Annotated in this window: 52 protein-coding genes and 1 pseudogene (1 of these 53 running past the window's edge); 15 read left to right on the plus strand and 38 right to left on the minus strand. The window is 36.7% G+C overall.

The window, feature by feature from the left end; all coding sequences use genetic code 11:
- The 6 genes and pseudogenes from EGN73_RS14645 to EGN73_RS14670 form a co-directional block, all read left to right on the plus strand.
- A pseudogene (locus tag EGN73_RS14645) lies at positions 1–211 on the plus strand (transposase); the annotation flags it as partial.
- 174 nt (positions 212–385) lie between these two features.
- The gene (locus tag EGN73_RS14650) at positions 386–1,552 is read left to right on the plus strand and encodes an ApeA N-terminal domain 1-containing protein (protein WP_219292280.1); all 1,167 of its coding nucleotides are present in this window, start codon (positions 386–388) and stop codon (positions 1,550–1,552) included.
- An 81-nt stretch (positions 1,553–1,633) separates the two neighbouring features.
- Complete coding sequence (locus EGN73_RS14655; protein WP_219291375.1) at positions 1,634–1,939, plus strand: type II toxin-antitoxin system HigB family toxin; 306 nt, start codon at positions 1,634–1,636, stop codon at positions 1,937–1,939.
- Between the two features lie 22 nt (positions 1,940–1,961).
- Positions 1,962–2,351, plus strand: coding sequence for a helix-turn-helix domain-containing protein (locus tag EGN73_RS14660; protein ID WP_219291378.1), 390 nt, complete (start codon positions 1,962–1,964; stop codon positions 2,349–2,351).
- Positions 2,352–2,440: 89 nt separating this feature from the next.
- Positions 2,441–2,791: a hypothetical protein gene (locus tag EGN73_RS14665; protein WP_009033869.1), complete on the plus strand. Its 351-nt coding sequence runs from the start codon at positions 2,441–2,443 to the stop codon at positions 2,789–2,791.
- A 297-nt stretch (positions 2,792–3,088) separates the two neighbouring features.
- Positions 3,089–4,417 (plus strand): GntP family permease, encoded by a 1,329-nt coding sequence (locus tag EGN73_RS14670; RefSeq protein ID WP_219291386.1) that lies wholly within the window; start codon positions 3,089–3,091, stop codon positions 4,415–4,417.
- A gap of 38 nt (positions 4,418–4,455) precedes the next feature.
- Here EGN73_RS14670 and EGN73_RS14675 read toward each other — a convergent pair whose 3' ends face one another.
- From EGN73_RS14675 to EGN73_RS14735, 13 genes are all read right to left on the minus strand, one after another.
- Positions 4,456–5,247 (minus strand): SDR family NAD(P)-dependent oxidoreductase, encoded by a 792-nt coding sequence (locus tag EGN73_RS14675; RefSeq protein ID WP_219291389.1) that lies wholly within the window; start codon positions 5,245–5,247, stop codon positions 4,456–4,458.
- Positions 5,248–5,287: 40 nt separating this feature from the next.
- Complete coding sequence (locus tag EGN73_RS14680) at positions 5,288–6,397, minus strand: sugar phosphate isomerase/epimerase family protein (protein WP_343207116.1); 1,110 nt, start codon at positions 6,395–6,397, stop codon at positions 5,288–5,290.
- A gap of 26 nt (positions 6,398–6,423) precedes the next feature.
- On the minus strand, positions 6,424–8,967 hold the full coding sequence (locus EGN73_RS14685; protein ID WP_219291392.1) for a DUF7133 domain-containing protein: 2,544 nt from the start codon (positions 8,965–8,967) through the stop codon (positions 6,424–6,426).
- A gap of 393 nt (positions 8,968–9,360) precedes the next feature.
- The gene (locus EGN73_RS14690; protein ID WP_219291395.1) at positions 9,361–10,434 is read right to left on the minus strand and encodes a dipeptidase; all 1,074 of its coding nucleotides are present in this window, start codon (positions 10,432–10,434) and stop codon (positions 9,361–9,363) included.
- Positions 10,435–10,638: 204 nt separating this feature from the next.
- Positions 10,639–11,103 carry a RidA family protein gene (locus EGN73_RS14695; protein WP_219291398.1) on the minus strand — a complete coding sequence of 155 codons (465 nt, stop codon included), beginning with the start codon at positions 11,101–11,103 and terminating at the stop codon, positions 10,639–10,641.
- A gap of 24 nt (positions 11,104–11,127) precedes the next feature.
- Positions 11,128–12,441 carry a gluconate:H+ symporter gene (locus tag EGN73_RS14700; protein ID WP_219291402.1) on the minus strand — a complete coding sequence of 438 codons (1,314 nt, stop codon included), beginning with the start codon at positions 12,439–12,441 and terminating at the stop codon, positions 11,128–11,130.
- Between the two features lie 153 nt (positions 12,442–12,594).
- Entirely contained in the window at positions 12,595–12,969 is a 375-nt protein-coding gene (locus tag EGN73_RS14705; protein WP_219291403.1) for a hypothetical protein, read from the minus strand.
- 6 nt (positions 12,970–12,975) lie between these two features.
- Positions 12,976–13,212, minus strand: coding sequence for a hypothetical protein (locus EGN73_RS14710; protein WP_246611598.1), 237 nt, complete (start codon positions 13,210–13,212; stop codon positions 12,976–12,978).
- A gap of 201 nt (positions 13,213–13,413) precedes the next feature.
- Positions 13,414–13,815, minus strand: coding sequence for a hypothetical protein (locus tag EGN73_RS14715; protein ID WP_219291406.1), 402 nt, complete (start codon positions 13,813–13,815; stop codon positions 13,414–13,416).
- A gap of 43 nt (positions 13,816–13,858) precedes the next feature.
- Positions 13,859–14,980 carry a Fic family protein gene (locus EGN73_RS14720; RefSeq protein WP_219291408.1) on the minus strand — a complete coding sequence of 374 codons (1,122 nt, stop codon included), beginning with the start codon at positions 14,978–14,980 and terminating at the stop codon, positions 13,859–13,861.
- A gap of 255 nt (positions 14,981–15,235) precedes the next feature.
- A complete protein-coding gene (locus EGN73_RS14725; RefSeq protein WP_219291412.1) occupies positions 15,236–16,105 on the minus strand; it encodes a KilA-N domain-containing protein in 870 nt (289 codons plus the stop codon).
- Positions 16,106–16,254: 149 nt separating this feature from the next.
- Positions 16,255–16,821, minus strand: coding sequence for a hypothetical protein (locus EGN73_RS14730; protein WP_219291415.1), 567 nt, complete (start codon positions 16,819–16,821; stop codon positions 16,255–16,257).
- Between the two features lie 347 nt (positions 16,822–17,168).
- The gene (locus EGN73_RS14735) at positions 17,169–19,499 is read right to left on the minus strand and encodes a T9SS type A sorting domain-containing protein (RefSeq protein WP_219291417.1); all 2,331 of its coding nucleotides are present in this window, start codon (positions 19,497–19,499) and stop codon (positions 17,169–17,171) included.
- 38 nt (positions 19,500–19,537) lie between these two features.
- Here EGN73_RS14735 and EGN73_RS14740 point away from each other — a divergent pair, with 38 nt between their 5' ends.
- The 5 genes from EGN73_RS14740 to EGN73_RS14760 all read left to right on the plus strand — a co-directional run bounded on the left by EGN73_RS14740 (position 19,538) and on the right by EGN73_RS14760 (position 24,355).
- Complete coding sequence (locus EGN73_RS14740; RefSeq protein WP_219291420.1) at positions 19,538–20,728, plus strand: Lnb N-terminal periplasmic domain-containing protein; 1,191 nt, start codon at positions 19,538–19,540, stop codon at positions 20,726–20,728.
- A 62-nt stretch (positions 20,729–20,790) separates the two neighbouring features.
- Positions 20,791–22,827, plus strand: a complete 2,037-nt coding sequence (gene uvrB / locus EGN73_RS14745; RefSeq protein WP_219291423.1) for an excinuclease ABC subunit UvrB — start codon at positions 20,791–20,793, stop codon at positions 22,825–22,827.
- Positions 22,828–22,922: 95 nt separating this feature from the next.
- A complete protein-coding gene (locus EGN73_RS14750; RefSeq protein ID WP_219291426.1) occupies positions 22,923–23,162 on the plus strand; it encodes a ribbon-helix-helix domain-containing protein in 240 nt (79 codons plus the stop codon).
- Positions 23,155–23,442 carry a type II toxin-antitoxin system RelE/ParE family toxin gene (locus EGN73_RS14755; protein WP_219291429.1) on the plus strand — a complete coding sequence of 96 codons (288 nt, stop codon included), beginning with the start codon at positions 23,155–23,157 and terminating at the stop codon, positions 23,440–23,442. Before EGN73_RS14750 ends, EGN73_RS14755 begins: the two co-directional genes overlap by 8 nt.
- A 268-nt stretch (positions 23,443–23,710) precedes the next feature.
- A complete protein-coding gene (locus EGN73_RS14760) occupies positions 23,711–24,355 on the plus strand; it encodes an AlbA family DNA-binding domain-containing protein (RefSeq protein WP_219291432.1) in 645 nt (214 codons plus the stop codon).
- On the opposite strand, the gene EGN73_RS14765 is transcribed toward EGN73_RS14760, so the two are convergent.
- The gene (locus EGN73_RS14765) at positions 24,330–25,247 is read right to left on the minus strand and encodes a 1-aminocyclopropane-1-carboxylate deaminase/D-cysteine desulfhydrase (RefSeq protein WP_219291435.1); all 918 of its coding nucleotides are present in this window, start codon (positions 25,245–25,247) and stop codon (positions 24,330–24,332) included. The genes EGN73_RS14760 and EGN73_RS14765 overlap by 26 nt on opposite strands.
- 63 nt (positions 25,248–25,310) lie before the next feature.
- Between EGN73_RS14765 and EGN73_RS14770 the strand changes: the two genes are divergently transcribed.
- Together EGN73_RS14770 and EGN73_RS14775 are read left to right on the plus strand one after the other, a co-directional pair.
- Entirely contained in the window at positions 25,311–26,351 is a 1,041-nt protein-coding gene (locus EGN73_RS14770) for an RluA family pseudouridine synthase (RefSeq protein WP_219291438.1), read from the plus strand.
- A gap of 914 nt (positions 26,352–27,265) precedes the next feature.
- Positions 27,266–31,618, plus strand: coding sequence for an AsmA family protein (locus EGN73_RS14775; protein WP_246611599.1), 4,353 nt, complete (start codon positions 27,266–27,268; stop codon positions 31,616–31,618).
- A 50-nt stretch (positions 31,619–31,668) separates the two neighbouring features.
- Here the strand turns inward: EGN73_RS14775 and EGN73_RS14780 are convergent, their stop codons facing one another.
- Both EGN73_RS14780 and dusB read right to left on the minus strand, forming a co-directional pair.
- Complete coding sequence (locus tag EGN73_RS14780) at positions 31,669–32,568, minus strand: DMT family transporter (protein ID WP_219291441.1); 900 nt, start codon at positions 32,566–32,568, stop codon at positions 31,669–31,671.
- Between the two features lie 130 nt (positions 32,569–32,698).
- Positions 32,699–33,691, minus strand: coding sequence for a tRNA dihydrouridine synthase DusB (gene dusB, locus EGN73_RS14785; protein ID WP_219291444.1), 993 nt, complete (start codon positions 33,689–33,691; stop codon positions 32,699–32,701).
- Positions 33,692–33,851: 160 nt separating this feature from the next.
- Between dusB and EGN73_RS14790 the strand changes: the two genes are divergently transcribed.
- The gene (locus tag EGN73_RS14790; protein ID WP_219291447.1) at positions 33,852–35,081 is read left to right on the plus strand and encodes a tyrosine-type recombinase/integrase; all 1,230 of its coding nucleotides are present in this window, start codon (positions 33,852–33,854) and stop codon (positions 35,079–35,081) included.
- Positions 35,082–35,137: 56 nt separating this feature from the next.
- Here the strand turns inward: EGN73_RS14790 and EGN73_RS14795 are convergent, their stop codons facing one another.
- Both EGN73_RS14795 and EGN73_RS14800 read right to left on the minus strand, forming a co-directional pair.
- A complete protein-coding gene (locus EGN73_RS14795; RefSeq protein ID WP_219291450.1) occupies positions 35,138–37,570 on the minus strand; it encodes a hypothetical protein in 2,433 nt (810 codons plus the stop codon).
- A 448-nt stretch (positions 37,571–38,018) separates the two neighbouring features.
- The gene (locus tag EGN73_RS14800) at positions 38,019–38,438 is read right to left on the minus strand and encodes a hypothetical protein (protein WP_219291453.1); all 420 of its coding nucleotides are present in this window, start codon (positions 38,436–38,438) and stop codon (positions 38,019–38,021) included.
- Positions 38,439–38,494: 56 nt separating this feature from the next.
- Between EGN73_RS14800 and EGN73_RS14805 the strand changes: the two genes are divergently transcribed.
- Positions 38,495–38,884 (plus strand): hypothetical protein, encoded by a 390-nt coding sequence (locus tag EGN73_RS14805; protein WP_219291456.1) that lies wholly within the window; start codon positions 38,495–38,497, stop codon positions 38,882–38,884.
- Here EGN73_RS14805 and EGN73_RS14810 read toward each other — a convergent pair.
- The 20 genes from EGN73_RS14810 to EGN73_RS14905 form a co-directional block, all read right to left on the minus strand.
- Positions 38,867–39,784 carry a hypothetical protein gene (locus EGN73_RS14810; protein ID WP_219291459.1) on the minus strand — a complete coding sequence of 306 codons (918 nt, stop codon included), beginning with the start codon at positions 39,782–39,784 and terminating at the stop codon, positions 38,867–38,869. The genes EGN73_RS14805 and EGN73_RS14810 overlap by 18 nt on opposite strands.
- The gene (locus EGN73_RS14815; RefSeq protein ID WP_219291462.1) at positions 39,784–42,102 is read right to left on the minus strand and encodes a GTA TIM-barrel-like domain-containing protein; all 2,319 of its coding nucleotides are present in this window, start codon (positions 42,100–42,102) and stop codon (positions 39,784–39,786) included. Before EGN73_RS14815 ends, EGN73_RS14810 begins: the two co-directional genes overlap by 1 nt.
- A gap of 27 nt (positions 42,103–42,129) precedes the next feature.
- Positions 42,130–44,103 carry a hypothetical protein gene (locus EGN73_RS14820; protein ID WP_219291465.1) on the minus strand — a complete coding sequence of 658 codons (1,974 nt, stop codon included), beginning with the start codon at positions 44,101–44,103 and terminating at the stop codon, positions 42,130–42,132.
- Positions 44,104–44,114: 11 nt separating this feature from the next.
- A complete protein-coding gene (locus EGN73_RS14825) occupies positions 44,115–46,736 on the minus strand; it encodes a phage tail tape measure protein (protein WP_219291468.1) in 2,622 nt (873 codons plus the stop codon).
- Positions 46,729–47,019 (minus strand): hypothetical protein, encoded by a 291-nt coding sequence (locus EGN73_RS14830; RefSeq protein WP_219291472.1) that lies wholly within the window; start codon positions 47,017–47,019, stop codon positions 46,729–46,731. Before EGN73_RS14830 ends, EGN73_RS14825 begins: the two co-directional genes overlap by 8 nt.
- Before the next feature lie 38 nt (positions 47,020–47,057).
- Complete coding sequence (locus EGN73_RS14835) at positions 47,058–47,363, minus strand: hypothetical protein (protein WP_219291475.1); 306 nt, start codon at positions 47,361–47,363, stop codon at positions 47,058–47,060.
- A gap of 94 nt (positions 47,364–47,457) precedes the next feature.
- Positions 47,458–47,904, minus strand: coding sequence for a phage tail protein (locus EGN73_RS14840; protein WP_219291478.1), 447 nt, complete (start codon positions 47,902–47,904; stop codon positions 47,458–47,460).
- A 42-nt stretch (positions 47,905–47,946) separates the two neighbouring features.
- A complete protein-coding gene (gp17, locus tag EGN73_RS14845; RefSeq protein WP_219291482.1) occupies positions 47,947–48,330 on the minus strand; it encodes a tail completion protein gp17 in 384 nt (127 codons plus the stop codon).
- Complete coding sequence (locus tag EGN73_RS14850) at positions 48,327–48,782, minus strand: HK97-gp10 family putative phage morphogenesis protein (protein WP_219291485.1); 456 nt, start codon at positions 48,780–48,782, stop codon at positions 48,327–48,329. The genes gp17 and EGN73_RS14850 overlap by 4 nt, the downstream gene beginning before the upstream one ends.
- Positions 48,782–49,105 (minus strand): hypothetical protein, encoded by a 324-nt coding sequence (locus EGN73_RS14855; RefSeq protein ID WP_219291487.1) that lies wholly within the window; start codon positions 49,103–49,105, stop codon positions 48,782–48,784. Before EGN73_RS14855 ends, EGN73_RS14850 begins: the two co-directional genes overlap by 1 nt.
- The gene (locus EGN73_RS14860; RefSeq protein WP_219291490.1) at positions 49,105–49,653 is read right to left on the minus strand and encodes a head-tail connector protein; all 549 of its coding nucleotides are present in this window, start codon (positions 49,651–49,653) and stop codon (positions 49,105–49,107) included. The genes EGN73_RS14855 and EGN73_RS14860 overlap by 1 nt, the downstream gene beginning before the upstream one ends.
- A complete protein-coding gene (locus EGN73_RS14865; protein WP_219291493.1) occupies positions 49,634–49,813 on the minus strand; it encodes a hypothetical protein in 180 nt (59 codons plus the stop codon). Before EGN73_RS14865 ends, EGN73_RS14860 begins: the two co-directional genes overlap by 20 nt.
- Before the next feature lie 32 nt (positions 49,814–49,845).
- On the minus strand, positions 49,846–50,136 hold the full coding sequence (locus EGN73_RS14870) for a hypothetical protein (protein ID WP_219291496.1): 291 nt from the start codon (positions 50,134–50,136) through the stop codon (positions 49,846–49,848).
- Between the two features lie 2 nt (positions 50,137–50,138).
- Positions 50,139–52,001, minus strand: coding sequence for a phage head spike fiber domain-containing protein (locus EGN73_RS14875; RefSeq protein ID WP_219291500.1), 1,863 nt, complete (start codon positions 51,999–52,001; stop codon positions 50,139–50,141).
- A 1-nt stretch (position 52,002) separates the two neighbouring features.
- Positions 52,003–52,338: a hypothetical protein gene (locus EGN73_RS14880; protein ID WP_219291503.1), complete on the minus strand. Its 336-nt coding sequence runs from the start codon at positions 52,336–52,338 to the stop codon at positions 52,003–52,005.
- An 80-nt stretch (positions 52,339–52,418) separates the two neighbouring features.
- The gene (locus tag EGN73_RS14885) at positions 52,419–53,660 is read right to left on the minus strand and encodes a phage major capsid protein (RefSeq protein WP_219291506.1); all 1,242 of its coding nucleotides are present in this window, start codon (positions 53,658–53,660) and stop codon (positions 52,419–52,421) included.
- A 52-nt stretch (positions 53,661–53,712) separates the two neighbouring features.
- On the minus strand, positions 53,713–54,297 hold the full coding sequence (locus tag EGN73_RS14890) for an HK97 family phage prohead protease (protein WP_219291509.1): 585 nt from the start codon (positions 54,295–54,297) through the stop codon (positions 53,713–53,715).
- Between the two features lies 1 nt (position 54,298).
- A complete protein-coding gene (locus EGN73_RS14895; protein ID WP_219291515.1) occupies positions 54,299–55,516 on the minus strand; it encodes a phage portal protein in 1,218 nt (405 codons plus the stop codon).
- Between the two features lie 23 nt (positions 55,517–55,539).
- Complete coding sequence (locus tag EGN73_RS14900) at positions 55,540–56,052, minus strand: phage holin family protein (RefSeq protein ID WP_219291516.1); 513 nt, start codon at positions 56,050–56,052, stop codon at positions 55,540–55,542.
- A gap of 327 nt (positions 56,053–56,379) precedes the next feature.
- On the minus strand, positions 56,380–57,671 hold the 3' portion of the coding sequence (locus EGN73_RS14905) for a terminase large subunit (RefSeq protein WP_219291517.1). Its footprint extends 331 nt past the window's final position; 1,292 of the gene's 1,623 nt are visible here — the last part of the coding sequence; the start codon falls outside the window, past its right edge; it ends in the stop codon at positions 56,380–56,382.

Raw genomic sequence — 57,671 nt, forward strand, 5'->3', positions numbered from 1 at the left:
CCTGAGCTCGGAAATATCCAAACAGAGGGCCACTGTTATGGAAGGTGTTTTTGGAACAAACAAAAACTTTTACGGTCTGGGTAAAATCAAGGTCAAAGGGGAAAAGAGGGAGAAGCTGATGATTTTTTTTGGTATTATGACGGCCAACGCTGTTCTGATCGCTAAAAGAAGGAAAGCCAAAGAAAGTCCAACTAAGCAAAAAGCAGCCTAGAAAAGCATCCAAAAAGCAACTTTATGGGATAGGTGTGCCCATACGGAAAATCCAGGTCATTTTCATACAATACCTGACCGTTAATTGTACTTTTTCAACCCTAAATTGACTCCTGGATCAAGGGTCTTATACATAAAAAAAGAAAGTAGGATTTAGTTTCAACCCTACTTTCTAATTCCGGAGGAATTTTCCAAGAAGCCCTACTTATTTGGAAAATTAGAAGATGGCAAGTTCTTTACGGTTTATAATGTTAAATTAGAATCATCAAGGACTGGCACAGGTATTTCTAAAATTGGATTAATTGCCGAAGTACTTTTGAAAGGGGATCACATCAGTTGCGATGAAAAAATAATAGAAGGTTTAACTTGTAAAAATCAATATTTAGAGGATTGGGCTGATTTGAGGCCTGTATCTGTTAGAAAAAAGAAAAGCGAAAGTTTTGAATTGGATGTAAGTATTAAAATACCTCAAGAAATTATTTTTTTCGATTCTGAAAATTACAAAATATCATTAGGCCATTCAATTAGTTACCCAATTCAAGAAGTTAATAGCGCATATATTAACCCAATTCCTAAAATATCTATTTTTTTCAAGAATAACGTAGATATAAATAAAGCGCTTGAACTTAGAGAAGCTTTAAAGTTGCTTTTTCAGCTAATTCTAAATGTTGAAGCAGGAATCGAAAATTCCTTTTTAAAAACCAATGATGATCCTTTATCAAATGAAATATTTGTGTTTGAGAATAAAATTAAATGGAACTATTCAACATTAAATAAAAGAAATATCCTTCTTGACATGAATAGCTTCTTAGGCTTTTCAGATGATTTAATTTCAAACTGGCTAGAGGTATTTTATGAAAATAGGGACGCAATCATCGAATATTATAGAATCTCAAAATCTAGGAATTTAGTAAATAAAAGAGAAGTTTTTATGAATTCGATACAAGGGTTAGAAATGTTTTATAAAATATTTTTTAAAGATAAAAAAGATACCAATAATATTAAAAACTGTGAAAAAGAAGATAAGCTAAAAGCAAAAATCAAATCATTCCTATCAAGAATACCTGAAATAGCGAATGATTTAATTCCTGATGAAAAAAAATTTATTAATAAAATAGTTGGGACTCGGAATCATTTCGCTCACTATAATCTTTTTTCCATTGAAAATGATTCAAACATTATTCCTAAAAATTTATTAGGTGCTTATTCAAAAAGAATCGAATTAATAAATGATTTAGTGTTATTAGATCATCTTGGTATACCATCAAATATTATAACAGAAAGGTTACATGGTCATGTTCATTGGCATATTTTCAAAGATCAAAACTATATACTCGAATAAATATGTAATTAAGTAAAGCTATCTAAATGTTTTCATTTTGAAAACTTTTATTTATCTTCCACCGTTTATAAATGTAAACCATTGAAAAACATCATAGCCTTAAGGAATCTTGTAAACTTCTATGAAAATCATCCCGATGCTAAAGCCAGTCTTGAAACATGGATATCCATTACAAAAGGAGCTGATTGGCACAAGTCATTGGATGTAGTCAAAGACTTTCCCGATGCTGATCCAGTAAAAAATAATAGGATAGTATTTAATATCGCAAGAAATAAATACCGGCTAATTGTCCAGATTAGTTATGTAAGGCAGTGGGTATTTATCAAATTTATCGGAACACATGCCGAATATGATAAAGTTGATGCCAATACAGTTGACCAGTTTTAAATCGTAAAATCAAATCGAAGTTATGAAATGGGATAAAATCATCACCACGGAGCAGGAATACGAAAAAGCGCTAAAAAGACTCTCTTCAATATTTGACGCCAATCCAGATAGTCCTGAAGGCATGGAAGCAGAGCTTTTGGTGACGCTGATTGACAAGTATGAAAAAGAGCATTATCCTATCGCATTGCCTGAGCCAATTACTGCCATCAAAGAAGCCATGGAAATGAAAGGGCTAAAAGATAAAGACTTGATTCCAGCGATTGGCAGTAAGACCACTGTAAGCCTTGTACTCAACCTTAAGCGAGCATTGACTATAGATATGATCAGAAACCTACACGATCTCTTAGGATTGCCTGTAGAGGTGTTAATTCAGCCTTATGAATTGAATGATATTAAGGAGTTGACTAAGTAATCTATCGTTTTATTTCGTATTCCAGTTCGAACTTTTAAAGAGAAATTTGATTGGTCTGATTATGTGGAATAGAAAAAATGCATTTTAGTATGAATAGTGTAACCATTATTGACTTCAAAGAATTAAACTCTCTAAAAAATAGGAGTTCAGTAAGAAGTGCGTTTGAAAACATCTCAAAAGCAGACATTATTAGGGTAGATTTTAGAGGAATTGAATTTTTGTCCAGAACTGCAGCCCATGAGCTTTTGAAAATCAAGGAGTTTTTGATTTCCCAGAAAATGGATGTCTCTTTTTTGAACTTGGGTGATCAAGCTAATAAAATGTTAGCGCTTGTCGAGGCTTCATATTCAAAGTCTAAAAATGCTGATTTTAGATTTGTAAAATGGCTTACTTTTCAAAGTGAAGATCAGTATAATGAATACTTATTGAGTATTGAATAAGTATTGAAAATCCTTTACCCATGAATTGGAACAAACCCATCACCACAGACCAAGAATATGAAAAAGCGCTAAAAATCAAATAAAAAAACATCCAATCAAATTTATTGAGGCTTTTCTCAATTTTGATAATTAATTATCTGATTTTTTATAAGACTGCCAAATCAATTGCCAACCATCCCTCAAAATATAGCCGAAAAATTCCCTTCCACATAAAAGAATAATTATCTTAGAAATTGAAGTCGAGGACCTTAGGATAAAGTCCTGCTTTCAAACCTAGCAATAACCCTGTAACCAGCCATGATACTTATTCTGACCATCTTTTTGGCATTGGCAATAATTCTAGTTGCCATAGTAAAATTTGATATCCATCCTTTCCTCGCTTTATTTGGAACAGCCATCATTTATGGGCTTCTGGCCGGAATGCCCGGAGATCTGATCCTACAGTCGATTTCCGAAGGTTTTGGAGGAGTGTTGGGCAGTATTGGCCTGTTGATTTTGCTGGGGGTGATCATGGGTACATTTCTGGAAAAAACAGGAGGTGCCTTGGTTATTGCCGAGAAAATCCTTCGCTGGATAGGTGAAAAATCAGTAACCACCGCCATGTTGATCAGTGGATATATCCTTTCAATTCCTGTATTCGGAGACAGTGTATTCATCATGATGAACCCCATCTCCAAATCGCTTTCTTTGAAAAGTAAGACGCCTTATGCTGCGACGACCATTGCCATCGCATTGGGGGCTACAGCCTCCCACAGCTTGGTCCCGCCCACTCCAGGGCCCATTGCCACCGCCGGAATTATGGAAGCAGATCTTGGGATGGTGATTTTTTGGGGTTTTCTGATCAGTATGGTTACCCTTATTCCGAGTTATTATTTTATCAAAAAATTCGTCACCAAAATACCTTTGGTGCCTCAGGTTGCCAAAGTAGATGCTCAGGAAGCCAGGACGGTTTTCCCCTCGGCCTTCAAATCCTTTTTGCCCATCACAGTTCCTTTGGTGTTGATCATAATCGCATCCATTGCCAAATATCCTTCCAAACCCTTCGGAGAAGGTTCATTCTACACGATTATGCAGTTTATTGGAAGCCCTGTCATAGCACTTTTCTTAGGTGTATTTTTGACTTTTTTGCTCCCCAAGAAATTCGACAAAAGATTGCTCTCTGCTTCAGGATGGTTTGGAGAGGCCATTTTGATAGCTGCACCGGTAATATTGATAACGGGTGCCGGGGGTGTGTTTGGAAAAATGTTGCAGAATTCCGGCATTGGTGAAATGGTAAGCGCCAATATGAGCAATGCCAGCTGGGGAATTTTCCTTCCCTTTATCATTGCCTTTTCACTGAAAACAGCCCAGGGTTCCTCCACCGTAGCCATGATCACCACCGCATCCATTGTTGCTCCGCTGCTCGGGTCACTGGGACTCGACTCTGAAACCATGCGTGTGTTTGCCGTACTGGCCACAGGAGCAGGTGCTATTGCCATTTCCCATGCCAATGACAGTTTCTTCTGGGCGGTTACCCAACTTTCCGGCTTAACCATCAAGCAGGGCAATCAATCCCACAGCTTAGGGACTTTGATCATGTCTCTTACCGCTATCTCGCTGATTTATTTGATTACTTTGTTTGTCTAAAAATCCTGCATAGGATTTTTTTAGAGTTTAAATTCAACTTATCGAGCAGTCCAGCCTCCGTCTACGGTTACCATTGACCCTACCATGTATTTGCCGGCATCAGAGGCCAATAGTAGTGCTGCTCCCTGGATTTCTTTAAGCTCACCCCATCTTCCCAAAGCAGTGGCTCCCACCACAAATTTCTTTCCTTCCTCCGTATCGGCAATAGGCAGGTTCATTTCTGTAAGAAATGGTCCTGGGCAAATAGCATTGACTGTGATATTAAAGGGGGCCAATTCCAGTGCCAATGCACGGGTCATTTGCACCACAGCTCCTTTACTGGAAGTGTAAGGTGTACGGTTTGCCAAACCAACCAGTCCCAATGTACTGGCCAAGTTGATGATACTTCCTTTACCCGCCTGTTTCATGTAAGGAGTCACTGCCTTGCATGCAAGCCACGTTCCTGTAACATTGATATCCATCACTTTTTGGAAATCTTCCAAACTCACCTCGTCAATAGCCCCGCGGATATTGATTCCTGCACTGTTGATCAAAATATCGATCCGGCCAAAAGTCTCCATGGCCTTTTCTGCCATGGCTTCCATATCTTCTTTTTTGCTAACATCTCCCGCAAAAGCGATAGCTTTTACTCCATAGGCTTCTTCAATTTCCTTGGCTGAGGCCGAACCTTCCTCCACATTCCTGCTCACCAACATCAGATCAGCACCAGCTGAAGCAAGTCCTGCAGCCATGGCCAATCCAAGTCCTTTGGATCCTCCTGTTATGATTGCCAGACGGCGTTTCAAATCAAAAATTTTAATTCCGGGTAGATTGGCTATTTCAGTGTTCATGTTCTTTTTATTTGATTAAATTTCGATTTTAATGTAAAGCTTATGCTCCGATTCCCAATGTATTTTTGCTATATGCCAAGCACTTCAAAATATTTTTTTCTTCTAGTTCTAGCTTTTGTTCTCCCGTCAAGTGGCTGACTTTAGGCAAGGCGCCCTCAAACTCTTTCTCCTTTACCAATTGCAGTATTTCCAGCATGACTGAAGCCGGAGCTTCTGGAAATGTAGCCCAATATTCTTTTGTAAGACAGGGTATCTCCAGCGGATCTCTGGTAATCATCTCTAGAGAAAACTTGATATCAGGATTATATTTCTTACAAGTTTCAACAGCTTTTTTAAGATCAACAATCCCCTCTCCTAAAGGCACTTCTGAAAGCAGAAAACCATTTTCATATTCTTTAATTCCCATATCCTTGATGTGTGTGGAAAATGCATAGGGAGCTAGCAACTCTATTACCTCATTTGGATCTTCCATCAATGCCAAATTATTCCCAAAATCAATGGTAACTCCAACGTAGTCATTGTCCAAATTTTTAATCAAATCAACCAATTCCTCAGCTTTCCAGTCTTTATGGTTTTCTACCCCAAGTTTTACCTGATATTTGGCCACAATTTTAGATGCTCTTTCCAATGCGGCTATAGAAGACTTTTTGAAATCCTCAAATTCCTCTATGCTCTTGAAGTCTTCATAACGCCTACCGCTTAGACAAACAGTTCGAAAGACCTCTACTCCAGCACTTTTGGCTATTTTCACCTCATTTTCAAACCTCTCAGAATCCTGATCATTTTGAGGGAGGCTGATACTGCCTTCCAAAAACATACCCCTCTTTTCTTTGAGTGATTTGATTTCATAAGCAAAAGAATCTGACCAAGCTCCAACCCCAACCTGAATTCCACCGGCTCCTATTTCGTAGCAATGGAGCATCAATTGTTTGGCATCTTGAAATGCCGGGAACCTTTCGCTTTGAACATTAGAATTCCATCTGCTCCAGTAAGAATGAACGACAATTCCCATGGCTTCTTTTTCAAAATATTCTGAAAAATCAGGTAAAGGACTACTTAGAGCCAAGACCGCCATACCAGCTTTATGGATAAAGTCTCTCCTACCTGGAGAAAAACCCATGCTTTGAAAATCGGTAGAATCCTCCATCATGTTCGGTCTATCATTGAATTTGAAATTTAGGGGCCTTCCTTTCTTTTTGAATCTATATGTCTGTTCAGCTCTTCTGCTGTCCAAGGAAAAACCCTACCTTGGGTCTGATGCCTTGTAGTCCCGACAGTTCTTGGGCTGACTGCTTCTGCCTGGTTTCCCCATTCATTTCTGATATAGGTAAGTATGGCAGCAATGCTTGCATCATCCATGGTAGAATGGGACGGCATGACGGGTAAAATCTCCGGAGCGTCATAAATTTTGCCCGACACCTCTAGAGGGCCTTCCATTCCGTGCAGAATAATCAAAGCCAACCTGGTCTCATCTCCTGTCACCCATTCTGAGTCAAATAACGGCGGCCCCATCCTATTCACACCCTTGCCATCATTGCCATGACAGCCCGCACAACTGGTCAGATATTTTTGCCTGCCTCTGGCAAATTGAACCAAGGCTTCAGCGGAAAGCAACATTTCTTCCCCCTCTTCCTGTGCGGGGTCAAAACCTGGCCATGAAAAAAGTCTTTTCAACCTATCCAGATTCTGGATTTCTAGCCTATCATTCTCAGCAGTGAAAATTATAGGAGCAGAGTTGAGTTTGACAAAACCCACATCTTGCACACTTCCGGCATGGATTGCCATGCTTGTGAGCAACACCTCTTCCTTCCATGAAGGATCACTTTTTTCAATTATAGCCAGTAAATCACGGATTTCATTCTGGTTTTTATTCTTGATAATCGCCGCTGTTAAGTTCTCCAAAAATACTTCCTTACCCTCAGTCTTTTTTTCCCAAGCTTCATCTTGCAAAAGTTGGATGGTAAAATCAAACTCATTTCCATGTAAACTGCTCAGAATCGCATCCTGAAATAAAGGGTTTTGATTTTGTTTCTTTGCTATGTCCCGGAGTACTTCAAATGCATCCCCAACTTCCAAAATCCCAGCACTTAAAGCCAATTGAATAGCCAATTTTTCTTCAGGATTATTTGAATGTCTTTTAAGTTCTTTGGCCAAAGCTGATTTCTCTTCATGTGAAGATGAAAAACGAATTTCTAATAGTCTTACTGCATGGGATTTTATCAACGGGCTGCTGCCATCACTCAGCAATTGGTAGAGCCAATCTTTATCCAATGCCTGCATTCCCTCCAAAGTCCACATTACATGAAGCTTCCCAATTTCTGATGTGCTTTTTTCAAATTTCTCTAACAAAATTGGCAGAATAGAGGGGTCATTTCTTTCTACCAAAAGACGCTGGGCAATGTCTCTGTGCCATCCTTCTGGGTGAAATAAACTTTCCATTAAGGCTTCTGCGGATAGCTCTGAGTATTTTGGCAACTTTTCGGGCTTCCAGCCTTTTGGCACAATCCGCCAAATCCTCCCCATATGAACTGGCAGATCAAGTCCACGATTGAGGGTTTGTTCACGGAGATACTGGGTCACATAAGAGCCATGCTGGATCAAGCCGCGGTACATGTCAGCAATATATAATGCTCCGTCAGGGCCTACCGTGCTATGCACAGGTCTGAACCGTTCATCGGTAGAAGCAAGAAACTCCTTTCCGGGATTAGGGTCAAATGCTTCCAACACCAGGCCCTTTTCCTCTACAACATTTCTTTTTATCAGGTTACCGGCAGGCTCACAAACAAAAACATTTCCATAGTATTCCGTAGGGAATAATGTACTTCTAAAAACAGTAGGGGAACAAGCTGCAGTGAATTCCAAAAGCTTTCCCTGTTCGTCTAAAGTACCGGGAATATATCCCCTATTGACAGCCGGATTTGGCCGGACTGGATAGACCCTTCTATCCAAGGTCAGCCCATGGTCAATTCCCGTACTGACCTGATGATTGGGGTTTCTGGAAAAATAATTGGGCGGAACCAAATCCCCATGAAGTTGGGACCAGTTGTAATTGTAAATCAACCTGCCTTGATCATCCTGATTGATACCATATTGCCCCCGGGCTTCTGTGAAATCTCTTTCCCATTCGCCATCTCTAAACTTATATCTCAATTTCGATTTCGCACTGTAATACCAATTATCCATTGCCCGCATCAGACCATTATCAGAATGTTCGGGAATGCCATTGGCGGCATAAGTGGAGTCAAGCAATTCCTTGGTATCCGCCTTAAGATCTCCGTCCAGGTCATGTGTTAGCCATAGGGCATTGTTTTCCGCGACCAAAGCCCCTCCTTTGAAAAGCCCTAAAGCCCTCGGCATAAACAGGCTGTCAAGGTAAACGGTACTTTTGTCCATAACACCATCTCCATTGGTATCTTCCAAGACAGAAATCCTTCCCAGTGGCAGCGCTTCACCAATACCGTCAATATCCGGCATAAAACTCCTCATTTCCACCACCCAAAGCCTGTTATTTTCATCAAAAGTCAAAAAAATGGGATCCTGCACCATGGGTTCGTTCGCTACCAATTGAATTTCAAAGCCTTCCTCTATCTGAAAAGTTTTCAGCTCTTCCCATGGGGATTTGGGGGGAGAGCTGGCTTCATCAAACACATCTTGACTTTCTTTGCAAGAAAATAAAATGGCCAAAAAGGGAAAAACTAAAATCAATCGAAATACACGCATTCAGCGTTAGGGATTTTGGTTATTGTAGGTTTTGAGAAGATAATTTTCTGTAATTATCCTTTGCTACAAAATGCATGATATTCTTCATTTTATCAAACAGTAATTACAGAAACGGCTGAAATACTGATTGATGGCAAAAGAAAAAAACTTAAAGGAAGGAGATCCCCCGCAATGCTGCGGGATAGGCTTTTATCTTCGCCAGCTCTGGCACCATTGATAGAAACGTACGTCACTCTGACGAAGGAAGAGTCTCCCAAAAAATAGTGGAGATCTCCCGCAATGCTGCGGGACAGGCTTTCATCTCCGCAAGCTCCGATTCAGGATGAAGTAAACCAACTGTCATTCCCTTTCTGTAAATGTCAATTTTAAAATCTCGGGGTGACAAGGTGTAACCTATTCCCTCCAAGCACTCTTTAAAAACCTCAACCAATTCCCAAACATTACATTCTCTATATCTTTTTGGGTATAGCCTCTTAAGGAAAGCATGGCAGGTATCTTCTGCAAATCTGCTATGGTCTCTACATCGTAGGGACACTGCTCTCTTCCAAAGCCACCGTCAAGATCTGACCCAATACCAATGTGATTGGCATTGCCTGCCAACTGACAAATATGGTCCATGTGATCGATAAGCTTTTCCAGGTTGCATTCCATTCCTTTCGGATCTGAGACTCCCCTTTCCCATCCAGGAACCATCATCCAAGCGTCCATCGCTCCACCGATAACAGCCCCCCTTTCTATCAAAACCTTCAATTGCTCATCAGAAAACTGCCTGTTATGATCTACCAGTGTTCTGCAATTGTTGTGACTGGCCCAGACATGGCCATTGAAAATATCCATGGCTTCCCAAAAACTATCATCGCAGAGATGTGTCGCATCCAGAATAATGTTGAGCCTTTCCATTTCCTTGAGCAATTCCGGACCATCAGGTCCAAGCTCGCCAGTGGCATCTGTTCCATTGGCATACCTTCCTGGACCGTAATGGGATAAGCCCAAGGCCCTCAACCCGCTTTCATAAGCCTTCTCCAAATAGCCAACATTTACCAAGGAATCTGCTCCTTCTAAAGAAAGAATATAGCCAATTGGTTTGGTGCTCCATGGCAATTCATGCAACCAAAGCTGTACGTGCTTTTCCAGATCTTCCAAGTTCCTTATCTGTACCATTTCCCCGGCATCTTCCATAGCCTTGTACCAGGCCAATTGACCTTGTGTCTGCGCCCAAGCCTGTTCTGGAGAGTGCCAACCTGGAAGAGGATTGCCCTCAGCGACATACCTGGCAATTTGGGTAGCCACTACCAGCCCGATATTTCCCTTTCGAAGTTCGGGCAAAGAAACAACTGCACGTCCTCTATCCGGTTTATCGGTCAAGCCTTTTTCACGGGCATTGATCTCGGAGACAGGTTTTTTCAAATCCCTGTTCCATTCCAGAGCATTCATACTGAGATCGAGGTGGGCATCTATGGTAAACATGGGGGATTGGATTGAAGATTGAAGATTGAAGATTGAAGATTGAATATTGAAGATTTTAGATTGGGGTTTGAATAAAGTTAAAAGGGGATTGAGGAAATTAAACAATTATTTGGGTATGCAGGAATTCTAAAGAATGGCAGTAAACCACAAAATAGAAGCCCAAAATTTAAACTTCAAGAAACTTCCTTCTTCCATCTCATAAAACTATTTCAATTCAAACATGGCTTCGATTTCTACAGGGATGTTATCTGGCAAACTGCCCATACCCACTGCGCTTCGCACTCCAACACCATTTTCCAGACCCCAAACCGCAGCAAACAATTCCGAGCAGCCATTGATGACATAAGGATGTCGCTCAAAATCCGGGGTAGCATTCACCATTCCCAATACTTTGATGACCCTTTTGACCCTGTTGAGTGAACCTAGGTTAGCTTTGATGGTGGCCAACATGGCCAATCCCACCTGCCTTGCAGCCAATTTGCCAGCTTCAATATCCATATCCTCTCCAATTCTCCCAATGATCAGGGTGCTGTCTTCTTTTACTGTGCCATGTCCCGAAAGATAAAGGTAATTTCCGTCTACCAAGCAGGGCTTATAGACTCCCAAGGGTTTTGGAGGGGGCGGTAATGTCAATCCCAATTCGGCAAAATTCTCTTCAGCTGATTTCATCTTTTATTCTTGTTTTACTTTATATTATATAAATATATCCAATATCATCACACCCATCAGCCCAACAACAGCCACCAAGGTTTCCATCAGAGACCATGACTTAATGGTATCCTTTACGCTCAAGTTAAAGTATTCTTTGTACAACCAAAACCCTGCGTCATTAAAATGTGAGAACATCAAACTTCCTGCTCCAATAGACAATACAAGCAGATTTGGGTCTACCCCGGCAGTACTCACAATGGGAGCAATAATACCGGCAGTAGTAAGTCCTGCAACCGTAGCGGATCCAACTGCTACCCTGATCAGGGCAGTAATCACCCAAGCCAAGACCAAGGGGTGTACATCCCAGCCTTGCAGAGCAGCTGCGATTTCCAAACTCACTCCTGAGTCCATCAATACCTGCTTCAGCGCACCTGCACCCGCAATGATCAATAAAATCATGGCTACATCCTTCGTGGCAACCACATAGAAATCCATAAGCTTAGGGATACTGAATTTCATCCTGGTCCCCAAGGTATATGTGGCCAATAGCAAAGAAATCAACATGACCATCCCTGGATCCCCCACAAACTGAATATAGGGAAATACCACATTGGATTCGGACATATTCAAAGTCAGGATGGTAGTTCCAATCAGAAAAAAGACAGGGAAAAGAGCAGAGAAAAAACTATTGAAAACACTTGGTAGATCCTCTTCAGGCTTGGCTTTGGCCTGAAAGATTTCAAGTGGTTTGGAATCTATGTTTTTCAGGAATTTGGCAAATATTGGCCCGGCAATGATAATCGTCGGAATGGCTATCAATATCCCATAAGCCAAAGTAAGTCCCATGTTAGCTTCAAACTGGGCTACCAGAGCTGCTGGAGAGGGGTGCGGGGGCAGAAATCCATGTGTAACCGAAAGCGCTGCCAATAGGGGGATCCCCACATACACCGCGGGCAACCTGTACCTGTAGGAAACAGTGAAAACAAGTGGTATCAATAAAACAAACCCGACATTATAAAACAATGGAATACCTACTACCAGGCCGGTAATCATCATGGCCCAAGTGACATTCTTCACTCCGAAAATGGACATTAAGGTATCCGAAATACGCTGTGCTGCCCCACTTTCTGCCACTAGCTTACCCAGCATCGCTCCCATTACAATCACGATGACCAAGTCCCCCAATAAGCCTCCGATGCCTTTTTGGATGGATCCGGCTATTTGCTCAGGAGGTATGCCCAAAAGGAAGCCTGCCAAAATCGAGGAGATCAAAAATGCTATAAAAGGATTGAATTTTAGCCAAGTGATCAGCAGGATCAAAACTGCAATGCTGATCAATACAAAAACAATGGTCATAGGTTATGTAGGGTTGAGTGACCAAATTAAAAAATAAAATCAATATCAATTGGGGGAAAGGTTAATAAATTGATAATCGGTCAATTGCCAGAGTCAAATTTCTGGATGAATTCCTAGATGCCAAGCGGATATTAAACGGACATTAAAAACAGATTAAAAATTATTTTCTAAAAACTCATTGATCTGCCCCACATAATAAGCACCCCAATCTCCATCACCTACATTGAATCCGCCTAGATGTTCGCCTTCAAACAAAACAACCTCACATTTTGCAGGGATTAATTTTTGAATATCCAGTGCGTCAGGATAAGCCAATACCAAAACATGGTTTTTATCCCTTTCCCGATTGGCTTGATACACCCAGGTATTGAGTTCAAATCCATCAGGTGTATTCACCCTCAGCTCCTCATATTCCAAGCCAAGAGAGTCAGGTTTGCGGATATACTCTCTATCTGGTTTAATAGCAAAGGCAAGGTTCATTGTAGAATAGAGGATAAAAAAAAGAATAATGGCTTTGAATGTTTTCAAGTCTTTTTATCTGAATTCCCTGCTTTCCCTAATATCTTTTATGATTTCGTCCGAATCTTTATCATCTTCCCATGCACCAAAAAGCGTCCGAATTTCCACCTTCTCTTCTTTTATATCAAGAGACTCGGTCAATTTAATGATTAGTTTTTTCTTGGAAAGATTATCTAAACCTTTCAATAGACCGAAATACTTTTCTATTGCCTTGTTATTTAATGTGAGGTTTGCCATACTTTTTTTATCCAATTTACGAAATTAACGGTTTGATGGTCAAAAGATTTGGATAATATAAATACCCAACTCTCTTTTCTTTTTCTGAATCAAGTCTCCCATTTCACTTAAATCAGTAGTAAATCCACCTGCATTGACAAAGTGATTTTCAGTGTTAAACCAAAACGTTTTCTCAATTCCTTTTATCTTAATCCTGTAAAGAGGTGGATAAACAAACTATATTAAAGATAAAGATTCTACATCTAGCCAGTTTACATTTTCTTCCCATTCCCCATTCTTAATTACTATTGATTGATTCCCTATGTTTGCCAAAACAAATTTATTCTTGATCAAAAAGAAGATTATAATTAGAAAAACCCCGATTAAAATGAAAACTATAGTTATGGCCAAATCTCTTTCAATTGACTCCCCATTCATTACAATCAATTGAGGCAAAAACCATGAAAACACGGAAATAACCAAAAACAGAATTCCGATTCCTAGTAATCCGAATTTAAAAATTGTATGATATGTTTTATTACTTTGCATGGGTTTTTTCAATTTTTGCCAACGGGATTCAGCTTGGAGACGGCGGGCTTTCGGAGCTCTTTCCTGTCCGCCTGCTACAAAGGTAGCCACGAAGAACTAACCTTGCGGAAACCACTATCCGTCCCATGTTTTCTTAGGTGCTGTTACCAACTGGCATTCCTATCAGTTCGTAATTTGTACTTCTTCCTCCTGCGGCTTCTTTTTGCAATATCCCTTTCTCAATTAGGTCATTAATATCCCTAACTGCAGAATCTTTTGAGCATTTTGCAATTTTCGCCCATTTTGAAGATGTTAATTTCCCTTCAAACCCATCCATTATTTTATTCAACAATTTTCTTTGACGATCATTTATTGCTGTATCTATGTGTTTTTGCCAGAACTCAGCTTTGAATAGTACTCTTGTAAGTATTGAATCTGTTGATATCAAAGAATTTATCAAGCAGTTTAAAAACCATACAATCCAATCGGTTATATCTAAATTTCCTTTTTGAGTTTTTTCCAATATCTCATAATATTGCTTCCGCTCTATTCTAATCTGAGCAGACATGCTATAGAAACGTTGGTTACTTTTGTCAGACTGAGCAAGAAGCATGTCTGTTAACGCTCTTGTTATTCTCCCATTTCCATCTTCAAAAGGATGAATAGTCACAAACCACAAATGTGCAATTGCAGCTTTAATCACTAAGTCAATTTTATTATTATTGAACCAATCTATAAATCGGATCATTTCTTCTTCCAGCAATTCAGAATCAGGCGCCTGAAAATGAACTTTCTTTTTACCCATTGCTCCAGATACAACTTGCATAGGTCCTGTGGTATCTTTTCTCCAGTCTGCAACTGTAATTTTATGCATTCCACTTCTACCTGTTGGAAATAGAGCTGCATGCCAGTCAAAAAGTCTCTCAGCTGTCAATAGGGTAAAGCAGTTTTGCGTTGCATCAAGCATCATTTCAACTACTCCTTCTACATTCCTGTCGGATTCAACTGTTCCTGCTATTTCCATTCCTAATCTACGTGCAATTGAGGAACGAACTTGGTCAGGATTTAGAAATTCTCCTTCAATCTCTGAAGATTTTAATACATCTAGAGTCAACGTATCAAGCAAAGCTTCATTTCTTAAATTGAAACCCAATGTTTCCATTTTTCCAATAAGTCTGCCTTGTAAATTTCTTGCCTCACTCAACAAACTCAAGAAATTGTCACTGTTCCAGGTAAATTCAGGCCAGTTGTCTTTTTGATGTATAAAAGCTTTCATTCAATGCATTATTTGCAACGAAAATAACCCTTATTCGTCGCAAATCAAAATTAATCGTCGCTTGTTTTGCATCAAATATCTTTGTTAATCGTTGCAATATCGTTTCTTTTGCTTGCTGCTAACGGTCAAGGCTAAGAGCAGGCGGGCATTAAAACCCGATTCACTTTCCGCCACGACCAAGGTTTATAAAGGTAATCACTTTCAATTTAGCATTCCCTGCCCGCTTGCTCATAGGTGATGTTAGCGTTTTGTTGTTTATTTCTTCTTACCTGCATCTAAATAGGTTGTCTCTGAAAGTTTTTTTATCGATTTTATAAAATCGTTGTCATCAAGGGTAGCCAATTGTGATTTTGCTATTTTCCTTAGTTGAATGAACCTATCTTCCTTATTCTCTTTTCTCTCAATTAAGATAGCATTCACATTTTCAAGGTTTGATAACACAACCAATTCATTGATACTTGCGAAATCTCTTATGTTTAACCCTTTTTCCGAATGTTCTTTATTCGCTTCCCTCCAATCCTTTGCCGTACAACCAAAAAGGGCTACATTTAATAAGTCTGCTTCTTCTGCATAAGCCAGCCATTCCTTATCTTTCAAATAGTTTTTATCTGGAATAATGTGATTTTTGATTGCTTCAGTATGAATGTGATAATTGGTTTTTGTCAATATTCTTTTCACATTCCATTCCAAGTTATATTGATTTGTCTCAATTTCTTTTAGTCGTTGAAACTCCTTGATAAGTAGTAGTTTGAACATGGGACTTATCCATGAGCCAAATTCAAAAGCTATGTCTTTATGGGCATAAGTCCCGCCATACCTGCCTGATTTTGAAAAAATACCGATAGCATTAGTCGCCTCAATCCATTTTCTAGGTGTTAAGTTAAAACTGTTGAGTCCTGCCTGTTTTCTAAAGGTGTCGAATTCGACAGGTTTAAAATCAGGGTTGTGTAAAGTTTCCCAAAGTCCGATAAACTCAACTGTATTTCTGTTGCGCATCCAGTTTCTAATATAGTCTTCACCTTCCTCACCCCTCACCATATCTGTTAGGCAGATATAATCTTCACTATTCTGTTCAATTATGGAAATGGATTTCTTATCTACTTCTATTTTAGATGTTTTTGCCATACAAAAAGTTTTTTCTAAAAATAGCATAATTTTGGATGTTAGGTAGTTTTTACAATACACGCTAACGGTCGGCAGCTACACGCAGGCAGGGCATTTTACCACTGAACTTCCTACGAAGAACTGAACTTCAAATTTACCACTTTTCTGTCCTACGAGCCACCAACCCCCTGCTTGTGTGTAGGTGCTGTTAGCCAACGCTTTATTTCTTCAGTTTTATCTTTGAAGTCAATTTTAATCGGATTTTTGTATTGATAATCTTCTATTTGGATATTAATACTATTATTGTTTTGTTCCCAATTTTTAATTTGTGCCTTTGGTAAACTTGTCAGCCATGATTTATCAATTAAAATCTCTACAGGATAGGCGTATGCTTCTCCACCAAATTTTTCACTTTTCCCCATTAAAACCATTGATTGTTCTGTCAGAACCAGGTCAGCTTTGTCAAAATCGTAAATAGTCTTTCGGATGTTTGGGGGAAAGGAATTCTTTTGGTCAAATAGGTCAAAACCTTTTATGTAAACGCATACATTTTCTAAAACTTCTGTTTTTTCACCTTTTAATTCTTTGATTGCTTGTCCACCTGCATTATATGGTTTAAATAAATTCGCATAAATGAATAGTTTCATGGTCAAAAAACCAATGGTTAGAATTAAGGGGCCAACTATTGCAAAGCCTAAATCACCTTTACTTCCTTGATAGATTAAAACTGTCACCATTATTAGATATCCAATGTTTAGCGGCCAAGTAAAAAAGAACGGTGGTTTGGACTTCTTTATAAATTGGAAAAATGTCTCTTGTCTCACTTTGTCGTTTCTTTAAGTGTTGGCTAACGAGTCTCTCCAAGCCACTATGGCGTAAAGCATTCCAATTCGGCGTGGTAGACGCCATAATGGCGCTTATACCCGAATTATCTAAAGGTAAAACTAACCTTTTATATTTCCAATATGCCTAATGGGCCTTTACCTTGATCAAATCTTTTTGCGGGGACAATGTATAAGTTTGGAGGAATCCCATTAAGCTACTTCCCTACCAGTAAACCCATAGTACTATTTCTCAAACCTCATCACCTCCTCCAAAATCTCAACTTATCCTGAAACCCTGGTGCTTCCAATTGAATCAGATAAATCCCTTTTGGCAAGCCTGAAAATTTCTCCTCCAAGTCACTTGACCCCAAATGCAATGAGAAATGCCGCTCTCCACTCATTCCAAAAACAGTAATCTCAACCTCTTTTGGATCTAAAAAAGAAGGTAACTGAAATTGGACTTCTCCGGACACATAGGGATTCGGAAATACTTTACTTGAAGTACCTTCCTTCCAAGTTTTTCCCTCCAGCCTAAACACCTCTGAAAAACTGTTTTTTCCATCAAAATCCACTTGCTCTAATTGGAAATAAGCATCCTCTTCTAGCTTCTCAGAATACCTAAATAAGTACTCCTGAATTCCTTCAGAATTCCCTTTGGAAGGGATTTCTGCAATCTTTTCAAACTCAAGCTCCCGGCTCTTTGCCCTATGAAGGACAAATTTTTCATTACCGTTTTCATTGGCAGTAGACCATGCTACCAAAATCCGGTTTCCCTCCCATTCTGCTTCCACGTGCATCCAATTAAGGGGAAGGATAGACATTAGCCTAAAGCTACCAACCGTGAAACTGCTCCCATTAAGCTCTCCAAACTCCAATGACCTTCTGGCCCAGAGTGTATCGGCATCCACGCCCGGCAAGTGAACCCCAGGAGCAGCCATACCATTACTCACCACCCTCAGGTCATCCACATCATCCACAATCAGGTTTTCTGCGGATATCCGAAGCTCTATAGGGTCAGTTGAGGCAGAAAGTCCGGAAAATTCAAAATAACTGTTCAACTGATACAATATAGGACTGCCGTCATTATCATCAAAATCAGGGTCCCAGTTGGCACCGGGAATTTCCATGAACCGCAGGGACAGGTCTCCTCCGGGAGATGAGCCTACCAACCTCACCCTTCTCACACCACCCTGGTAAGCATCTTCAAAGGGAAAAGTCGCATTTCTATCTTGTAAGGAAGTTGGCAAATTGTGGTACACCAAGGTATTCAGATTGAGCCATTTTCCACCATCCCATTCATACACCCCTCCACCATCAATATTGATATGTAAGTCGTGACCATCAAAATCCACCTGTCCATTACGCTGAAAGAAATTTGTCCTGATCCGCATATCAGAGTCCAATACCAACCTCCCCCCACTTTTGTCAATTTCCACTTGAGAGTAATCAAAAACCTGTCCGATCACCTGTTGGATTTGATTTCCCTCAAACTTCAAAAAAGTCGGTGCTTCTACCAGATTCCCTCCGGAAAGCCTCGCCAAATCACCGGTCAAGAAAAGGGAGTCAGTTAATAGCTTTTGGGCATTGTTTTCGAAAATCAGGTTATGGTATCGCTTTGGTTGTCGGGTTCCTGCCAACGTTGTCCTCAACAAGTTTTGATTTCCTGAATTAGACCTGTAGTAAACATTACCCTCCATTTGAAAATTTATAGACTCCGCTACCGGATTGTTCCCCAGAAATACTGCATTCCCTGCTTCCTCCACCTGAAACAGTGAAGCGGGTATTGCATTTGTCCTTTGCAGTATACTTAGTGTGGCTCCGGTTCCGGTGCATTCTGAGATAAATGTGGCTCCTGACTCCACTACCAAATCCCCGAAAGCTCCGCCTCCATTGAAATCTACCTGATCATTAAAAGAAAAAGTACAGCAAATGGTAGTTCCTGCCGTATTCCTCCTTTGCAAAAGCGTCCCTGACCGTACCACAAAACGGGTGGACTTGAAAGGACTGTTTACCACTAGGGTTTGTCCAGGATTGGGATCAAAAATAACGGTAAACTTACTTCTGGTATTCTGAGCACTCCAAGAGGCCCTGTCTACGACAGTTCTCGAATCACCCCGAAAAACAATGGAACCTGTCACGGGATAAATCCAGTCTATCAGCGTGATGGCTGTGGATGAACCAACCAAAGTATAATTGCCTCCTGCCCGCTCCATCAAGTGCAAGGAACCGTATACATCTAAATTGAATATCTGCAAGTTCAGCTTGCGGCCTGTACTTCCTTCAGCGTTGAAATACACACTTCTGACTGCTTCATTGCCCGTGAGCCTGATCTCATGTCCAAAATCAATAAAAACATGGTTGTCCATTCCTGGCTTATCCGTTGCTGCAATCCAAATACTGCCATTCCAGACTTCCCAAATCAGCACATTGTTGAAATCTCCAGAAGCAATGGTCCTAAAGTCCCCCGTAACATGTGTGATTTGGGCATTTAGGGTATAATTGACCAAGAGCGCATAGAAAAAGGTAATAAACCAGTAAATTCGTGGCGAATGACAAAAAACCTTGCAGTATGTGATTTTCCCAAAAGTCATCGTTGATAAAAAGTTGAAATCCTGATAAAATTAGTTTGATGAAATCCCTTTTAAAAAAATTCCTGCTCATCTATCCGTTTATTTATTCGGTTATTTTTTTGGTAAATGCTCAGGATTACAGGATAAGCCTACTTACCTGCGATCCGGGCGACGAACTATATTCAGCATTTGGCCACAGTGCCATACGGGTGGTGGACCCTACCACGGACCAGGACCTGGTATTCAATTACGGCACCTTCGATTTCAATACGCCTTTTTTCTATGTGAAATTCACCCAAAGGACACTAGATTACATGCTCAGTGTATCCACTTTTGAGCGCTTTCAGGTAGAATACAATTACTTCCAGAGAAATATGAGGGAGCAGGTACTGGATCTCAATCCGGATCAGGCCCGAAGACTGGTGTTGTTTCTGGAAGAAAATTACAGGCCGGAAAACCGTTTCTACCGCTACGACTTTTTCTATGACAATTGCGCCACAAGAATCCGGGATGCCATGGAAACCATTCTAGGACCTCAACTGGACTGGAATGAGCCAGTGGATGCAGAGTTAAAAACCTTCAGAAACCTCATAGATGAATATGTCTATCCACTTCCTTGGGCGGATTTTGGAATTGACCTCGCTTTGGGATCGGTGATCGACCGCTATGCCACGGAAAGGGAAAAGCAATTTTTACCCGATTATATGGAAGCGGCATTTGGAAGGGCCATGGTTGTAGGAGATGGGCCTACCAGACCCTTGGTGAAAGAAGCACAGGTCATCCTCGACTTTCCCCCAAGAGAAAGCGAAGTGGACCTTTTCAACCCTTATATCCTTTGGTGGGTTTTTGCTATCGCAGTAATGGGACTGACCTTTGTTGGTTTTAGAAAAAAGCGGCTTTTCAAAGGTTTTGACATTGCATTCTTCTCCGTACTTGGACTATTGGGAATATTGATTGTGATACTTTGGTTTTTCACTTTTCATTCACAGACCAAGTACAATTGGAACATCCTTTGGGCATTTCCTGGACACTTGGCTTTGGCCATAGGGCTTTATTCAGGTAAAGTCCGCCCTTGGCTTAAAAAATACCTTTTGCTTGCTTTGATCATGGCCAATCTCGCTTTGGTTTTTTGGATCACAGGAATCCAATCCTTCCACCCCAGCATCGTACCATTGTTGCTGGTGATCTTACTGAGAACTAACTTCCTCTATTACAATCTGGGGAAGTTTATTCCGGCAAAATCGGGGTAATTGTTTAAGTCCAAAACTATTTACACCCCCAGTCATGTTATACCTGATCTAGACAAAGAAAAATGGACTTCAAAATTCAATCCGATTACAAACCCACAGGTGATCAGCCTGAAGCAATCCGACAATTGACTGATGGCATCCAAAATGGAGACAGGGCTCAGGTTTTGCTTGGTGTTACCGGTTCCGGAAAAACTTTTACCATGGCGAATGTTATCAAGGAAGTCCAGAAACCTACTCTTGTGCTTTGTCACAACAAGACACTTGCAGCGCAGTTGTACGGGGAGTTTAAGCAGTTTTTCCCGGAAAATGCGGTGGAATACTTTATTTCCTATTATGATTACTACCAGCCGGAGGCATTTATTCCTACCAGCGGAACATACATAGAAAAAGACCTGTCCATCAACGATGAAATTGAAAAATTGAGGCTTAGCGCCACTTCAGCCCTGCTCTCAGGAAGAAGGGATGTCATTGTGGTGGCTTCGGTTTCTTGTATTTATGGTATCGGAAATCCGGAAGAGTTCGGAAAAAATGTCATCAGGCTTCAGGAAGGGGACAGAATACCGAGAAACCAGCTGCTTTTCAAACTTGTGGACATCCTCTACAGCCGTACCAACAATGAACTGACGCATGGAACTTTCCGTGTGAAGGGGGATACGGTTGATATTTTTGTGGCTTATGCAGATTTTGGGTACAGGATATTTTTCTGGGGGGATGAAATAGAAGCCATACACCGCATCGATCCCGCAAGTGGCAAAAAGCTTTCAGATGAAAAAATCATCTCCATTTTCCCGGCCAACCTTTTTGTTACCGGAAGAGATGTGATTGATACAGCCATTCATGAGATTCAGGATGACCTTATGGCACAAGTTTCGTTTTTTGAAAAAGACATGAAACTTATAGAAGCCAAAAGGTTAAGGGAAAGAACTGAGTTTGATTTGGAGATGATCAGGGAGTTGGGATACTGTTCGGGCGTGGAAAACTATTCCAGATATTTTGACAGAAGAAATCCAGGAACCAGACCCTTCTGTCTTTTGGATTATTTTCCGGATGATTATCTGATGGTCATCGATGAAAGTCACGTGACTGTACCTCAGGTCAGGGGAATGTGGGGAGGAGACCGATCCAGGAAAATCAATTTGGTCGATTATGGATTCAGGTTGCCTTCGGCTCTTGACAACCGGCCCTTAAATTTTGATGAGTTTGAAAGCCTCATCAATCAGGTCGTCTACGTAAGTGCTACTCCGGCGGATTACGAACTCGCCCAGACTGAAGGCATCGTCGTGGAGCAGATCATCCGGCCTACAGGTTTACTTGACCCCATCATCGATGTACGGCCAAGTGGCAATCAGATTGATGATCTCTTGGAAGAAATAGATGAAAGGGTAAAATCAGGAGACAGGGTACTGGTCACTACACTGACGAAGAGGATGGCTGAAGAATTACAAAAATTTCTGGAAAGAGCTGGAGTCAAAAGCCGCTATATCCATTCGGAGGTCAAGCCTCTGGACAGGGTAGAAATCCTGCGCGAGCTCAGACTGGGTGTCTTTGATGTGTTGGTTGGGGTCAATTTGCTCAGGGAAGGACTGGATTTGCCAGAGGTTTCACTGGTAGCCATACTTGATGCAGACAAGGAAGGATTTTTGAGAAATGAAAGATCACTGGTGCAGACAATTGGGAGGGCGGCCAGAAATGTAAATGGAAAGGTCATCATGTATGCAGATAAAACCACTGAGTCCATGCGCATGGCCATTGATGAAACCAAAAGAAGGAGAAGTATACAAATGGCCTACAATGAAGAACATGGCATTACCCCTACTACTATTCTCAAGTCAAAAGATAAAATTCTTGGACAAACGAAAGTGGCGGACAGCAAGCGGAACGCCAAAGTGTACGAAGACACTACCAATGCAGAAGCCTTGGTGGCAGCAGATCCGGTAGTCCAGTACCTCAGCAAAGACAAGCTCGAAAAACTCATCGCTCAAACTCAAAAGCAAATGGAAAAGGCTGCCAAAGAGTTGAATTTTATGGAAGCAGCCAGACTAAGGGACGAGTGGCAAGGACTCAAAAACAGACTTTCTGAGCTTGAAAGAGGCGTCTAAGGTCTGATTCGCCCTATCTATTACTTAGGATCAACAATACTGACAACGCTTGTAATTGATTCATATTTGGTGTAAATTTACATCAAAAACAAATTATGCCAAGACAAAGTATTTCTTTCTCAAAACCAAACGACGAATGGCTGAAAGCCCAAATCGAAAGTCAGGAATATTCAAGTAAAAGTGAGCTTGTAAACGATCTGATTAGACAGGCTCGTAAACAGCAAGCACAAATTGACTGGTTAAGAGCAAAATTAGAACATGCTGAAAGAAGCGGGTTCACAAGTGATACAAAAGAGGAGATTTTAAAACAGTCAAAGACTCTGCTTAATGGCTGAGTATAAATTAAGTAATGCAGCCAAAGAGGACCTGATTCGTATTCATCACTACGGGATCAAAAATTTTGGTGCAGCCCAAGCTGATAAGTACTTTGATTCTTTTTTTAAATGCTTTGAAATTATTGCCGAGAGACCATTTGCTTTTGAATCTGTCGATTACATAAAAACAGGATATAGAAGATGTCCTTGTGGTTCTGACTCAATATTTTATAGAATCAATGAAAATATGGTTGAGATAATGGCAATTGTTGGAATGCAAGATTTAAATAATACGCTATAACACATTGGAATTTGAATTGTTTTGAAATAACAAAGTACTCTTCGAATTCCAGTAAATGGCTCTATTGAATTTTGTAATACACAACTCACAACATATATAGCCCTGGTCTTACAGGTATGTACATAGCTGTTGGGGAGGTTCTTAAAGCTTAGGATTGCGACTCTTTATTTCGTATTTACTGATACGCCCAATCAGGGACTTATTATCCTTTCGTTTTGACAACCTATTGAAAAATTTAAGCTTTTATTAATCAGAAATCCATCACCTTATGACCTTACAAGACGTTCAGCAAATAGCAAAGCAAGGAGAAGGACTCAAGGTGGAGTTCAAGAAAAAAGCAGCATTTCCGGAGAAGATTGTGAAGGAAGTCATAGCCTTGGCCAATACAGATGGTGGAAATTTACTGATCGGAGTCGACGATGATGGTACCGTAAGCGGTCAGAGGTTTATCGAAGAGGATGTCTTTGTGATGGAAAAAGCCATAAATGAGCTCATCAGGCCAAAACTCTCCTATAGCCTGGAGATCATAAAACTCAACCCCAAAAAAGGAGTGGCCATTTTTACTTTTGAAAGATCTCCCGGAAGACCTCATTTTATGATGGATGAAAAAAAGAAAAAAGCTTTCGTAAGGGCTGCTGACAGAAGCATCCAAGCCAGCAGGGAAATGTGGGAGATTCTCAGAAGGGGCAAAAACCCTAAGGACATGGTATTTACTTATGGGGAGAAAGAAACTTTATTGATGAAAGCACTGGAAGAAAATGAAAGAATTACGGTAAAGGAATATCAGAAACTGGCCAAGCTACCACGATTTGTTGCCTCCAAGACTTTAATCAGGCTGGTATTGGCCAATGTCATCAAAATTGTCCCGCAGGAAAACGAGGATTATTTTATTCTGAAGGAAGTGAGGCATTGAACCGACTGTTGAATCCGGCTATCCCCTGAAGCCCTCCGGTGTGAATTGCAAGAATCCGGCTTCCTTTGGGAAAAAAACCTTGCTTGATCATTTCTATGACACCATACATCATCTTTCCAGTGTAGACAGGATCCAAAGGAATCTGATGCAGGTAATGAAATTTACGGATAAATTCAATCAGCTCAGGCTGGAATTTTCCATATCCCCCAAAATGATAATTATCCACTATCGTCAACTCGCCCTTGGGCTTTATATGAAATTTATCAAGCAGTTCGGATATTTCTCCATGTATGAATTCACCTTTTAGAGAAGAGAACCCCAACAGATGCTGGTTTGGCTGGATACGCTTCGCTAATCCAGCCAAGGTCCCTCCTGTACCGACACTACTGGTAACATGCGTAAAATCCTCATCCTCATTCCCTAGGATTTCGGCGGCTCCTTTTATGGCAAGGGAATTGGTGCCTCCTTCAGGAATAAGGAAAAAGGCGCCGAACTTTTCCCTAAGACTTTCCAAAAATTGATCTTGCTTTTTCTTCCTGTATTCTTCCCTACTGATATAATGAAGCCGCATACCGGCGTCCTCTGCATATTGTAGAGTAGGATTCAAAGGCTTTGTTTCTTCTCCCCTTATGATTCCTATGCATTCAAATCCCCCTTGCTTGGCCGCCGCCGCAGTAGCATAGATATGATTGGAAAAAGCTCCTCCAAAGGTCAACAAAGTGCTCTTACCTTGTCTCCGTGCTTCTTCCAGGTTGTATTTCAATTTAAAAAACTTGTTGCCGGACACCAACTCATTAATCCTGTCCAGTCGCTTTAAATACAGACGTACCCCCATGTCTTCAAAAGCAGGGCGAATGATCTCAGAAGTCGGGACCTTGGCGGGAATCAACATGGTATTTTGGTTAATTGACTCCCAAATATCCGAAACTTTCCCAAATGCCCTTATTTTTGCAGAATGACTACATACCAGGAAGAGGAAAATTTTGAAGAAGAAGAAGAAGTTGAACTCTATGAACACCATCAGATAGATGTGGACAAAGGGCAGACCCTGACCCGGATCGATAAATTTTTGACAGATAAAATTGCCAATGCCACCCGCAACAAGGTCCAAAATGCCATTGAGGCAGGGCATGTTTTGGTTAATGAAAATAAGGTCAAGTCAAATTACAAAATCAAACCATTTGATCAGATCCGGATTTTCCTTGAAAAGCCTGTTGCAGATACAGAAGTCATTCCGGAAAACATACCCCTGAACATCGTCTATGAAGACGATCACCTGCTATTGGTAGACAAACCTGCAGGAATGGTGGTTCATCCCGCCTATGGAAACCGGACCGGTACCTTGGTCAATGCTTTGGTGTACTACTTCAACCACCTGCCTACCATGCCCGGAAACACCGGAAGGCCTGGCTTGGTCCATAGGATAGACAAAGATACCTCTGGGCTCTTGGTAATAGCCAAATCAGAAGAAGCCATGACCAATCTTGCCAATCAATTCTTTCACCACCATATCGAGCGAACCTATTTCGCCTTGGTATGGGGAGAGCCAGCGGAAGATCAGGGTACTATAAATGCCCACATTGGCCGAAGTGCTAAGGACAGAAGGGTGATGGAAGCTTTTCCTGATGGTTCTCAAGGCAAACATGCCATTACCCATTATAAAGTTCTCAAAAGACTTCGCTATGTATCCCTTGTACAGTGCAATCTCGAAACCGGTAGGACGCATCAGATCAGGGCACACATGAAGCATATTGGACATCCTTTGTTCAATGATGCTACCTATGGAGGAGATAAAATCAGAAAAGGCACCCAGTTTTCCAAGTACAAAACTTTTATCAAAAACTGCTTTGAAATTTTACCACGACAAGCCCTACATGCCATGTCTTTGGGTTTCACTCACCCTTTAAGTGGAGAGAAAATGTACTTTGAAAGCCCACTCCCAGAGGAATTTCAAGCCCTCATACAGAAATGGGAAAACTACGTAAATTTTGAATAGAGCATTCAACATCTTCAAAAATTCAGAATTTAAAGAAAGAGTTGTGGAATTTCAGGTTTTGGAAACTCAAATACCGTTATCAAGTTTTCAAAAGTGGCAGTTCCGCAATCGTTGTAGAATTACAAATTATTAATATTTATGTCAAATTTTAAAAATAATGTATTTTTTCAGTTATTTTATTACAACATTATTAAAATATACCCGAACATATTACCTTTGTAGTGTTGGTAGTTTTAAAAAAACCAACGAGAATGTAGGATTGCAATAGAGAGGAATAGTATTCCGAAGGCGCAAATCCTTCTCCTACATCAGGTTATTTTGGGTTTATTGTTAATTGACTAAAGCTGTGAAATACTGTTTCGCAGCTTTTTTGCTTTTATAGGGTCTAAAACCCATTGAAAAATCCATAATTAAAAGTAAGATTCAGAAAGTAATTTTCCATATCAATACCTAAAAAGTGTATTTTTTAAAAATAATGTAATTTTTAACTCATTTATTTGATTTATTTTTAACAAATCAATCACTTTGCTAATTTTGAACCACTCAATAGCGAAAAAGTGATCAAAAATTGTTGTCTTCATCGCTAAAAAGTATTGGGTAACAGGTCAGGATGCGAAAGGTGCCTGCACCGATTATTGACACCTTGTAGGATGATGAAATTGGCAGACATGCCCTCCTGTCTCGGGGGTGAAGACAAAAGGATAAAGCGCATCAAGAGCTCTGATGTAGCCTAACAACTTCGTGGAGGTTCGAATCCTTCTCCTACAGCAATAGTATTTGGGTTATATATGACTGAGGCATCTTGGGTTTTCGACAATCTACAAGATGCCTCTTTTTTTTGTCTATAAAATCAAATCCTTATTTTCTGCTTTTACGCAGCAATTGTATTACTTTTACTTTCATAGTTTTTTACTATGCAGGAGTCAGGAAGCAAAAACAAAGTTCGACGCATTTTCAGGAAAAAGTTTTTCCGGATTGGAGGGTTGGTTTTATTCATCCTGGCCTTGATTCAGGTAGCTGTTTACTTCAGTTCTGATTTTTTATTGAGAAACTACCTCAAGGAAAAAGTAAGCGAAGCATCTGACAGCAAATATGAAATAGATTTTGACAGGTTTTATGTTTCCTTATTCGAAAGAGGCGTGCATTTTGTCGGGCTGAAGATCAACCCTGTGGAGGAGGTTTTTGATGAACTGGATTCTACTGCTTATTACCGAGCCGACATCCCAAGACTATCTATCACCGGCCTGAATTACCTTTTCAGAAAAAGGGAAGTCGTCATTGGCAGACTGGAAGTGAATAGCCCTGAACTCGATTTCAGACTTAAAATCGAAGGGATGTTGGAAGAAGAGCTTGATGAATCCCCATTGGAAATTTTGCAGCAAGAAATCAAAAAGTCCTTCTTAGGCTCCAAGCTCAATGAAATCAGGATACGCAACATGCAGGTCAACGATGCCGATGTACTTTTAAAAAATTTCATAGCACAAAAATCCATCAAAGCAGAAAACTCCAACCTTTACATTCGAGACATACAATTGCTTCAGGAAAGATCTCCTGAAACACCTTTCAATGCTGAGGGCTTTGCATTTGACATGGACAATTTTCAGGTGCTCTTGGCAGATAGCGTACATACTGTTTTTGCAGGAGAAATAGAAGTATCATCCTTAGACCAATATATCAAAGGCAAAAATCTCAGTATAGAACCTGATTTTGAGAAATACTCAGAAACTTATTTCAAAGCGGATCTTGACGACCTGCTCTTATCTGACGCAGATATCAATAAGGTATTCTACACTTCAGAAGTAGTAGTAGGTCAACTAATACTCCAAAAGCCAAGCATAGATCTCTACACACGCAAAGGAGAAAGCCGGAATCAGGACTTGGAGGCTTTTGAGCTTTATGACCTGATAGATGGTATCCTTGCCTCTATATCTATAGAGACACTCAGTATAGATGAAGGGCGATTTACACAAAGCCGTGCGGAAAACAGAGACAACAGGTTCATTCAAGCCGAAAGAATTGATTTCAAAATGGAAGGCTTTTATGTAGGGCCTGAATCTTCCAAAAAGGATAATCAGTTTTTTTATGCTGATGATGCCTCAGTGGAGCTTTTTGATGTTCAGCTGATCCTTGGGGACAGTGTGCATCAGATCAATGGAGCTCATGTACTGCTCAGTTCATTTGAAGATAAAATCCAGATAGATGGTTTTCATTTGTTCCCTTTTGAGGACTACGAGCCTGACCTGAACAAAACTTTACTGGATATCCAAGTTCCTAACCTGAGCATATCAGAAGCAAATCTTAAAAAAATCTACAATCAGGGCATCATTGACCTCCAAAGGGTGATAATCGAAAAACCTGAAATCCTGCTCAGGGACGTACAGGGAAAAGTGGATGAAACAGGCAATTTCAATATCAGTGAAATCTACAGCGAATTTTTGGAGGGAATCTATGTCAAGAGGTTCGAAATAAAAGAAGGATCTCTTATAGTGGACAACCGTGTAAGAGTCCGGCAAGACAGCCTGTCATTTGGGAAGGTCAACTTGATTTTGGAAAACTTCGCTCTTGACGACAGAACGGAAAACTCCGAAGCCAAGAGCTTTTTCTGGGCCGAAAACCTAGAACTTGAGCTTCAGGAATACGCGCTCAAACTTGCGGACAACCTTCATGTCTTCAAAGCAGACCGGGTGTTTTTAGATACCAAAAGGTCCCAGATCAGCATAGACGGTTTCGTTCTGGAGCCTTTTGACCGATCCCAGATCCAGAGTACACTGGACAGATATGGGAAAAAGACCACTTTGGACATATTTGTACCAAAATTTACCGCCACAGGCGTAGACATACGAAAAGCCTATTTTGATGGTATACTCAACATCCGCGACATCAGGGTACCTTCACCGAAGATCAGCATCATCCGGCATAGACCCGGTCAAGAAGAGGAAGACCGGGAGGGAGTGGACCAACAGGAGATTCTGGATCTTTTGACAAATTACTTCTCTGAAATTAAAGTAGAAAGGCTTTCTCTACAACAGGGAACACTGAATTATGAAAATTATGTTAGGGACAGAATCCGTACATTTGCAGAAGAAAACGTATCGATTTCCGTTAGAAATTTTTACCTGAACAAGGACGCATCTCCTGAAGAATTAAGGTCATTATTTTCAGAAGAAGTAGACCTTCAGCTGAACAACTATGTGTTTAACATAGCTGATGGAAAATACAATATTCTCGCAGACAGGATCAACTTTAACACAGCAAAAGAGGAGATAATCGCTTCCAATGTAAGCCTTAATCCCAGACGAAATTTCACCGACAAAACACGTGTTTCAGTAACCATACCTGAGATGGCATTCAGAGGGGTGGACTTAGAAGGTTTTTTATTCGAAAATGAACTCAAGTTGGAAATGGTGAAATTCACCGGTTCTGATGTAAATATTTTGATCAATAATGACCTTGACGAAGAAGACACATCTTCCCCAAGAAGAGGGAGAAGAGACCGATCACTTCCCAAAACCATTGATGTCATCAGCATAGATACCATTCAGGCAGAAGAAGCCCAGTTCAAGCTCGCTTTCCGAGAAGGAGGAAGCCAAAGAGAGCTGATCAATACAGGAATCAATCTGGCATTTTATGACTTCCTATTGGATTCAGCTATCATAGGCAGAGGAGATATATCCGGATTTTTCAGTGGTCTAAGCCTGGACATTGATGAGTTCTGGCTTACTTTACCGGACAGTATGCACCAGGTCACTTTTTCTAAAGTTGAGCTTGATACAAGGTACGAGGGTGTCTTGGTCAATAATTTTAGAATTATTCCCAAAGAGCTTAGTGGAAAGCCAGGAGTTCCCATTTTTTCAGGTCATATCCCTACAGCATTAATAAAGACCAATAAGTTAGCGGACTTACAGGAAAGTGGGGAATTGATCATTTCTGAACTAAGACTCTTCCGACCTGACATCGAAGTGTTTGTGGATCAGGAGAAAAAATCCAGATCTTCCCCGGAAGAAAATGGGGACAATAACGAAGCCAGTTTGGTCGAAAAACTCAAAATCGGAGAGTTTGAGATAGTAGAAGGGGATGTATTCGTATTTCAAAAAAACGGATCGAAAGATCCCCAGGGAATCAAAAACCTGAACTTTGTATTGGCAGACCTGGACCTTGAGCTCTCTGAGCTGGAACAACTTGATCCAAAAGATTTTCTGGACAAAGAATTCCGTCTAAGCTTCCCGGACTATGAGTTTAACTTACCGGACAGTTTGAATAAAGTCAGCGTAGGGTATGTGGCATTAGAAAACAAGGAGATCATCCTTAAAGACATTGTTTTCGAGCCTAGATACGGAAAATATGCCTATACTCGAAAAGTTGGCTATCAGACAGATGTGGCAAAAATACGTATCCCCGAAATCGTCATTTCGGAAGCAGATTTGGAAAAATTCCTGGAAGAGGAAGTAATCATTGCCAAAAAAGTACTGATCAAAGGAGCAGTTACAGATCTATTTAGGGATAAGCGATTCGAAAAGAAAGAAGACAAATACCGGCCAATGCCCCAGCTTTTGATGAAGACAGCAGGCTATTCTGTTCATTTGGATACCTTGGAAGTCTTGGACGGAACTATCATCTACACCGAATTTCCTGAAAACGGAATGGTTCCAGGTGTTTTGGTTTTTGACCAGCTCAATGCTTCCTTGTTTCCTTTCAGGCTGGAAAAAGAAGAAATAGAATACGGTCTGGACGAAGCCAACCTGGTGGGAAGCACAAAGCTTTTTGGAGAAGCTGACCTGTCTGTTAATGTGAAAATGTTCTTCAAAGAACCATACCCAATGGATGTCAGTGCGAACATCGGGGAATTTGACATCAGAATCATAAACCCTATACTGGAAAATAATGCTTTCCTCAGAGCCCTTGATGGAAAAGTAAATGGAGGAGACTGGAATTTCCGTGCAAATGATAAGGATGCCGCAGGTCTTATGACCCTGCTCTATCAGGACCTTAAGCTTGAGCTTTTGGATGAAAGGACATTGCAGAGAGGAAAAGGAAGAAAGGCCATACTCACATTCGTGCTCAATGTGTTTGCTGTAAAGAGCAATAACCCCAGAAAACTTTTCGGCAATACCGTAAGGTCCAGGATCTATCAGGAAAGAGAAACAAACAGGTTCATCTTCAACTACTGGTGGACTTCTACCCTTTCTGGCTTGAAAGGAAGCTTAGGCCTGGGACAACCCCAAATCCCCAAAAGAAGGGCTAAGGAAGAGGATGAGGATAATCCATAAAGCTTGGCAAAAAATTTTCTTTGAATATAGAATATAATGGAAGCAAATTTTCACCTCCGATTCCCTACCCAGACACCGAAAATTACGGCTGCTATACCTATATAATGACCTAATAGTAGCACCTCTCCATCCCAAACACCCCATAATATCGCCACAATGGGAATCAGATAAGTAACAGAACTTGCAAATACCGGGGTAGCCACCTTTACCATCACATTGAAAAGAATCAATGCCAAAGCTGTACCCACCACTCCAAGGATGGTAAGGTATCCTGCTGCCATATAGGCTCCCTCCACATGCAAGAGTTTGAAGGAAAACTGGGTATAAGCAAAAAGATAAATCAATGCCACCGGCAAAACCAAAGTAAGGGATATGGCAGTAATGGCGACAGGCTTCAACTCCACAAATCTGAATTTGATGATATTGAGATTCAAGCCATAGCAGGCACATGCCAGAAGTACAAAAAATGCATACACATTAATATCCGCAAATGTGCCAAATCCCGACCCTTCTTTCACTACCAGCAAAAGTATCACTCCAATAAAGGCAATAAACAGCCCGAGCGAATTTCTACGGGTAATTTTGGAATTGAAAAATAAGGCACCTATGACCACTACAAACAAAGGAGTCATGGCATTGAATACCCCGGTAAGTGAAGAACTGAGCTGGGTCTGTGCTTTTGCAAAAAGAAAAGCGGGAATAAAACTGCCGACCAAACCTACAATAACCAGATTTTTAACCTGTCTTTTATTGAGGTGCTTTAGCCGCGGCAAAGAAAGCGGCAGCAAGAAAATACCGGCAGCAACAATTCTAAATGCACCGACTTCTCCGGGGGAAAACACTTCAAGCCCTCTTTTTATCAGTATAAATGAGCTTCCCCAGATCAAAGCCAATACGATAAGAAATGCCCAGGCTTTCAGGGCACTTTCAGATTGAAGGTCTCTAGACATACACCATGGGCATTTTGATTGGGGTACAATAAAAGCAGGCAAGGACTCATTCCCATACCTGCCTTTTAGATATCCGGATACAAATAAAATCTTTTTTTGTGGATTGAAATCCAAGTTTACTAAATGTAGATCAGGAAAATTGATGATCGGCAAAAACTTCCTTTACCTCTTCCAGAATCGCAGCCACTTCTTCGTAGGATTCTTTAGTTACCATTCTGGTCCTGTATGTTTTAAAATTCGGCATACCGCGGAAATAATTGGTATAGTGCCTTCTCATCTCCAGAATACCCAACTTTTCGCCTTTCCATTTGACAGAAAAATCCAGGTGCTTTTTAGTCACGGCAATCCGTTCGGAAAGATCTGGTGCAGGCAGCTGTTCTCCTGTCTTAAAGAAATGTTTGATTTCATCAAAAATCCAGGGATATCCAATCGAAGCCCTTCCTATCATCATTCCGTCCACATTGTACTTTCTTCTGTATTCAGCAGCTTTTTGTGGACTGTCAATGTCTCCATTACCAAATACTGGAATATGTAGACGGGGATTTTCTTTAACTTTATTTAAGTAAGACCAATCTGCCTCACCCTTGTACATCTGTTGTCTGGTACGGGCATGTATGCTGATGGCCTGAATTCCGACATCCTGAAGCCGCTCTGCCACCTCCACGATACGAATGGTATCATGAGACCAACCCAATCTGGTCTTGACTGTGACGGGAATATTGACTGCCTTGACTATTTCAGCTGTCATGGAAACCATTTTATCAATATCCAGCAAAATCCCCGCTCCGGCTCCTTTACAGGCCACTTTATGAACAGGACAGCCATAGTTGATGTCCAAAATATCCGGACCTGCCGCTGCTGCAATAGCTGCCGCTTCCCGCATGGACTCGATTTCGTTTCCGAAAATCTGTATCCCAATAGGTCGCTCATATTCGAAAATATCGAGCTTCTGAACACTCTTGGCAGCATCCCTGATCAAGCCCTCGGAACTGATAAATTCCGTGTACATAAGGTCTGCTCCATTCTGTTTGCAGACTGCTCTAAAGGGCGGATCACTCACGTCCTCCATGGGAGCCAGCAAAAGCGGAAATTCCCCCAACTCTAAGTTTCCTATTTTTACCACTACTGAATTCTATTTTTCGTGTAAATTTACCGCAATACTTTAAACCCCTCTCAGAAAGCGTATAAAGCATATTTTTGGACTATTTTGTTTATTTTCACCATCATTTTACCTAGTTTTAGATTATAAATAGATTATAGTATAATCCATAACCATGAAATCAATGAATCAAAAACACCACAAAGTTAGGGCTATTTTATTAAATGTTAGTAAAGTCAGTCAAATAGGCACTATTAACATAGTTGTTTACACTTATTCAATTGATGGTAAAAAAGAAATAACTTATTTCCCAACTGCAATTAGAATCCAAAAACCCAAGTTTAATAAAGGTATAGTTAAAGGAATTAAAGGAAGTGATTCAATAAACAACCAAATACAGGAAGAAATTCTAAAAGTAAATGACTTAATCAAAAAGCTGGAAGTCCAGAACATACCAATTACTAAAGAAACCCTAAACCAGTCCAAAGAAAAAAACAGTTACTCTTTCTATACATTGGTTCAATTAATTGAATTCAGTAAACAGTATAAAGAAGATAACAACAAAAATAAAAATACCAATAGCTATAACTCATTGATACTAAATGTTCAGGAATTAGAAAAAGAACAGAATAAAACATTTAAAATAAGTAATATCAATCAAAAGCTGATTAATGACTTACTAACTTATTGGAGAAAAAAAGGATTAAAAAGCAGTACCCAAAATAATTACCTAAGACATTTAAAAGCCTCTTTTTTAGTACTGTATAAAAACAATATAATTGATGACTCTTTTAATAGGCTGGATTATTCTTTGAAAGTTGTTGAAAGTGATTTACCAACTTTATTAGATTCTGAAATTCAGGTTTTATTAAAATCCAAATTAGCTAATACTGAGGAAATGGCTAGGATTAAATTCTTGATTCAAATGATGACAGGGTTAAGATTCTCTGATTTAGACCAAATAATACCTAAAAACATAATAAACAATACAATTAATATCTTTCTGGAAAAGAATGAAGTCCCTGTAAAAATCCCTGTTCACAATAATTTAAAAATACTTTTAAACTCCGTGGATTTTAACGTAAGGGATAATTTAAAAATTAATATCAATCACTTTAACACTGTAATAAAAAAGGTATTTAAAAAACTGGAATTAAACAGACCTATACAGACTATTGAAGAAAGAGATGGTTTAATCATTACCAAAAACAAGCCTTTAAATAGGGTAATTTCCTCTCATGCTGCTAGACGTACCGCAATATCTATTCTATCTGAATTAGGACTTAGTATAGCTGAAATACAAAGTATAACAGGCCACAGGGATATAAATTCAGTTGTCAGATACATTAAAATATCCGATAACCACAAAATCATTAAAATGAATCAATACAGTGAAAAATTCAACATCAGGTAATAAAAAACCTGCCATAATTAATATAGCAGGTTTAAAAAAGGGTTATCTAAAATAAGTCAGTTTACAAATGCAGTTGAAACTCTTAAAGGTAGGTTTGAATATACATCCACTGTAACATTTTCCCTTAAAGCTCTTGCCCTTCCAACAGCTTGCAGAAGTTCTGCTTCAATCATATCCAACTGAATAGCACTTAAAGTATCATTAGTATAAGTATTGAATTTAAACCTGAATCCATTCCATTCTACTGTCCTAAATTTTACAGTTAAATCCCTAGGTTTCAATTTCAATCCAAGTACAGAACCAATTAAAACATATTGGGTAGGGTTTAAATGTGGTGTACCAAGTACATTTATATTTACTCCCTTCAGGCTGTCATAACCTGATACATTTCCAAAATACATTTCTTTTTCTGCATTGGTTATTTCATCAACAAAGTTTTTGAAGGTTATTGTTCTGTTATCTGTATTGATAATTGTATCAATTTTATCAATTGATAATTTTAAACTCTGTCTGCTGAAACTTTTAGCTGTATGTTGTCTTATTATACCTTTATGTTCAACATCACTTAAATCTATTATTTCCACTCTTTCACCATAAATAGCTTTATAAATATTAGTTGAAAGTGTACCACTCATTATTATAACCTTTTTATTTTCAGGTAATTCATTTTTTTGAATGTATGTGAATAAATTAGGGTCTTTAGCATCCCTTAAAAAGTAATCAGAATGTAAGAAGCTGATAATATCACTTAGAATTTTATTGTTTTTTATCCTGTTACTGAGTATCTCCAAATCAACGGTAAAAGTAGGAGTTTCTATAACCATTCCTTTATCTGCCTTTATCAGATACTCAATAATAGCAGTAATATCAGTCCCCAATTCAAACCTTTCTGAAGGTGTATCCAACTTAATCAAATCTTTTATATGGAAGGTTTTGATGGTAAGTATAGAGTTTAAAGGACATTCATCAAATATTACTGTATTTGACTTAAATTCTGAATGTAGTACCCTTGCATGGGTAGTAAGAACAGTTTCTTTTGTAGCATAACACCTTCTAACCTCTTTAAGATATTTTTGAACTGAATCTACATCCTGCCTTTTAAATTTTAATCCTCTATAATCTTTACTGATTTCATTAACAAGCTTAGTAGCATACTCTGTAAGTCCAACCGAATAAAAGTATTCAATCTTTTCCTGTAATTCTTCATCAATAAGGTTAGGAAATTCAGGTGTTTTAATATGGTTAATCTTCATCCTTTTACTTACTTCCTCTTTTAATCTGTTCGTAGGAAAAGCAAGGGTAGCATTTACAGTTTCAAGTAACCTAGTTTTACCTATACCAGTTGGAAGTTTAAACAGGTAAATTTTATTACTTGCTTCCTCTAATACTCTTTCAAATTCAGCTTCCATAAGTTTTTCTGCCTCAATTAAAGGTTGTTTATTTATTTTACCTGTAATTTCTATTAATCCTCTTTTCTCTTTAACTGCTGTAATAGGGTTTAAAAAGTCTGCATCTTCAGGATATGGAGAATAACAAACTAATCTTTGGGGTTGATACTTTTGTTTCTTTACATACCTTAAGATACTAAAGTCACTGTCAGTATATTCTGTTTTACCTTCAGCATTAAATTTAATCATAGTATCCTTCATTCTTGCTATACCACCTTTAACCCAAATCATTGATGTAGCTAACCCAAAAATTTCTTTATTATTCAGAAATTTACCCTTCACGAAAGCTTTCCAAATATTTACCTCTGCTTCCAATTTAATAAAATCAAAGTTGTCAATTACATTGATTATTTCATCTGAGTTATTGACTATAAAAGAGGGTTTTACATTCGTGGAATAAGGAGAAGAATATTTGAATTCATGAAACAAATCAAAATCCTTTACACCTGATAAATATTCAGTAAGTGTAGGATATTTAGGAATGTTATTTTTATCCTTTGAAATGTATGTGGCATTTACAGTATCATACAACTGCTGAAGACTTACAGGATTAACACTGATAATATCACAGGAATTACCCCCAAAGAACAACTTAGAAGAATCCTTGCAGGTCAAATCAACATTCCCAATAGTATCCATTAAACCTAATTGAAGATGTTTACTTAACTTTTCATCAGCAACAGGAATATCAGTAACCAATACTATTTTAAATTTAGGATGTTCAGGAGTATCGGAAAATGAAGGGTAATAAAAGTTTGGGGTTAAACCAACTGATTCAAACTTTTTAAGAATTTCATTATGTGTAACTCCACTATCAAATTCCAAAGTAAAAACCTGTTGTTCTATCCAATTATTACTTTTTCTTTTTCCATCTTTAAAAATCCCTGTACTCCATGTATAACCAGAAGATATTAATTCTTTAAATCCTAAAAAATCTACTTCTTTAACCTGATTAAGATTTCTTGAAATCCACCCTACTTCTTTAGGTTCAGGGTTATCTTTTCTACCTACATTATCAGTAGTAATTTTAAATTTTACCATAATATACTCATATTTTAGTGTGTGCTTTATACTTAAAAATACTGATTTTTCTTTTAAAAAAGTAACTATTAAAAGAAAAATAGCTGTTTTAATGGGTATATATATAGCACTTATTTGTTTTTAAAAATCCTTAATAAATACCCATAAAAGGTATGTAATTTTTGATTTTCTCAATTTAATATACACGTGACCTTCTAAGAAAGGTTCTATTTTGTTAAAAAATAATTTCCATAAATTAAAAAAACGCTACTTCTATTAGAAATAGCGTTTCTGATATTTTAGCACACATTTACAAGTACATTACTTTTTAGTAACTTTTAATTGTAAAGCCTTAAAATACAAATTTTAAAATCAATAAAACAGAATTTCTTTGAAAGTAATAAATTCATCAACAAGAAAAACACTGTAAATATTTGATATTCAAATAAATTTCTTCTAGGAAACCTGTTTACTTTCCACCTTCTTGTTTCTTTATCCAACTTTGAAAAGTTTGATAATTAATTCCTTTTTCTTTGGCAAATTTACTTATACTTACTTCCTTCTTTTCAGCCTCTTTCCATTCTTTAATAAACTTCTCTTTATCTTCAGAAGAATAAACCTTTCTTTCTCCTGTTTTCTTAGTATCCTTATCTGGAAAGATTTTGGATAAAATTTTATTCAGTGTATCAGCTTCCTTTTTACTGTTAATACCAATAGATTTTAAATCTTCTTTAGCTAAGTCTATAGATTTTTTAATAGTGACTTCTAAACGACTTGCATAAGCTTTTTCAACTTTATCATATTTATTACCTTTAGAATCAAAATATATAAAAGATGAATCTTTAAAATCTGCTTCTTCATACTCCTTAATAAATTCTTGTATAGTCATAGTCATTTTTTTAGTACAAAGTAAAGCTATTGTTTTTTTAGTAATTAAAATAAAACATGAAAAAGAAATTTAACAATAGTTCATGGACTAATACAGATTCTTCATTTTATCAGAAGAAGGAGTGGAGAAGCTTAAGGAAAAAGTATATAGATGAAAACCCTTTAGATGAATTGAAACTTCAGTTTGGTATCATAGAAGCAGGTGTAATAGTTGACCACATAATACCAAGAAGATTAGCTGAAGAACTGGAATTTGAAGAAGATAACCTTCAAACTCTAAGCTTCCTTTCACATCAACAAAAAACAGCTCAGGGACAAAAGATTGATAATATTGAAGATTACATTCACCACATGAAAAAGGGTAAACTTCAGAATATTTGCACTGAGGAGAAGAAGGAGAAGCTGTTTAAACTGTTAATTGAAAAAGGATTAACAACTATCTCTTGATTGAAATATCCATCTCCACCTTCTTTCTGTTCCAACTGGACAAACACCACCTTCTTCTTCCAAAGCTTCTTCACCTGAATCATTTAAACATCTTTCTTCTTTTCTGATAACATACCTGTTATTCTGATAAATGAAATAAACCAAATCACCTTCATTTCCTGCACTGTTATAACCACCGTTTACTTCACTGCTAACAAGCTGTTCAGAAGTCCAGTTTTCAGGAAAAGATAAAAACTGTACTGTAGTTTCACCACCTGAAACAGTACATGTAGGTTCTGCTGTAAATACTACATTGACTGTAGCCAAACTGGAACTATCCCTGTTAGCATTAATTACCCTTCTTCCATTTGAATCAAAGTCAATTAAATAATAATACATTTCACCATTAACTGATTCAATGGTAATACTTGCAGTACTTCCATAGTCTCCAGGAAAATTAATAATGGTAGATGCTTGTGAAGTACTTCCAGAAGGAATATTTATTTCAGGTTGAACAGCATTCAAAGTATCGCCATTTATATAAATGCTGAACTGTAAAGGAAAATCCAAATCTGAATCTGTGATAGTGTAACCAACTTTATAATTTATCTGAATCCCAAAGTTCAAAGCAATATTTGAATCAGTAAATTCAGCTACAGAAGTAATTACATCTACAGTAGGTTTAGGATACCCCCTGAATGCTACCATATCTTTAGCTAAAGTAGTTCTCTTTGGGTCAAACAGTTCCAGATTAGATAGGTTCCTTAAAGTAACTATATTCTTTGTAGCCATATTAGGGTTATTTAAAGTACCTGCAACAGCTTCTTGAATGCTGTTACTGTCAGGTATTGGATTACCATTTGAATCCAAACAAACCCCTCTAAAAGCTTTACATTCACCATCATATTTTACCCTTCCCATTAATCTTCTGTTTTAGTAATAAATTCTCTACCCATCAACCAATGACCAGCAGGATAATTTACACCATCACTCCATACACTTTGAAGATTAGGGAATTCTGGATAAGGTCTACCATCCCAAGTCCATGCAAAAAGCATATCAGTATCCACCATTCTTTTACCTGTTAAAGTACTTACAGGATTATTCCCATTGACAGGAAGCCAATATTCACAAAAAGCTTCATAATACTTTTCCTGTATTAAATCGTCTCTTTCACCTGTACTAAATCTTGGTGCAGTACTTTCACTTGATTTTGGGTCTAAAAATTTATTGGGTTCATTGGTTCCTTTGTCAATAGCTGAACATCCAAATTCAGTATATACTATTCTTTTTGACATTGGTATCCAAGGTGTAGAAGTAGTTTCCCAACTTCCATTTATTCTATTGAAGTGTTCATTTAACCACCAGTTTTTATTATCCTTTACTTTATAGTTCCAATCAGTAATAGGTGTTCTAATCTGATTGTTTCTATCAGAATCAGAAGCATAGAAGTAATCATATAATTCACCACCTTCTATATTATATTTCAGGTAATCAGTATTATAAATACTTTCCCATACTTCATCTAAATGACTTCCATCCCTCCAATCTGATAGAGGAATATAATTATCTATCCCAACGAAATCACAATCAGGATTCATCCATAATTCATCTAAATGGTGGATTACATCCCCTGTACCATCCTGCACCTGATAAGGACATACTTCAGTCCAATCAGCACAATAAGTAACTTCACATTCACTACCTAATATTGTTTTACATTCACTTATCAACTGTGAAAATTCTTCAACTGCTGGAAAAGAAGTTCTACTGTCTCTTAACCAAGTTAAACCCCTCATTTCCGTTCCTACTGCAAAAGCATCAACACCACCAGCAACCACACAAAGATTTGCGTAATGAAGAATCATTTTCCTGAATGAATCTTCAGGAGTACCACTGTAATTAACAGTTAAATTTGTAGGGTCTTGTGTAAAATCAGAAGGTTGACAACTACCAAAAAACTTTTCTACTTCACCTCTTACAAAGCTTGTATTGTCTTCATTTGGCATAACTGTAATCCTTCCTCTCCAAGGGTGTACAGGTTGTTCAAATAGTCCTGAAGGGTCAGGTTTATTATTGCCTTCTGGAATATCCATCAATAAGAAAGGATAAAATAAAACCTTATAACCTTGTCTTTTTAACTCCTGAATACCTTCTACTACACTTCTATCACTTGGAGTAGCACCATAAGCCAAACCTTCAAAAGCTTCTTCATTATCTTCTGAAATATAAATTGAATCAATATCTACAAGAATATCAGAAACAATAGTACCGCTAAACCAATTATCACCAATTGAAAACTGTAAATCTATTTGGGTATGGATACCAGAATTAAACTTAAATTCTACTTCAGTCCATCTATCCAATCTTGCTAAATAAAATTGTGAATCCAATTCTACATTACCTGTACCACCTTCAACCCTTGCCCAAACATTCTGATTATCTGTATTTAAAGCTTTTACCCTGTACTTTACTATATAATCAGTATCAGGTGTAACAGTGAAATTAGTAGCAAACTTATTGAATCCTGTACTAACATGCTGTACCCTTGCAGAAGTCATTTCACCCCTTACACCTTCAGCATAATCAGGAGTTACAGTAACATTTGAATCTGAATAGTAACTACCATTATAAAAACTTGAATCAAAGAATGAAGGTATTTTAGCATTAGACCTATTGTAATTACACACCTTCCAATCATAAGGAGTAGTAGCACCTTCTTTATGCTCTACCTTTGGTTCAGTCTTACAAAATCCTACCCTTAAATCACTTCCAAACCAAGAAACTATAAAGTTTACCCATTTGGTAGCAGGAACATCCCTTTTTAAATTTTCAACTGCTACAACAAAATCAGTATTATCAGTACCTTCTACATTCCTGTTCTGTACTTTAGAAAAATCAGATAAATCAGTATAGGTAGTAGGAGTAGTAGAATAAACATGTTCTCCTGTACTTGGTAACATACACATTCCTGTAATCAAATCCTTAGTAAGTTTGGTACTTAAAGAAGTCAGTCCCCTGAATACAAAGTTTTCACCATACACTACTTTTTGAAAGTCCTTTGTACCATCTATATCCTGATTACCAAAGGTTCTTACTATTGTATTGTCATCATTGGGATTACCACCACCTGTATTCCCACCTGAACCACTGGAACCACCTGTATTACCACCTAATCTACCTCTGTTACCTTCTCTTTCAAATCTGAATCTAGGATTGATATTTACGTTTATACTCATTGTATTTTATCTATAATTAAAAAATAATCAAACCACTTCAATTAATTCAACATCATACACACCTTCAAAATCATTGTATTCCATTCTGTGAATGTTGTATTTTCTGTTATTGATATTAAAACAGCTTAAGTAATCAAATGAAGGATTATTCTTCACCCACAATTCACCTGTTACTTTTCTTTGCTGTACTCCTAATTGCTGTAATTGTTGGGTTAAAAGGAATGCAGGAATATTAAGATTGAATAACCTGTTAAAAGTGTATTCCTTATTGGATAGATTAAAAGAATTAAAGGGTAATGCTATTTCATTGGTCTGAAGTAAAGCATTCCTGTAACTTACTTCTTCTACATCAATGTATCCATATTCTCTATCCCTGTTAAGGTTGTAGTTAAAAACATTCCTGTCAGTAACTCCTTCATAGTTTAATTCCCTAAGTCCTATTCTGTCATTTCTTCTAAATGTGACATCTTCAATTATCAGTTTTACAGTTTCATATCTATGATTATTTGATGAAGGTAGATTTGCATGCCATACAACAGGTTGATAGAATTCAACAGTAATTTCATTCAGGTTTTCAGGTAAAACAAAATTAGCTTCATATTCTACTCCCTGTTTCAAACCTTCCCAATCATTGTTTAATAGTAAGTAATGTAAATCTACCTGCCCACTTCCTAAATCAGGTACAAGAACACCTGAAGAAACATAAGCATCAGCCCTTCCTTCTCCTGAAGTTTTAAACAACATGGATAGCCTGATAGAAGTATTTGCTATCAGTTCAGCCCTTCTGTTTCTTGCTGTCTGCTGTTCTGCTTCACTCATAAGAAGTATGTCATTATCAGTAATGTTAAATTCCACTTCCATCCTGTATCTAATATTCAACCTGTAATTTCTGAAAGCTAAAAAATATTCAGTTGGATTAGTAACCCTAATAGGTTGTGAATTCTTGATAGATACATTCCTATGTGAAGTATTAGAGGTATCAGGGAAATCAGCATTGAAACTGTTAAAGATAATTTCACCATCTTCTACAACAGGTGCAGGACTTCCAGTAGTAACAGTTAGTTTATCGAAATCTATAAAATCCAATTCTACATCTGTTTTATGTGTCACCTCCATTTTTTTTAAAGAATCCAAGTAGGTTAATTCCTTAGTTTCTTCAACAAATAAATGGTTTGAATCCTCTGAATAGTTATTGTTTAAAGTTACTTCCTGCTGTAATTCATAATCATAGAATTTGGGATTGGAAGTAAATTCAAAATTGGTAATACATAACCTGTCTTTATACATAAGGTATGTGAAATTAAAGGTAGTAGCTATTGATTCCAGTATATCATACAGATTCAAAGCATTACCATCATTATCAAATAAACTGCTTCTTCTAATTCTTACTGAATCAATCAATCTTCCACCCACTGTAGAAGTCAAAAAAGGATTAAACAATAAATCACTATCTGAATTGATTTTGGTATAAAGCAACCCATTTACATTTCTTAGAATTATGGATAAGGGATATGAAGCTACTGTTTCATTCAGGTTAATATCATTGGCTGTAAAAACTCTTAACCTGCTTATACCATCATAGAACTTAAGACTTACAAAAAAATCACTGTCTGCTTCCAAATACTGTTCAGCAAGAATATAACCACTCCAAACTAACTGATTATTCCTATAGTACTTTAATATAAAATCATCTTCATCTTCAATTTCCTGAAAGTCATTTTTAATAGCTTCTGATTCAAGAATGTTAAGAGTACAGTAAGAAGTTTTGAATACTGAAAACTGTCTATCCTCTGAAGGCTGAAGATTTAAAATAAAAGGTGCAGAACTACCTTTCAGTTCAATGATACTTCCCACATAATTCTTTTTCAGGATATTTATTTTTGTCTCAAAACCTCCAAGTCCTGTATAGAAAAGCTGATATTTTATTCCGTACATAGTTTTTACTATAATTAAAAAATCAACAAAAAAAGAGGAGTTATTACCCCTCTTAATTTTTATCATATAACTTTAAATTAAAACCTTTCCTGTAACCTGCTATCCTGTCTTAATATACCTACAAGTTCTTCCCTTCTTATTCTGAAGGTAACATTACCACCTGAAGCAGTTGATGCAGTAGCAAGTAAATGATTAGGTATAATAGTACCTGAAGTAGAAGGAATAAACAATTCTCTACCTCTTTCACCTACTATATAAGGATTGTTCATTTTTACATCACCTCCATTAGCTCTACTTCCAAGTAATCCACCTGAAAACTGTCCTAATAAGTTGGTAAATGTAAAAGCCTCTTTTAATGCGTTTAATCCTGTACCAGCTCCTGCACCTGCAAACAATCCTGCTGTAAGTACATTTAATATGGCTGCTGCTGCAATAGCTCCAAGAAGTTTAGCAACAAAAGCACCTACTGCCTGAATTAATCCCTTAAATGAAAATTGTCCTGTTCTGAATAAGTCCATGAACATCCTTTGGATACCATCGCCAATAGTTAGCAAGCCTTCACCTAATACAAACATACCTTTTTCAAACTGACTGAAGTAGTTCATGTATTGGTCAAAAGTCCATGTAACAGGTGTTAAAGCTTCATACATTTTAGCAGAAGAATCAACAACATTTTTACCTATCTCTTTTATCTTGCTTCCTGCAAAAGCTGAAGTAATATCAAATTCCTTTTTTACAAGTTTGATAGGTTCTAATATCTCCCTCTTTATTCTTTCTCCTACACCTGCTACACCTGCAACAGGAACAACAGTATTAATTATAGGTGAATCAACTGTAGAAGAAGAACCATCTACACTTACAGAAGTATCTGAAGAAGAACCTAAAGAACTATACTTAAATTTGAATTCATCAAGTTTGGTAATTGCTGAATCTATTGAACCTGCTATACTATCAAATCCCAACTTTTCAGCAACTGTAGAAGCAACACCTAAAACAGCCTGAAAGCTACTTAAAACAGCTCCTGTAATAGTTCTGAATACATCTACTACATAATCACTAATGGCACTCCATGCACCTTTAAAATCACCTCTTAAAAGTCTTATGATTGAAGTAAGTATAGCTGTTACACCCCTGATAGCTAAACCTATTATCTGTATCAGGTTATCTAATTGGGTAGTTACAATGTTGGAAATACTTTTAAAAACATCAGTAATATCCTTACCGAATTCTTCCCAAAAAGCTTTTAATTCTGAAACAATACCCTGTGTACTGCTTGTAATTGAAGAAGTTGTTTTATCCCATAGCTCTGTTAAAGAATCTGTAATAGTTGAACCTGTTCCAGAAGTAAAATATTCCTTCAGTTCATCCCAATATTTGATAATCAGATAAACAGCACCACCAACAGCAACAGCAATTCCCAAAATAGGTGCAGAAATTCCGCTCAATAATGGAAGCAGTACTTTAATACTTGCAATAGAAGAAGTTACTATTTTTACTATCTGTCCAAAAGCTACTACCAATGGTGGGACAACAGCAAGTATTACACCTATTACTGTTGCTACTTTCAATAAATTGGGATTCAAATCATTGAAGGCATTACTGAACTTATTTACCCATTCAGAAGCTAATTGAACATAAGGTGTTAACTGTTCTCCTATAGTGATTAATACAGATTCAATACTACTTTTAATTCTCCTAAAAGCACCACCTAAACCACTTTCCATAGTTTCAGCAAATTCCTTTGCAAAACCTTCAGAATTGATTAATTCATCTTGGTATCTAAGCAGTTCTGAAGTACCTGCATTTAATACAGTATTTACACCTCTTATGGATTCTTCTTTAAAAATTGACATCAAAGCAGAATCTTTCTGTGCCTGTGTCATTGAAGAAGTAGCTTTTTCTACATCCTGAAGTATATCAATTATACTTCTCATTTGTCCTTCAGCATCATATAAAGCTATACCCATGCTACCAATACTGACCTTACCATCTTCAGAAGACTTTTTCAAGTCTCTTAACATGGCATTGAAAGCAGTTCCGGCTGAACTTCCCTTTATACCTGCATTGGCAAAAACAGAAAGAACTGAAGTAGAATCTATTAGTGATTGATTTGAAGCACTTGCATTAGAAGAAGCATATTTAAAAGCTTCTCCTAACTGTTCTACTGAAGTATTGGCCTTACCCTGTGCTTTAGCAAAAACATCTACTACCTTATTTGTTTCACCTGCTTCCATTTTAAAAGCAGACATTGTATCAGTTACTATATCAGTAACCTTTGCCAAATTACCACCTGCTGAAGAAGCTAAATGAAGTGTAGCAGGAATAGATTCTAAAATCTTATTGGTATCATACCCTGCTAAAGCCATATACCCCATTGCATCAGCTACTTGTGAAGCACTGAATGCAGTATTTCCACCTAATTCTTTTGCTTTCTTTGTAAGTGAATCAAAAGAATCTCCTGTAGCTCCTGTTAAACCCTGGACTTTTAACATTGAATCTGAAAAATCAGAAGCTACATTGGTAGCTATACCACCTAATAATGTTAAGGGTAAACTTACTTTTGCACTTAAATCTTTTGCTATGTTATCTAACTTCCTGCTGAATCCTTGAAGCTTCTTCTGTACACCGCCTATTGTGGAATAAAAATTTTCAGCATTACCACCTATTAAAATATTGAGTTTCCCCGTGTAGTTACTCATTGAATTTAAACTTTTCTATCATTTCATAATATTCTTCTTTGCTTATAGGTGTGTGTTTAATTTCTTTCTTCTTATCCCAACTGAATGGTATAAGCTGTTCCAATGATTTATCTTGGTGTTGTTTATCCAAGTAAGGTTTAAGGTTAGTGTAACCTATCAATCTTGCTATTTCATATTGCTGTCTTAACCTGTAATTATATCCTTCCTGTACTCTCTTAAATTCAATTGGAGTTAGGTTATAATATTCTTCTATACTTAATCCTACCTCAATTGCAAAAGCCAATCCGTCAACAGGTTCTTCTATATCAGAAGAAGAAGGTGTTATTCCTTCTCCTCCTTCTTGGAAAAAAAACCTGCTATTACATTAGCAGACTTTTCATAAAATTCTTCCAATTCTATTTCATCAAGAATCTTTTCAAAATCTTCAATATCCTTAAAGGGATTCTTTTCTTTAGTAAAAGCATATCCTTCCCTGATACCTGCAAAAAGTATATCTGTTAAGTTTTGTGTAGATAGGTTAGATAAAGAATTTAAACCTTTTCCTGTTTTAGCTTCAAAAGCTACCATAACCCTTCTGTTAATTCTTACAGGGTAATCTTTGTCGTTTAATTGAATGTATTGTACCATAAGTTTTTTCTAATAATTAAAAACCTATCAAATAAAAAAAGAGGAGTAAAAACCCCTCTCTTTAAACACACACACTAAACAAACAACCAAAAAATTATGTACCTGAAACAGTTTCAAAAGTAACTCCGCCATCTATCTGTAATGTAAAAGTACCAGTAGTAACTCCATCCATATCAAAAGACGTGGAAGCACTTGTTAAAAATCCATCACCTTTTACTACTACTGCTCCTACTGCTGTATCACCAACAGCAAATTTTACTTTAGAACCTTTATAACACATTTCCAATATATCAGAAGCTTTCAAAGTACCTGTTGGGTCTTCCAAAGCAGTTATATTTATAGAAGTTGTGCTTCTTGTTGGTAAGTATCTCCTAACTGGAACACCATTAGCATCAACAGTAGTTTTAGAAGTATATTCCAACATTTCTTTCTGCAAATCAAGACTTCCTGAAGTTTGTCCTGCCAATACAACAGGTTCTTCACTACCTGTAGTAGTTTCTACCAACTTGATTAATATTTTATTCCCTTGACTATTATTCATATCCTTAAAATTTTTATTCTTTTACACTTAATTAAAAAAGTATCAATATTTAAATAGCCTGAAATCCATTGTTCTATTAAACAGTTCTGCCTTTTCTTGGTATTCATCTTTGAAGCTGTCAAACCTGATTAAATCCACTATTATTTCATTGTCTTCAACAATTTCTTTACCGTGTAACAGCTCCTTTAAATCAAGTACTGCTTTTGCTACATCAAAGTATTTTTCACTGAATAAATGTAATCTCAATACATATTCATTTTTTAATTCCTTACCTCCTTTATCCTGTTCACTATCTACCTGAAATACCTGATACAGGAGAACAGGTAAAGTATTTTTCTTACCGCTTAAAGGTTGAATATTATCACTGAAGATATTACTGATTTTCACATCTTCACTTAGTATTTTATATATGTGTTCTTCAATCATAACTTCTTCAGTTCAGTATCAATCTTAGTTTTAAATTTCCTTACTACCTGTTCTTTAGTAGCTTCATAAGCTTTTCCCAAAAATGGATTAGCCTGTACACCTTTCACCTTATCTACATAGATTTCACTGCCATTATTTAAGGTAAAATGCAGTTTACTTTTCCTGATAGGTTCCCTGTCCTTTGTACCAAGTTCAATTAAATGGTGTGCTGGACTTGCCACATTTACCACAAAAACAAAATTGCCTGTATGTTTACTAATCCTAGCTTTCTGTACTTTAACCTTTGATTTCATAAGTCCAGTGTCTACAGGTACATTCCTTCTAGCTTCACTTCTAACTACTCCTGCTCCTGCTCTTACACCTGCTCTAATCACCTTATCCTGTATCCTATCAGGAGTTTTTCTAAGCTTCTGTAACAGCTCCTTCATATCAATATCAACACTTACTTTCATTACCTATTGGATTTGGTTTGTGCTGTAATTTCTATGTAGTCATTAAAACCAATTGGCTTAACTCCTTTGATGTTATAAAAAATACCATCTTCATCTTCAAGAATAAAAGTAGAATCAATGTCAAAAAAGTAGGTTCTTATAATCACAATTGAAGATTCAATTAACTGTTTACCTTCATATTGTTCCCTATTCTGCCAAACCAATTTTGAACCGTAAAAAGAACCTTCCAATACAGGAGAATCTATAATCTGTCCTAAACTATCCTTAGTAGTTCCAGTACTGTAATATTTGAATATGTAGTTAAAAAATCCTGCATCCATCATTATAAAAATTTCACGTTTCTGTAAGGCTGTAATAACCTCTGTATTGTTTTGTCTAAATTGAAAACAGATTTTCCTAATACTATTGTACCTCTGAAATTGAATAAATCAGATAGCATTAATTTAGAAGCATGTTTGATAGGTTCAGGAATATCTTCAGCATTACTGAATCCTTTTTTATAAGTAATTACTATTGAATTATAATCTTCAGGAAGTTCAGTAAACTTTATATATTCATCACTGTTTACATAAGATATACCTTCTGTTATTTCAGTACCAGAAGAATCTTTAAACACTACCTGAATCACATTATAAACAGGACTGTTAGGAAAATATATTTCTTCATTTACATTAATCTTTGAATAGATATGCAAAGAATATTCAGTATCTACCAAATCTCTTTCAAGTTCATTTTCTATTGAAGTAGTCACTACATCTAAAAGAGTATGTATATAAAAATCCTGATTGTTATTCAGTATCCTTAAATGCTCTTTAGCAGATTCTAAACTTATAATTGGCTCTGTACTTCTTTTATTTAGTTTTGCTATCATTTGCAGTTTTTCTTTTTACCTGTTTAGGTTCTTTTTTCACTTCAGATATAAGTTCAATCTCATTGTATTTTGAAATATTTTCAATGTTTGATACTTCAACTACATCACCTTCAAAGTACCCTGAACCTTTGTTAGCTTTAATAATCTTTACAGTTTTCATATTTTTTATTAGTAATTAAAAATATATCATAATCAACTAAACATTCTAAATGGAACACTAGGATAAACATCTACTGTATTTTCAAATAAGCTAACATCTAATTCTTGCTTGCTTCTTATATTAACATGCTGTCCATCCTTATAAGTAATTTCACCGATAACATTACCTTCGCTATCTACTTCTACTGGATTAGGAATTAAACCTATCCAATCAATAATTAAATTTTCATCCTGATAATAATTATCAAGTTCTATTTCAATACCTAATTTTTGTAGGTCTTGAATAAATGCTTCTTTGCTAGTTGTTCTTAAATAGTAGTCCATAATTATAATGTTGTTAATTTTATCGCCTCCTCATCAGTTAACGCTCGCTTGAATAGGGTTGCTTTTTTAATTGATGATGTTAAGATTTGATTAATATTGTTAGTTTCTTGTTTACCTAAATACATATTATTACACGAAGGCACATTTCCTGAATCTTGATTAAAAACCAAAAAACCATTAACGTAAAATCTTATATCATTTTGTTTATATGTAATAACTATTTTATTCATGCCTTCTGGAATAGAAGCTCCTGTTCTATCAAATTGACTAACGCCATCTACCGTTACTATTGCTCTTGGGGTATTAGGTGAGTTGATTAAAATAATCACCCTGTTTTGGATAGTTCCGTCTGATATACCCATTACCCTTCTATTAGGTGCGGTAATATTAAAAAACTCCACAAATACACTCCCCTGTTCCTGTCCTATCAAATCAGCTATATTAGTTCTTGTATTAACATCAGCAGGTCTTGTTACTTGTGAACCTGATGTTGGTATGTATGAGGTTGGTGTAGAGCCTGCTTCGAGTTGTAATCCATATACTACAACTTTACCACCTGTAAAACCTGTCCCTACACCAAATCTAAAGCTTCTAGTTCCGTTTTCTCCTATATGATGTGTTGTCAACCATACTCTATATATATCCTCCTCTATATGTTGGTAATTTGAGAAATTGTTAACAGGTAAATCTGTAGTTGATGGTGAAAATGAAGATGCTAATGAAGCAAAAGTAATTCTGATACCTGTGGCATCAATATTTCTAACATAAAATGAAATAGTATAAAATGTGTTTTGAACTGCTGAAAAATTATAATTTAACCATCCATTTTCTGTCTTTAATTGTAATTCTGTTCCTATATTTCCAAATTTACCAAAAGGTGCATCTGTCCTAATTATGTCAGGAGCATCCAAAACATTAGTAAAACTGTCGAAACCCTTACTATTTGTTATTAAATTAACCCCACTCGGCTCAACCAATACACCCTTAAAATCCCCTGTCAAAGGGTCAAAATTAAATCTTGGTTGATTAGGTTGTGCTACCTGTAATATTCCGTTTCTATCGAAATAAGTACCTGTACCATTTCTTGATACATCAAAGTCTCCTGTACCGTCTTGGGGAAGAACTGAGTGTAGTTTGCTGTTTGAAAAAGAAGAAGGTGATAATACTAATGATGCTTCATTGAAAATATCATTATTATCTAAATCATTTTGTATAAATCTTAATTTTCTTACAACTTCGCCCGAATCATTGTTTATCCTGCTATTCAGGGCAATAATAGCAGGGTCAAAAAAATTTACTAAAAGTGATTGTGTATTATTATTTGATTCTATTGCTTCATCTCTTAATTCTTCTGTTTCACTTTTTAAATCATTAATTTGATTTAAACCACTTTGTAATTCAGTACTTAATTCATTTAATGAATCAGTTTTTTCATTCTGAATTTCAGTAATAGAAGTATTTTTTTCACTCTGTATTTGAGAAATAGAATTATTTGTTTCTGTTTCAATATTGTTAAAAATACTTTGAGCCTGATTAACAGAATCTTCAATATTATCTTTTAAATCATTTATCTGATTTATATTATCATTAGAAATTTCTTCAATTGATTGAATACCACTGTTAACAGTATTGTTAATTGAATCTATTTTTTCATTATAGTTATTTTCAAATTGGGTATTTAAATCAGTTACATTTTGTTCAGAAGTTTCAACATTATTTTTAATTAATTCTACTTCATTTTTTAAATTCAAAGTATCGTTCCTTGCTTCTATTGCTTTATTTTTTGCTATGATAGCTATTGAAGATGCTTCTTCTTTTACTGTTAAATTCAATAGTACTTTATTATCAATTACGTTTATTTTCATATTAATATATTTTAGTGGTATTATCGGTAATGCTTATTTCACCTTCAATAAGTACTTTTACATCTTCTCCATTTATTGCTTTAATATCAAAAAAAGTTTTTCTTGGAAAACCTTCAATTACGCTAGAAGGAATAAAGAAATTTAATTGGTTATCTTCTTCTAATGTTACTACAGGTGAGTAAATAACAGTACCTCTAAAACTATTTGTTACTCTTATTTCAGATTTGAAAGAATCATAAAAATTAAAGTCTAATTCCTCTGAATCTAATTCAATAATTATATTGATAGGTTCACTTCTTTTTTGGTTTATAATTAATCTATTGTTAACAACTTCCATTTTATTAGTAATTAAAAAAATATCAACATAAAAAAAGGAGTGATATTTAATACCACTCCTGATTAATCAAAAAATACTTATTAAGAAGCTCTTGCAATATCTTTAGCAACAGCCTTACCATTAAAGTACATATCTTTCAAATCCCAATAAGAACCTACATTCAGTACAGTTTGTCCTGCTCCTGCTTGTGTATATGGGTCTACCAAGATTTCAACAGCTCCCCAACCTGCAACAATTGAAGTACTGAAATCACCAAATGCCATAGCAGAAAGAACACCTGTAGAATCTCCTTTGGATAGATTAGAAGGCATTCTGTTAGTTAATACATAATCATAACCATCTAACTTATCACCATCAATAGCAAACTTATCAGAACCTGAAGCTTTAGCCAAAGTTTTCAAATCAGAATAAGTTCTGAAATTCAACAAGAACTTACATCTTTCAATATCTACTTCACTTTCACCAACCTTTTCAATAAATTCCTGAAGTTTGGCATACCACAAAGCACCACCATTAGCACCTACTACAACAGATTGTGTTTCATTGGAAGCTAACAAGTTTTCAATGTACTTTTCATCCAAAGACTTTTGGATAGATTTTTCTATTTCTCCCCTCAAATAAGCTTCTACAGAAGCACTTGATTGAATCATTAACTGATTAGATACATTCATTCTAGTAGCTAGTCTGTTAGGTCTTAAAGCTACCTGACCTATATCATGAGAAGTAGGAGTAACAGAAGCATTTTCAGCTTCCCAAGTAGAAGTAACAGCAGAACCTTTAGGAAGGTCTAAATTACCCTGCAACCCTATAAACCTTGTAGCCCCAACTTTATCAAGCAAAGAACCTTCAAACAAAGATTCTATAATTCCTCCTTTTTCAGTTGCTACCATGTTCCCACCTTTAGCACCTGAATCACCTGTAACACTGAAGTTTCTGTAATTAGTTGGAATGTAAACAGCTCCTGAATTAGTAGCTACACCTGCATTCCTTAATTCTTTTTCTCCTTCTGCTTGTGCTTCAGCAAATACACCATCTACTTTACCGCTTCTAACTGCATTGATATGGCCTATAATTGAATATTCACCACCTTTATTAGATTTGATAGCAGGAACTTCAGAAGCTTTTCTTGCTTCAAATGTTTCTACTCTTTCAGCTTGTTCAATACTTCTTTTCAATGCTTCTACTTGCTCAAACTTACCATCGAAATCAACTTGTTCAGTATCATTCAAACTTCTATTTTCAACTTTAGCAGTATCTAGGATTGATTGCATTTCTTCTTCAATCCCTGCTAACTTTTTTCTTAATTCAACAGATTTTTTCATATAAAAATATTTATTATTCTTTTTATCATTAATTAAAAAAGTATCAATAAAATTATTTCACTTTTAACAACTTCATTCTATACTCATTTAGATTATTAATTTCTTCTTGTTTCTCCCCTTCCTGTAACCCTTCTACAATACTTCTAATGGAAGAATCAGTATCCAAGTATGCAGGGTTAGTAACTGGACTTACATCATATATACCTTTGAATTTGGTAATACTTCTGTAATACTTACCATCCCTTTTTTCAAACTTATCCCCACCTTCAGCAATCTTAAAAGCAAATGAAGAATGTTGAATATTCTTTTTCTGTATATTCTTGTACAAGTCTGCTACATAAGAAATACTTTCATCAACTTCAAACCTGTATTTTAGTCCTACTTCATCTGCAATAAGTTCCAAGGTATCTACATTGACATTCTTTCTTGCCAATATATATTCTTGCTTGTGATTGAATAAAGCTACTACATCAGATAAATCTGCACCATCTAAACTACCTCTTTCAATGGTTTCATAGAATCCACCTAAATCTCTGGATAGTGTATTATACTTAAAAGCATATCCTTCTATATACTTTTTATCTTCTTCCTGAACAGCTCTAAATTCAGTATTATCAATAAGTCTTATTTCCTTCATTTTATTCTTCTTCTAATTCTTTTTCATTCATTTCAGCTTTACTATATGTTTCTCTAGCTTTACTATCCCAAAATCTATTTATAATATTCTTTGGAATAAGATTAGCTTGTATATAAGTATCACCATTAATTTCTTCTTTCATATCTTCCAACTCTCTAATTTCTTCTGGACTGATAGCACCCAAATAGAATAAAGCTTTATAAAATTCAGCTCTACTTTTAGAATCACCTCTTAAAATGGCATTCACACTAATCTTTATGTAATTGTCTTCCAGTATCTCCTGTTTGGTAAGAAGTTTTGTTTCAAACTCTTTTTCTATTTTGGTAACAATTGGAAGAAGGGTAGTCTGATAAAAAGTAATATTATCTGATTCAATTCCTGTAGCAGTGTTTCTTTCTGCTGTCAACATGAAAACAGGAATATTCAACATGTTAGCAATTTCTTCCCTTTCAAAAGTCCTGCTCTCTAAAAACTTTGTTTGTGTTGGGTCTAATGAAATCTGATTTAGCTTCATTCCATCCTCCAAGAACAGAATTCTTTTACCGCTTCTGTTTGCAAAGTTTGTAGCTAATTCTTCCCTTAACCTTTTTCTTTGAGTATCATTTAAAGCTTTATCATAGGTAATAGTACCTCTAACAGAAGAAGCTTCACCTGTATATACCTGATTAGTATAGTTAGTACTGTTGATATTTATTTCCAAGTTCTTTTTGAAGTTGGTAATAATATCTTCTCCTAAAAATCCTGAACCTACATTCTTAAAATGTATCAGCTCATCATTTCTAAAAACTTTATCTTTATCACCATCAAATTTAAAGTAAAGGACTGAATCAAAAAGAACTGCTTCCACTGTTGAATAATTGATAATATCCAAACTGATAATATTACCTCCTTCATCCCTTTTAATAAAAGCAAAACTATTGCCCTTAGTTAACATTATCAGAATCATAGTATTTATGAATTCATAAATATTCTGGAAACTGTTAGGTTTATGCTTTAGAAGGTAATATAATTCATGTTCCTTATCTACTGATTTATCTTTATACAGTCTTACAGGTAAAGAAGCAACCGTATTAGCTATTATATTAACACCTTTCCAAAAGGAAGCAATACCCAAAGCATTCTTTACAGTAGCAGAACCTTCTTCAAATGAATGTTCAATTGAAATCAATTCAGGTACATGAAGTTCTTTACCTATTCCAAAAAGCCTTTTTATATTCATATTTTCTAATAATTAAAAAGTAATCAATCCAAGTATTCTGTAATTTTCCTTTTCAATCTTTCATAAATCTTACCTCCTACAATTCCTACATCATGTAAATTTTCTGTTATGGAAATAATCTGTTGACCTAAAAAGACTGAATAAAAAATTGAAAATAACGGTAAAAATATAGCTGAATAAACACCTGCTAGTTTTAAAATACCCAACAGAATAACAGTACTAAGCATAGTAATTAAAAACCTAGGAAATTTTTTACTTACTAATTTCTTTTCAATATACTTTTTAGGTATTGGTAAATTATGTTTTGTATTGAAGCTTATTTTATAACTGAAATAAAGGCTTCTACCAACACCTGTAAGAAAGTCAAGTATATAAAGTACAATAAGAAAGTAAATACCTCCTACACTCACAAAAACCCACTCAAAAACAAAATTAATAGCAAGGATAACAGGAATAAAATACTTATGAAGTACTGTAGTTTCTACAAACCTGAACCAAGTTTTAATAAACTGTAAAAATGAATCAAACCCCCACATCTAAAAAAATAATTTAAAAATTTCCACCATCATAATCTTTTATCTGTAATTAAAAAATCATCAAATTTAAAAAGTAATAACAAGAATATTATTCAGTTATTTCTGTTAAAAAAAATGACTATCAAAAAGTTGGGATTTTTGGTGATTCTATTAAGGTTTATAATAGAAACCACGTAAATCCCATAAAAATGACAGTCATATTAAAATTGAATATTTGATAAAAACGTGGGAAGAATAACACCACATTACATTTTCTATCCACGTATTAAACACCAATTAAAATATATAAAAAGAATTGGGGTTTTAGATTAATTATGACAGTAAAATTTATACAAAAAAGAATCCGTTATCTGTATATGGTGAATCTTCTTCTTTATTTTCCAGTTCTTCCTGAACATCTAAGTAATATTGATAAGTAGCCATAATTAAAGCCTGAACTGCATCAATTTTTTCCTTACTTCTTTCTTTACTTGTTTTTACATTCCCTGCATCATCTTTAACAAGTCTTACATTTGATAAACACCATTTAAGTACAGGATTATTATTATGTGTTAAATCACCTTCTATTACTAAACTCTCTACTTTCTTGATTGCAGGAGACATAGATTTATAACCCTGTCCAAATGGGGTAAATTTTAAACCCAATTCACTTTCAATTTTAAAAACCAATTGGTCTGCACCCCATCTATCATAAGCAATATTCCTGATAATAAACTTACCTTTCAGCTCCTCTATTTTGTTATAAATAAAGTCATCATCTCTACTTCTTTTATCAGTCAGGTACAAGTGATTATTTTTATTCATACTCCAACCAATAAAAGCTTTACCTGCACTGATATTATCTTTTCTTTCAGCACTTTCTTTAGGAATAAAAGTATAAGTAAGAGTTCTTAACTTTCCATTAGGTAAAGGAAATACAAGTACAAAAGCATTCAAATCCCTATTATTGGCTAAATCAAGTCCTGCCCAACATTCCATACCTAACAGGTCTTCTTCATCATAATCAACTTTATTACCCATCCAATCAGAATTCTGTATCCAACTTTCTGAATTATCAACCCAAATATTTAAATGTAATTGCTTAAAGGTATTCAGGTAAGAAGGCATTGATTTAGCTTTATGTACCTGCTCTGTTATATAATCTTCTTTGATTGATTTACCGTAACTTGGATTAGCTTTTTTGATATTGTCAATACTGAAAAGCTTATCAAAATCTTCATAATCTTCAGCCTCATAGATTACAGGAAGAAATGTTTCATCTTCTATTACACCTTCTATAATCTTTTTACCATAATCATACAGTTCAAAACATGGTGAAGTCCTGTCATTACCTGCTGTAGTGATTGTAATTAACAATGGCTGTTCCCTTGCTCCCATTGATGTTTTAAATACATCATACAGTTCAGAATTCTTATGTACATGGTATTCATCCACTAAAGCAAATGATAGGTTAGCACCGTGTAAACCTCCTGCTTCACTACTTACCACTTTGAAAAAACTATTGCTTTTTTTATACTCAATACTGTTTCTGAATATTTCCAAATACTTTGACAGGTTTGGATTTTGCCTAATCATAGCAGACATAATATCAAAGCTAATCCTAGCCTGTTCTCTGTTAC

The sequence above is a fragment of the Arthrospiribacter ruber genome (assembly GCF_019343195.1).
Lineage (GTDB): Bacteria > Bacteroidota > Bacteroidia > Cytophagales > Cyclobacteriaceae > Arthrospiribacter > Arthrospiribacter ruber.

Bases quoted from the DNA above. Each gene is read 5' to 3' on its own strand.
- EGN73_RS14775 (WP_246611599.1), top strand. From the start codon at position 27,266: ATGCAGGAGTCAGGAAGCAAAAACAAAGTTCGACGCATTTTCAGGAAA.
- EGN73_RS14695 (WP_219291398.1), bottom strand. From the start codon at position 11,103: ATGAAATCAGCTGAAGAGAATTTTGCCGAATTGGGATTGACATTACCG.
- EGN73_RS14815 (WP_219291462.1), bottom strand. From the start codon at position 42,102: ATGAGTATAAACGTAAATATCAATCCTAGATTCAGATTTGAAAGAGAA.
- EGN73_RS14665 (WP_009033869.1), top strand. From the start codon at position 2,441: ATGAATAGTGTAACCATTATTGACTTCAAAGAATTAAACTCTCTAAAA.
- EGN73_RS14765 (WP_219291435.1), bottom strand. From the start codon at position 25,247: ATGTTGATTCCCGCCAAGGTCCCGACTTCTGAGATCATTCGCCCTGCT.
- EGN73_RS14725 (WP_219291412.1), bottom strand. From the start codon at position 16,105: ATGGCAAAAACATCTAAAATAGAAGTAGATAAGAAATCCATTTCCATA.
- EGN73_RS14855 (WP_219291487.1), bottom strand. From the start codon at position 49,105: ATGATGGATGCAGGATTTTTTAACTACATATTCAAATATTACAGTACT.
- EGN73_RS14790 (WP_219291447.1), top strand. From the start codon at position 33,852: ATGAATCAAAAACACCACAAAGTTAGGGCTATTTTATTAAATGTTAGT.
- EGN73_RS14805 (WP_219291456.1), top strand. From the start codon at position 38,495: ATGAAAAAGAAATTTAACAATAGTTCATGGACTAATACAGATTCTTCA.
- EGN73_RS14885 (WP_219291506.1), bottom strand. From the start codon at position 53,660: ATGAAAAAATCTGTTGAATTAAGAAAAAAGTTAGCAGGGATTGAAGAA.
- EGN73_RS14850 (WP_219291485.1), bottom strand. From the start codon at position 48,782: ATGAAAGTAAGTGTTGATATTGATATGAAGGAGCTGTTACAGAAGCTT.
- EGN73_RS14750 (WP_219291426.1), top strand. From the start codon at position 22,923: ATGCCAAGACAAAGTATTTCTTTCTCAAAACCAAACGACGAATGGCTG.
- gp17 (WP_219291482.1), bottom strand. From the start codon at position 48,330: ATGATTGAAGAACACATATATAAAATACTAAGTGAAGATGTGAAAATC.
- EGN73_RS14680 (WP_343207116.1), bottom strand. From the start codon at position 6,397: ATGATGGAGGATTCTACCGATTTTCAAAGCATGGGTTTTTCTCCAGGT.
- EGN73_RS14690 (WP_219291395.1), bottom strand. From the start codon at position 10,434: ATGTTTACCATAGATGCCCACCTCGATCTCAGTATGAATGCTCTGGAA.
- EGN73_RS14865 (WP_219291493.1), bottom strand. From the start codon at position 49,813: ATGAAAACTGTAAAGATTATTAAAGCTAACAAAGGTTCAGGGTACTTT.
- EGN73_RS14760 (WP_219291432.1), top strand. From the start codon at position 23,711: ATGACCTTACAAGACGTTCAGCAAATAGCAAAGCAAGGAGAAGGACTC.
- EGN73_RS14685 (WP_219291392.1), bottom strand. From the start codon at position 8,967: ATGCGTGTATTTCGATTGATTTTAGTTTTTCCCTTTTTGGCCATTTTA.
- uvrB (WP_219291423.1), top strand. From the start codon at position 20,791: ATGGACTTCAAAATTCAATCCGATTACAAACCCACAGGTGATCAGCCT.
- EGN73_RS14735 (WP_219291417.1), bottom strand. From the start codon at position 19,499: ATGACTTTTGGGAAAATCACATACTGCAAGGTTTTTTGTCATTCGCCA.
- EGN73_RS14820 (WP_219291465.1), bottom strand. From the start codon at position 44,103: ATGATAAAAATTAAGAGGGGTAATAACTCCTCTTTTTTTGTTGATTTT.
- EGN73_RS14880 (WP_219291503.1), bottom strand. From the start codon at position 52,338: ATGGAAGTTGTTAACAATAGATTAATTATAAACCAAAAAAGAAGTGAA.
- EGN73_RS14795 (WP_219291450.1), bottom strand. From the start codon at position 37,570: ATGGTAAAATTTAAAATTACTACTGATAATGTAGGTAGAAAAGATAAC.
- EGN73_RS14875 (WP_219291500.1), bottom strand. From the start codon at position 52,001: ATGAAAATAAACGTAATTGATAATAAAGTACTATTGAATTTAACAGTA.
- EGN73_RS14720 (WP_219291408.1), bottom strand. From the start codon at position 14,980: ATGAAAGCTTTTATACATCAAAAAGACAACTGGCCTGAATTTACCTGG.
- EGN73_RS14900 (WP_219291516.1), bottom strand. From the start codon at position 56,052: ATGTGGGGGTTTGATTCATTTTTACAGTTTATTAAAACTTGGTTCAGG.
- EGN73_RS14895 (WP_219291515.1), bottom strand. From the start codon at position 55,516: ATGAATATAAAAAGGCTTTTTGGAATAGGTAAAGAACTTCATGTACCT.
- EGN73_RS14675 (WP_219291389.1), bottom strand. From the start codon at position 5,247: ATGAACACTGAAATAGCCAATCTACCCGGAATTAAAATTTTTGATTTG.
- EGN73_RS14860 (WP_219291490.1), bottom strand. From the start codon at position 49,653: ATGATAGCAAAACTAAATAAAAGAAGTACAGAGCCAATTATAAGTTTA.
- EGN73_RS14700 (WP_219291402.1), bottom strand. From the start codon at position 12,441: ATGACCATTGTTTTTGTATTGATCAGCATTGCAGTTTTGATCCTGCTG.
- EGN73_RS14770 (WP_219291438.1), top strand. From the start codon at position 25,311: ATGACTACATACCAGGAAGAGGAAAATTTTGAAGAAGAAGAAGAAGTT.
- EGN73_RS14890 (WP_219291509.1), bottom strand. From the start codon at position 54,297: ATGAAGGAAATAAGACTTATTGATAATACTGAATTTAGAGCTGTTCAG.
- EGN73_RS14800 (WP_219291453.1), bottom strand. From the start codon at position 38,438: ATGACTATACAAGAATTTATTAAGGAGTATGAAGAAGCAGATTTTAAA.
- EGN73_RS14870 (WP_219291496.1), bottom strand. From the start codon at position 50,136: ATGGACTACTATTTAAGAACAACTAGCAAAGAAGCATTTATTCAAGAC.
- EGN73_RS14730 (WP_219291415.1), bottom strand. From the start codon at position 16,821: ATGGTGACAGTTTTAATCTATCAAGGAAGTAAAGGTGATTTAGGCTTT.
- EGN73_RS14660 (WP_219291378.1), top strand. From the start codon at position 1,962: ATGAAATGGGATAAAATCATCACCACGGAGCAGGAATACGAAAAAGCG.
- EGN73_RS14840 (WP_219291478.1), bottom strand. From the start codon at position 47,904: ATGAATAATAGTCAAGGGAATAAAATATTAATCAAGTTGGTAGAAACT.
- EGN73_RS14810 (WP_219291459.1), bottom strand. From the start codon at position 39,784: ATGGGAAGGGTAAAATATGATGGTGAATGTAAAGCTTTTAGAGGGGTT.
- EGN73_RS14825 (WP_219291468.1), bottom strand. From the start codon at position 46,736: ATGAGTAACTACACGGGGAAACTCAATATTTTAATAGGTGGTAATGCT.
- EGN73_RS14755 (WP_219291429.1), top strand. From the start codon at position 23,155: ATGGCTGAGTATAAATTAAGTAATGCAGCCAAAGAGGACCTGATTCGT.
- EGN73_RS14835 (WP_219291475.1), bottom strand. From the start codon at position 47,363: ATGGTACAATACATTCAATTAAACGACAAAGATTACCCTGTAAGAATT.
- EGN73_RS14670 (WP_219291386.1), top strand. From the start codon at position 3,089: ATGATACTTATTCTGACCATCTTTTTGGCATTGGCAATAATTCTAGTT.
- EGN73_RS14740 (WP_219291420.1), top strand. From the start codon at position 19,538: ATGAAATCCCTTTTAAAAAAATTCCTGCTCATCTATCCGTTTATTTAT.
- EGN73_RS14780 (WP_219291441.1), bottom strand. From the start codon at position 32,568: ATGTCTAGAGACCTTCAATCTGAAAGTGCCCTGAAAGCCTGGGCATTT.